This window comes from Actinomyces sp. oral taxon 180 str. F0310, assembly GCF_000185285.1.
Classification (GTDB): Bacteria; Actinomycetota; Actinomycetes; order Actinomycetales; family Actinomycetaceae; genus Pauljensenia.
Genome location: NZ_GL622194.1, coordinates 967,605 through 1,022,984, shown reverse-complemented (window position 1 = coordinate 1,022,984; position 55,380 = coordinate 967,605). Strand labels below are relative to the sequence as shown.

Genomic DNA, 55,380 nt, shown 5'->3' with positions numbered 1-55,380 from the left:
GGAACATGATGCCGGAGGAATCCTCGATCGCTTCCGTCGGGAGGCGGTGTACCGCCTCAAGGCGCGCAAGAAGATTCCGCACGAGATTCCCGAGGGCGTGACCGCCTCCTCGCAGAACGAGTTCCTGATTGTCGAGGTCCTGGAAGAAGATGCCCTGTGCCCCGCCTTGAAAGAGGTGCTGGCCGACTATCGCAGGCCGGTCGTGGTGACTGACGAGGTGCTCGGAGAGCTCACTCTCGACAAGGACTACGACACGTTCGAGGGGGAGATTCTGTGGCGCGGCGAGCAGATCTGTCTGTCGCTTGAGGTTGATGCGGCGGACGAGGACACCTGGACCGCAGCTGTGCAGGCAATGAGACAGATGGTGGCCGATCAGGCCGCGTGGGACCGGGATATGCGGGCGTTCGCCGCGCGAGAGCTGACGCAGCTCGCGTGCGAGTGGCGCGAATCTGCCGACGAGGAGGTCCCCGAGATAACGGAAGGGAGCTTTGCGCGCCGAATCGAGCTGCGCAGCATCGCGATGGACGCCGACGGTTCATTCTCCGGCTACTTCGATGACGACGATATGTTCTTCGGGCACTGCGTCGTGGTGTATGGAACTGTCGCGGATGGGGTGACCTCGGCGGTCATGGCGGGTTAGGCGTCCTGAGCGCTGGCCGGAGCAGCGCTATCGAGTCGACGCAGGAGCACGTACAGCCAGATAGCTGCGACAAGGTCTGCGATAGGAACGGCGTGCATCTTCCTGAGTCTTTTTGCTGTTGCTGATGGGATTGTCTGTTCGGCCAGTAGGCGTTTTGTTGCGGCAAACCCATGGAAGGATGACACGATCATCAAGAAGTAGACTCCCGCGTCCAGAGGAAGAATGAGGAAAATCATCAGCAAGCCGCTTACGTTGCCGTGGGAGCTATCTAGCGGAACGATGATCGTGAGAATGAGCATGATGAGGAAGATGGGGAGGAGAGCAAGTTTGATGACGAGGCCCCAAAATGCGAGTACGCGTGGAGCAACCTTGTCTTGAGAGTGGAGCACAGTCAGGGCGCTGAAATAAGTGGCGATGAGCAGTGCGCCGATCCATGCACCTGGTGAGAGCAGCGGCTGGATGGGGAAGTTTAGATCGAAGCGCCATCCTGCGTAGACCATGGCGATGAAGAAGAGGGGTGCGGCGACGCGTGCAACTCTGTCCATGTGCAGCTTTCCTCATAGGGTTTCATTGACTCGCGATGACTTTAGCATTCCTCTCCTGTGACGAGGCCTGCCCCGCCAAGCAGGGTAGGCCTCGATAGTGCGCGTGGAGCCGCTACCGAAATAGTCGGCGCACTGTCACGTCATACTCACGCGCTGGTGTGAGTGTTACTTCGGACCCTCCATGGTGCATCTCGGAGGGACTCGCGCAGTAATCGCACAGCCAGGCTTTCCAATGTTTGAGTGTTCTATAACTTGTCTGGCCCTCGCAAGCCTAAGTCCACTTGGCGCGCTTTCAGTTTTTGTGTGCGGTGATCGCGAACTGAAGGGGCAGACGTTCGGAATGCTCGCGAAGGTGCCAGGCTCCAGCGGAATCTTGTTCCATGAGTTCGGGCCACGGGCACCACGCTGCGCGCGGGGTCTCTTCGAGTTCATCGATCACCAGCCCTGCGTTGATGAGAGCGGTGACGATCTGTCCAAGGGAGTGATTCCACTGGTGGTTTGTCGTGTGAGTAATCCGTGGTGCATTGGGCGAATCCACGTAGCTTGAATCGTCATCCCATGTCAGCGGCGTATCTTGCTCAAAGTATGGCTGCTCGATCTTGAGTCCGTCGGAAATGTCCTCCCCGATTGTCATGAACATCGGGTGATCGTCGCGGATGAAGAAAGTACCGCCCGGTTTGAGCAGGGAAGCGACGACTTGTGCCCACTGAGCAATATCGGGCAGCCAGCACAGGACCCCGATCGAGGTGTACACCAGATCGAAATCGCCGGAGACTGCTTCGCGCGCGTCGTACACGTTCGCGTGAACAAACTCCACGTCAGCGCCCGCACGGTCGGCAATGCTGCGCGCGTGGGCAAGCGATGCCTCGGACAGATCAAGGCCAATGACGCGCGAGGCACCGCGACGCGCAAACCCGATCGTGTCCGTTCCGACGTGGCACTGCAGGTGGATGACATCCTTGCCGGTGAGATCGCCGAATCGTTCGATATCTTGGGCAAGTTCGGCGCTAATGGCTGTCGGGTCCTCGAGAAGGCGCTGGTAGTCGCAGTAGTTGCCAGCCATGTGCAGCTCGGCGCGGTCGTCCCAGTTGTGCTCGTTATCGGAAAACCACTGCGCTTGTCTGCTTGTGTCAGTCATTTGGTTATTCTACGCCGGTGGGGTGTCGGGGAGTTGCGCCTGCCGAGGCCTCGGCAGTGGCTTTGCGTGCCTTGTCCGCCCTGCACAGCTGCAGGTACAGGGCAAAAGTGGAAAAGAAGTCCGCGACGGTGAAGAAGTGCAGAGCTTGAGGAACGGATCTCAAAAGGCAAGCCTGCGCGGGCTATCCTCTCTGCCTAGTCGAAGCATGTGCAGAGGATGTTCGCGATCCCAATCCAAGGTGCGTGAGCGTGGGGACGTATCTATACTGAACACTGTTCATTATGGATTGTTGCAGCTCGCAAGACAGTAGGGATGAATGCCCAAGCAAGTGATCGACCGGGAAAGCCTGGTCAGCCAGGCCTACGCCATCGCCTCGCGCGACGGCATCTCGTCGCTCTCCGTGCGCAAGCTCGCCTCCGCCTGTGGGATCGCCGTCGGGTCGGTCTACGGCTACTTTCCGACGAAGGCAGACCTGACGGCCGCGGTGCTCACCCGATTCTTCGAGGAGAACCTCTCCGAAGAGCTGTGCGTCGTGCGCCCCGGCGAACGCTTCACCTCCTACGTGAGGCGGTTTCGTGAGGCCCTCAGCTCCGCGCGCGCCGACATGAGCGTCGACTGGTTTACGCAGATGCGGCGCCTGCCGAGCGCTGAGCACGAGGCGCTCGAGGCCGTACGCGCCCCCATGCTCGCCCACATTGAACGCGGACTGATCCGTGTCCTCAATGCGGACGAGGCCGTGGAGCGCGCCCGCCTCGTCGGTTCTCTGAGTGCTGAAAGGTTGTGCCGCTACGTGCTGCGCGCCATCTTCGCGTCCCTCATGGACAGTGACGAGTGCGAGACGCTCGTCGCGCTCCTCGACGCCTCCCTCTACCCGTACCCGACGCCCATCAACGAGAAGGATGCCCGATGAGCCGTTTGCACGTGAAGAAACAGTCCCTGATTGCCGTCGCCGGCATCGTCTGGCTACTCGCTGGACTGAATGTCGCCCAACTCGGGGTGCGCGCGGCCATCGGCATGCGCGGCGTCGCAGCGATCATTCTCCTCGCCCTCGTCGGCGGCGCGGCCGCAATCTTTAGCACCTTCCACCCGATGTTCTCCAAGCTCGTCAAGAAGAACGCCCAGCGCATCGCCGACCTGGAGGGGGAACGTCACCTAGTCTTTCGCTTCTTCGACCGCAAGAGCTACATCATGATGGCGCTCATGATGTCCTTCGGTATTGGCATGCGCGCCGCCGGACTCTTCCCCGGCTGGTTCATTGCTTTTTTCTACACGGGCCTGGGCCTTGCTCTCGCGCTCGCGGGCGCCAGCTACATCATGCGCGGCGTGCGGGGACGAGCTTGGGTGTTCCACGGGAGCAAGTGAGAGTCTCCGCATCGCGGCCGCGTGGGCGCGGGCGGCAGCGAGTGAGTGTGGCATCTGCTTGATACGCGCAACCCTGAGAGTGCGAGGAATCGAGCGCTGATACACTGGGCGCGCTTTTCCCGATTGGCACACTGAAGGCACAGCCGTGGACTTCTACACCCTTGACTACGTCGTCTCCCACCAAAGCACCGAATCGACCCAGCGCGTGGCCGCAATCATCATCCTGCTCCTGGTTGCGCTGGTCTTCAGTGTCCTGTACCTGCGTGACAAGGCGCGGACCCGATGGCGAGATGCCGGGGCCGGTCTCCTCGTTCTCTCCCTCGTGCTGCTTGGGATTCAGACCGAGCAGTACCTCCAGGTGAGCAACCAGCTCTCCCAGTCCTAGCGTCTCGTCCGCTTCGTGGAAGGCGTCGCCACGGACCATGGGGTGTCAACCAGCGAGATTCTGGTGAACTCGACCTCCCTGCAAGACGGGATCATCGTGCGTTTCAACGAGGAGGACTACCTGGTCCACCTGGGCGACGACAACAACGCCTACACCCTCGAGCGGACCCACATCATCGACCACAACGTTTACGTGAACGGGAAGCACTGACATGGATTTCTACACGCTGACGGCCATCAAGTTCGCACTGGGAATCCTCATGATGATCTTCCAGATCAACATCCTCGGCAAGCGCGACTTCTCGCTCAACACCCCGCTCAACCAGGTGCAGAACTACGTGCTGGGCGGCATCATCGGCGGCGTCATCTACAACTCGTCGATCACGCTGCTGCAGTTCTTCATTATCGTCCTCATTTGGTCGCTCGTCGTCATCGCCACCAAGATTCTCATTGACTACAGCAAGACCTTCAAGCGGCTCACCGTCTGTCAGCCCGAGCTGATTATCCGCGACGGGCTGGTGGACATTGCGCGTTGCGCGAAGGTCGGGCTCACGGCGCAGAGCCTCAGCAGAAGCCTGCGCGACCAGGGCATCTCCAGCATTGGAGACGTCGAGACTGCCGTCATGGAAACCAACGGAAGCCTCACGATTCGGTTGCACGGTGACAAGAGCAGGCGCTCGCTCCTCCCGCTCGTGAGCGACGGGCAGTTCGTCTTCGACGGACTGGTACTCGCGGGCAAGGAAGCGGCGTGGGTCAAGGCGCAGCTCAAGTAACAGGGGTACTCCTCGGTCAAGAAGGTGTTCCTGGCCGAGCTGGTCGACGGAAGCCTCGAAGTCGTCCCCTTCGCCACCTCGGCCAAAGCCGCCAAGCGTGGGGCGCCGCAGCCAACAGACCCGAAGGCGCTCGATGGGGCGACTGATCGCTGAGACTCAGCGGCATCTCCGCGTCAACGAGTCCTACACTGCAACATGAGCGCGGAGTGCAGGAACGTACAGAGGAGATGGTCCGCATGCCCGCAGGGGATTGCGACAGCCGCGAGGCGCGGGGCGGGAACGAGGCGAAACGGGCCTGGCGGGCACTGGGGGGCTTGTGCCTGGGAACATTCGTGTGTTTCACCAACACGACCGCGTTCAACATCGCCCTCCCCGCCATCTCGGTCTCGCTGGGGGCCGGCCAGGTCGAGCAGCAGTGGATGGTCTCGGCTTACAACCTGGTCTTCGGGGCGTTCATGCTGCTCGCGGGTTCCCTGGGCGACAGGTGGGGCGTCAAGCGGACGCTCCTGGTCGGCGCCAGCGCCTTCGCGGCCGCCTCCGCTGCGGGCGTCCTCGCGACGAGCTCCGTGACCACTATCGTCGCACGGGGAGTCATGGGGTTCGGCGCGGGCTTCTCCATCACTATGACGCTCGCCCTCATTACGCGCCTGTTCGAATCCGACGGGCAAGTCCTCGCCCTCACGGTGAACGCCGTCGCGATGACCCTCGGCGCCCCCTTCGGCCTGGTGCTCGGCGGCGTGCTTGTCAACTTCGCCGACTGGCGCGCCATCTTCGTGTTCGACCTGGTGGCGTTCCTCATCGTCCTCCTCCTCGATGTCCTCCTCCTGCCGGGGGATCGGAGCCAGTCCCGTGGAACCACCCGCGCCCGTACCCGGCTGCCCCTCCTGTCCGCGCTCCTTGCCCTCGCGGGACTCGCCCTGGTCTCGGCGGGACTCATCAACGCGCAGATTTCCGCCGCCTCACCGGACTCGTGGGGCCTGATGGTGGCTGGCGCTGTGGTGATCGCGGTGTTCGTCCGCCGTGACACCCGGTCGTCGAACCCGCTGGCCGAACTCGGCCTGCTGCGCATCCCCTCCTTTGCCGCCGCCTCGTTGTCCCTGCTCGCACTCAACGTCGCGATTTCGGGCATCATGTTCGTGCTGCCCGCCTACGTGGAGACGGCGCTGGGGAACAGCGCGCTGGTGGGGGCGCTCATGCTCATGCCCATGGTCGCCGCCGCGATGGTGGGTGCTGCTGTTACCAGGAGGGTCGCGGAGCAGCTGGGCAAAAGGCGCGCCTGCGTGGCGAGCCTCGTCCTCATTGCTCTTGGTCTGGCGGTTATGGGTGTCTCGACGGCGGTCGTGGGATATCCTCTCATGGTCGTGGGGCAGTGCGCCTGCGGGCTGGGCATGGCGATGGGACTGCCCGTCATGCAGGGATGGGGAATGGAACGCGTTCTCCAGCAGCAACGAGGCGGTGGGTCCGCCCTGATCTCCACCTTCCAACAGCTCGGCTGCCTCATCGGGATCGGGGCGCTCGGATCGCTCGTCGGCTCGTCGTACGCGGCGGCGTGCCGGGGAACCGCCGCCGAGGGCTTCCGCTCCGTAGCGCTCGCCTTCGAGGCTGCCGACGCGCAAGGGGCGCCGCAGGCGGAGGCGGTGCGCGCCGCAGCGAGCAGCGCCTACGCTCATGCGGTCCTGGTGGCGTTCTGCGTGGCTGCCGTGGCACTCCTGCTGAGTGCCGCGCTCACCGCTTATCGATCACGATCCGATGCGGGTGAGCGGTGAGCCGAGAGCCGAGAGCCGGTGGGAGACACGCGCGGCCAGCTGGTTCACTGAGCGGAAGCGAATGCGTCAGCGTGTCCGCGGAATCGCCGCCGCACCTCACGCCCCGGCCTCGCCGTAGCGGCGGCGCAACTCCGCGCGCAGATCCCTGAAGTATCGGGCCTGGTATGAGCGCAGGAACAGCCTGGCAACCCATCGGGGGACGAACCTGCCCCGCACGTCCACGTCCTCCGTGAAGCTCAGGCGGCACCCGGATCCCGCCGGGATGAACACGCCTCGCCAGCATCCCTCCAGGGTATCCCCGTCGATGGAGAACTCCCAGAGTCGTTCCTCCTGCCGACGCACGGTCGTGAAACGAATGGGCTTGCCGCCTTTGGGATACTCCACGAAGTCGCGCTCGCCGGCCCTCTCGCATCGCTCCAGGTCCGAACGCCACCGCCACTGATCGACGTCGGTGACGATCCGCCACACCTGGGATACCGACCAGGGCAGGTCGGCCTCGTGAATCACGCGAACTCGCGTCATCGCTCCCCACCGTCCTTCTTCACACGGGAGTTACGGTGCCGGATGTGTCTGCCGCCTCCCCGTCGCGAGGCGCTGCCCGGTCACCCTCTCAGGATACACAGTTCCCTGAAGCGGTCGTCCAGTTCAGCGATCCTCCCCAGTGTGTCTGCCAAGGCGAGGTTGTCCTCCGTCAGGTTGTGCAGGTGCGCCTGCCCGAACAGGGAGGCGATCCGCTCCTTGATCTGCGCCCGCTCCGCGTCGTGGTCGGCCAGGAATCGGGCAGCGTAGAGGCTCCTGGCCGCAGCCAAGCGGAAACTGAAGTACTGGTGGATCCCCTTTTGCTGCGGGCTCATGCCGTTGTGTCTGATGGCTTCGGCGTAGGAGCGGATGACGCCCGCCTCGCCCGCCTCGTAGCGCTTCCTCATGATCGAGGAGACCTCCCGGTAGACCTCCTCACCCTCGGGCTCCCTCACCCGCGTGAAGCCGCCCCACATGGAGAACGACCCGCGCCTGTAGGAGATTGCCTGCGCCTGCCAGGCCTTCGCGAAGTCGTCGAAGTCTATGCTCATGTAGGGGAAACCCGCCGGATCATGCAGATGTACGCGACCGCCGTCGAGACCGAGAACGCACACGAAGTGGTCGACCCCGCCCAGGCCCTGATAGTTCGGGTTGTAGGTGAGCAGCCCCATGTCCAGGGGGCCCGCAACCACCGGGCCTTTCTCCAGCATGCACGTGAGTCGATCCCGAACCTCGGCGAGGTCGGCCACGGGTTCCTCGACGAAGAACTCCTCCCACGCGAAGCCAAGAATGCCCAGGCAGTTGCTGATGGACACGTCGGGCTCCCCGTTGTCGAAGAAAACGAGCGGATGCCGAGGGTCGTCTTTCATGATGCTCGCACCGTTGCCCATCACCATGAGCGCCTCCAGGTACTCGGGACGCACGTCGAACCCGAAGGAGTCCAGGGCCATTGCCAGGGAGTTGGTGTAGCACAGCGACACGTCTCCGAAGTACATACTCATGTGTTCTCCTCGCTTTCTGGGCGCGCGTATGAATCAACCTGCGCGCGACGACTCCCAGGCCGGGACAGCGCAAGCCGCGCCTTTCGTCCCTCCTATGAGACTGCGTGTGCGGGGCAGGTGGGGGAGGAGCGGTCGGTGCTCACTGCCCTCCCCCGACGATAACGGAGAGAAAAAATCCCGTCAACACAACGAAAATCATTCTTGTCGGGACTGTCTCCGGCGACCGAGAATCCTGCGTTCCGAGAGCCGCCGATGCCCCGATGTGAGGGCGGTCGCGTTGCTCGTCGCCTTCCTCACCCTAGGAGGAACTCGTGCTCGCGCCGGATCAGGCCGTCTTCGACGTCGAACACCTCGAACGACCTCATCCCGGAGTCGTCGACCAGCAGGACGACGATGCGGCGTCCGTCGGCGGCTTCGTGCGCCTCCTCCACGCGGAAGTGTGCATCGGACGCCGCGTAGGCGTCCCGGATTGTCCGCAGGTACTCCTCGACCCCTTGGATCGTCCTGTTTTCCTCGCCGTGCAGGTGCCACACCACGTCCGGGTGCAAGAATGCCCTGTACGTTTCCCAGTCCCGCTCGTTCTCGGCCCGGAAGAAGCGGGCGAGCGTTTCCACCGCCTTCACGGGCGCCCCTTAGGGGTCCGCGTCCGCGGGCTCGCCCCTGAAGCCGCGTTCACGGGCGCCTCCTCAAGGCCAGATCCACCGGCGCCACCCTCTCAGAGGTCGACGTGCTGACGAGCGGAGAACCCGCGTTCCTTGAGCCTGCCGCTGACGTAGTCGTAGCGAGTGGGGGTCACCTTGATGATGTTCATGACGAAGGGCAGCCCGCGCAGCCGTTCCACCGGGATGCCGCGCAACCGGCAAGCACGCTCATACTCCTCGCCGAAGGGCTCGAGCACCTGCGCGGTGCCCGTCACCTGCAATCCGGCGAGCGTGTCGAAGGAGATGTCGTCGTCGTGGATCGCCAGGCACACGTTGCTGTTCTCCCGCAACGCCCGGAATTTCAGGCCCCCCTCGCTGACGATCCAGAAGGCCCCCTCGGCGTGGACGTATTCGACGGTCGTGTTGCGCACGATCCCAGCGCCCGCCGTGGCCAGCGCGCAGATCTTGTGGCGGTCGAGGAACTCCTCGATCTCGGCGATCAGCTCGCCCTCGGGCATGCGCGCCTCGCCGGCCTCCTGGTCGAGCCAGCGCCTCGCCGCCGCCTCCCAGTCGATTGCGCTTCCATCCATGGGTCCTCTCCCTTCGGGGTCGGGGTCCGCGCCGCACGGGCCCTCCCCACCAGCATAGGCCGGGTCAATGGCGCTTCGGGCGCCCGTGGGAGAGGGGTGCTGGGACCTCGGTGCCTTGAAAGGCGGCGGCCGACGGTGTTCCCTGTGAACAGCCCGATCCGAAGACCCGAAAGAGGTGGCCGCCGTGGCCGAGCTGAGCGAGCTGTCGAAGACCCTGTACATTCCACTCGTGGGGCGCATCTACGCGTCCAGGCACTACCCGTCGATGATCCACGATCCCAAGGCCCTCGGCCTGGAGTCCTCCCTTCCTGCGGATGCGGCCACGATGAATCGCGGGCAGAACGAGTACACCATGGTGTCGAGCGTCGCGCGCTCGGTCAACATGGACCGGCGGATCCGGGGGTTCCTTGCGGCGCGCCCCGACGCGGCGGTCGTCAACGCCGGATGCGGACTGGAGACGGCGTACTGGCGCTGCGACAACGGGCGCGCACGCTGGTTCGAGCTCGACCTGCCCGAGGTCATCAGCGTGCGCGGCGAACTCCTGCCGCCCGGCCAGCGGCAGGTCCTGATCCCGGGGGACATGTTCGACTACTCGTGGATCGACCGGGTGAAGGAGTTCGGTGAGCGCCCCACCATCGTCGTCGTCTCGGGGGTCTTCTACTACTTCGACGAGGACCGGGTCGTCGATTTCATCAACCATCTCGCCGCCTTCGACGAGGCGCGGGTGGTCTTCGACTCGACCTCCTCGAAGGGTCTGAAGCTCTCGCAGGCGTACGTCAAGCGCATGAAGAACGACTCGGCCATGCGGTTCTCCATCGACGACCCCCGTGAGTTCGTCGGCAGGCTCACAGGCGGGGCGCGCCTCGTCGAACACGTGCCCTACTACCGCGACATTGAGCGACGAGGAGTGGGGCTTATCCCCCGGGCGTACATGCGCGTCTCCGACATGTTCCACATGGTGTCCATGACCACTATCAGCGTCCGGGAGCCGTGAGCGGCCTGGCCCTCCGGGCCGCCAGGAGTCCTCGGGAGCGCGGTCGGATCAGGCCGGCAGGTGCGCCGCGGGGAGCCCGCTGCGCCGCAAGGAGCCCTGCAACCAGGGAGACAAGGAGTCCGACGATGAGGTACGCCGAAACGGTGGCATTGAAGGGCGGGGCGGAGCTCCTCGTGAGGAACGCTGTCGCCTCGGACGCCCGGGCGCTGCGCGAGACCATGCGCCGCACGCATTCGGAGACCGACTACCTACTGTCCTACCCGGACGAGCAGAACGCCGACGAGGAACAGGGGGCGCGCCTCCTGGAAGGGACGGAACACAGCGGCAACGAGGTCGAGCTCGTCGCCATGATCGACGGGCGGATCGTGGGAACCGCGGGAGTCACAGCGGTGGGCGGCAGGCGCAAGGTGAGGCACCGGGCGCGATTCGGGATCAGCGTGCTGAAGGAGCACTGGGGGATGGGGATCGGCCGGGTGCTGATGGAGGCGTGCATTGACTGCGCCCGGCGGGCGGGTTACGCCCAGCTCGAGCTCGAAGTGGTGGCGGACAATGAACGGGCGGTGTCCCTTTACCGGCGCGCGGGGTTCGAGGAGTACGGGCGCAACCCCCGGGGCTACCGGTCCTCGTCCGCGGGGTTCCAGGAACTGGTGCACATGAGGCTGGAACTGTAGTGCCCCGAAGGCGGTCCCGGTCCCCCGGGCCGCCAGGGGCTCACAGTTCGGCGCGCACCCGCTCCACCAGGTCCGCCAGCGCGTCGCGGTCCTCCACATCGACCAGGCGCATGGGCTTCGCCCCGGGGTAGGGGCTGCACTGGGCCGTCAGGGCGGCGGACGAGGCGGGGGTCTCCTTGAGCAGGAACCGGTCGTCGTAGACTCCCCCGAACAGCGTGCCGCGCGCGTAGAGCAGGTATTCGCCCATCATCGCGCGGTGGGTGACGCCCTCGACCCGCCCGAGCAGGTCGAGGACGTGGGCCAGGTACTCCGGTGTCGAGGCCATGACGGCTCCTGCCCCTCAGACGGCTTTGATCGGATGGCGCACGACGGTCCGCAGCTTCTCGGGCGCGACCTTGCGGGCGTCGCCCAAGTAGATCTCGTGGTGGTGGCGCTCGTCGGTGATGTCGAGCGCGTAGCCCTGGGCCTCCATGTGCGCGTGCATGGCCTCAACGGTCGCGGGCTCGTCGTCGTAGGGGCCCACGTGCATGCACTGCACGCACAGGCCCTCGTCGTAGGGCAGGAATTCGACCTCGCTGAAGTCGCCGCCCTTCTTCGAGGCCGCCTCGGCCTTCGCCCACTCCACTTCCTGCGCCGTCGCGAAGTCGGGCAGGCGGATGAGGGAGATCCAGTCGAAGTCCTCCTTGTGGGCGTAATCCACGCCGCGTGGGTCCTGCTGCCACCAGAAGCCCTCCAGGGGCGGCACCACGAAGTCGAAGTACCCGTCGACGCGGTGGGTGCCCTTCTTCGACATCTTGATGGCGTAGGCGACGCCGTAGAGCAGTTCGATGGCGCGCTTGTACGCGCCGCCCTCGGCGTTGGGGTCGCCGTGCCCGCGCACCGCCAGGTAGTTCATCGGCGGCACCGTGACGATGCCGGGCCGCTTCGGCGGCACGTAGAGCTCCTTGTGCTCCTTCTTGAAGTCGAAGGCCATGACTGCTCTCCTCCTGCGTCGGTCGGTCCGCCGGGCCCCTCCATCTTACCGGCCCCGTTTCCACTCCACGTAGTCCATCGGGGGCAGGTACTTGTGCTCCCACACGCCGTCCGGGGAGGGGCAGTACTCGGTGATCGGACATCCCGTGAAGAGGTCGTCGGCGAGGGCGAGGACCACGTCCGCCAGCTCCAAGCGCTCCGTGTAGCGCCTCGGGATCCCCGCCAGGCCCAGGCGCGCGCCGACGATATTGCCCGCGATGGCCCCCGTCGAGTCGCTGTCCCCCGAATGGTTCACGGCTGAGACGACCGTCCCCTCGAAGTCGTCCTCGTGGTGCAGCGCGCACAGGAGCGCGATGGCGAGCGCTTCCTCGGCCACCCACCCCTCGCCCAGTTGGTGGATCGCCTCCACGTCCGGTGCGGTGCTGTCCGCCAGGCGCAGCACGAGGCGCATCAGCTCCTGCAGTTCCCCCACCCGGCGCGCGCCCGGGTGCGCCTCGGGCAGGATGGCGAGCGCCTGCTCGGCGGCCCCGCGCACGGAGTCCGCCTCCCCGTGGGCGAGGGCGCTCACGATGTGGGCGAAGACCCCGGCGGGCAGCCACCCCAGTTCGTGGCCGTGCGTGAGCGCCGCCAGCTGCGCCCCCAGGCGCTGCACGGCGGCGCCGTCGGCCCCCCGGGGGCCGACGAGCAGACCCGCGGGCGCGACGCGCATGATCCCGCCGCACCCCTTGGAGTCGTTGATCGGCTCCTCCGGGGTGCCGTGCGCTCCCACCGCGCAGGCCGACAGGCAGGTCGCCCCGGGGGCGCGCGGCACGAAGAGTTCGGGCAGGGCCGAGATCCACGCGCTGTGGTCGGCGAGGGGGTAGGGCTCCGTCTGCGTGCGCGACCACTCCACGTAGAAACCGGACACGTAGTCGCGCAGGGGACCCAGAATCCCCCGGAGGCGGCCCCGGGTGACCGCGTGGAGCAGGCCGTTGGCGGTGTACAGGGTCATCTGGGTGTCGTCCGAGAAGGGCGCCAGCCCCCGGTCGTCGAGCTGGTAGTCGCGGATGCCGCCCGCCCCGTAGCGGGCCGCGATCTGGTCCTCGCGCGAGAACTCGACCGCGTACCCGAGCGCGTCCCCAGCCGCCCCGCCGATCAGGCAGCCGCGGTACTTGTCGATGGTGCTCATGTGCCTCTCCTTGGCGGCGGGTCAGCGCCAGCCCCGCAGCAGGGCGTCCAGGCCCCTCTCGAACTGGGCGGTGAAGTCCCATTCCCCGTCCATCACCTGGCCGATGAGGCCCCGGAGTGCGGACAGGTCGTCGGCTGGCAGGCTCGCGATGGCCGCAGTGATGCTCTCTTCGGAGGTCTCATCCGGGCCGCCGCCCACCGGGGGCACGACTTCCGCTGCGGCGAAACCCGTGGTGTACACCGAGACCGCCGTGATGATGGCGAGCATGTCGATGGGGGGCGCGAAGCTGGCGTTGGACAGGCGGACCATGACTTTGGCCAGCAGGGTGAGCTGCTCGGGCGTCGAGATGGGGTGGGTGAGCAGCAGGACCACGGCCTCGGGGTGCTGGAGGAGAGTGTCGTGGAGCGCCGTGGCGTACTGGCGCACGTACCAGCGCCAGTCCTCACCCTGCTCGCCGACGAGGCCCGGGCCGCTTCCCGGGGACGACTGGTTCTCCGTGGCCGGTTCCCCGCCCGCGCCCGGCTGGTCCCGGCCCTCCGGCCGACCGTTCTCCTCCTGTTCCCCCTTCGCCCCAGACTGGTCGTCCGCTTCCGGTTCTTCCTCAACAGCCGATAGGAAGCGGTCGAAGGTGAGCCTCCACACCTCCTCGGACACCCCTTCGAGCAGGGCGGCTTTGTCGGGCACATACCGGTAGAAGGCCGTCTGGGACACGCCCAGGCGCTTACCGAGGGCGCGCAGGGACAGGGCGGCCAGGCCCGCCTCGTCGACGAGCGCGAGCGCCGCGGAGAAGATCCTCTCCCTCGTGAGAGTCCGCGCTCTGGGCGCGCCACCGGGCATGGCTCCTCCTCCCTGGCTCCGCGTGGGGGCTTCAGTCCTTCTTAACCGCGAATCGTAGCACCGCCAGTGCGATGGGGCCGGGCCGCCCTGCGCGCCACGTCGCGACTGCGCTCCACCTCGCCGCTGGTTTCGGCGCCGCCCCGTGCGCGGCGCCCGCCAGGGGCCGGTGGACGCTCAGGCCAGGTGTTCGGCGAAGAACGAGGTGAGCGCGTCCCAGGGGATGGCGCCGCGCCCACCACCGTCGTAGAGGTCGCAGTGGCTCGCCCCAGGGACCAGAAGGAACCGCTTGTTGTCCGGGTTCACCCCGCCCTTCACCTTCGCGAAGGCGTCCCGGCCCATGTAGAGGGAGTGGGCGTCCTCGCCGTGCATGATCAGGACCGCGTTCTCGATCTCATCCGTGTAGTACAGGAACCGCGCGTTGGCGTAGCTGGCGCTGACGACGGCCCAGCCGTCGTTGGAGTAGAGCGAGCGGGGGTGGTAGCAGCGCGGCGTCTTGTAGTAGGCGTGGTAGTCCTTGGCGAACTGCGGAGCGTCGTCGGGCATGGGGTCCGCGACGCCGCCGGTGAGCGCCTGCTCGCCGGAGAGGCGGTCGGCCGTACGTTGGGCGGCGACCAGTTTGCGCGAGGCGATGCGAGTGGCGGCGTCATCCGCCGAGTCGTTGTAGCCGTTGCCGGAGATGCGGCACAAGTCGTACATCGTGGACGCGAGCGTCGCCTTGATCCGGGGGTCGGCGGCCGCCGCGTTGAGCGCGATGCCACCCCATCCGCAGATCCCGATGATGCCGACCCGGTCCCCATCGACGTCCTCGCGGCAGACCAGGTAGTCGACGGCGCTGAGGAAGTCCTCGGTGTTGATGTCCGGGGAACTCATGTAGCGGGGTGCGCCGCCGGACTCGCCGGTGAAGGACGGATCGAAGGCGATGGTGAGGAAGCCCCGTTCGGCCATGGTCTGAGCGTAGAGCCCGCTTGCCTGCTCCTTGACGGCCCCGAAAGGGCCGCTGACGGCGATGGCGGGGAGCGCGCCCTCGGCGTTCCTCGGCTTGTATAAGTCGGCCGCCAGAGTGATGCCGAAGTTCGTGGTGAACGTGACCTTCTCATGGGTGACGTGGTCGCTCTTGGGGAAGGTCTTGTCCCATTCATGTGCGGGGGCTTGCTGGCTCATTGGTCCTCCTGAGTTGTTGTCTCGGTCGTGGCCGTGGTCCGCGCTCACGCGAGCGCGATGGCGAGGTCTTGGCGGCTGTCGGCCCGCGCTGCCACGGCCCGGTCCTCGTCAGCGCCCGTGAAGGCGCCGATCATGTTGGTGCCGGGATAGGCGCTCGCGTTCATATGATAGGGCGCGAGGCGCGGTTGGCACAGCCAGTAGGCGGAGTCGCCGATCATAGGGTCGTTCGCGTACGCCTCGCCGCTCAGGTCGAGTCCCACGGTCGGGCCCTCAGTCCTTCTTCACGGCCAAGCGCGCCATCGCCAGGGCGGCCAGGCCGGTGAAGAACAGCGAGAGGACGCCGACGGCCGGGAGGACGCCGGCGACGCCCGCGCCGTCCAGGCTCACCGAGTGGATCGCGTCGATCGCCCAGTACGCGGGGGAGAAGCGCGCGGCGCGCTGCGCCCAGTCGGGCAGGCTCGACACCGTGCAGAACGCCCCGCCGATCCCGGCGGCCAGCATCCCGATGATATTGGACAAGGAGAGCGCGAGTTCCTGCGAGGGGGCCCACAGTGCGATCGCGACGCCGAGCGCGGCCAGGACCGCGGAGAAGGCGAGCACCGCCAGTAGGAGCGCGATCACCGACCCCTTCGGCCTGTACCCGAAGGCGAGGGCGCCCAGGACCAGGACGGCGAGGACCTGGACGAACTGCAGCAGGTAGGCGACCAGGGCCTTGCCGGTGAGGACGACGCCCCTCGGGGTGGCCGAGACCGCGAGCCTGGGCCACGTCCCCCACATGCGCTCGTTGATGAAGGAGTTGATGATGATCTGCACGGAGAGGAACGAGAAGAGCACCGCCATCGAGGGCACCGCCTGCTCCACCCCGGTCGCGTCCGCGTACCCGTCCGCCACGAGCATGGATTTGAAGGCGGGGCTCATGAAGGGGATGAATATCAGGGGGATGGCCGTCAGGATCAGAGTGGAGGCGGGGTCCGTGAGCTGGAGGCGGATGTTGAGCCGGATGACGGCTGAGAGTTTCTTAAGCATTGTCCTGTTCTTCCTCTCCGACGATTGCGAGGTAGGCGCTCTGCAGGCCCGCTTGGCCTATGCGCACGTCCTCGAGGCGGTTGCCCCTCAGTTCGGGTGAGGCCAGAGCATCGGCGATGAGCGCACCGGGGTTGGGGATGTCCCCCTCCCGGCGCAGCCACCGGTCCTCGTTCCGCCACCCGTCCATGGGCCTCGGGTTGCGGGCGAACCCCAGGGCGATGGAGGCGCGGGAGTGGTCCGCGACGACGCGCTCGAGCGTGCCGGACACAACAATCCGCCCGCCTTCGAGGATGGCGATGTCCGCGCCGAGCTCCTCGAACTCGGCGAGGTAGTGCGAGGTGTAGACGACGGCGGCGCCCGCCTCTGCGAGCGAGCGCACGGCCCGCAGGATCCGGCTGCGCGCCTCGACGTCGGCGCCGACGGTCGGCTCGTCCATGAAGACCACCTCCGGCTCGTGCATGATCGCCATCCCGGCGTGCAGCCTGCGCCTTTGGCCGCCGGACAGGTGCTTCGCCCGCTTGGAGCACTGCTCCTCCAGGCCGAGCAGCTCCATGACCTCCGCGGTCCTCGTGCGCGCGCGCTTGCGGGACAGGCCCTGGAGCTGCCCGTAGAACGAGAGGTTCTGGGCGACGGTGAGGTCGGGGTAGACGCCCAGGTCCTGCGGGGCGTAGCCGATGTGCTGGCCGACCCGCTCCTTGGCGGGGTCCGCGCCGCACACGGACACCGTCCCCGAGTCGGCGCCCCTCAGCCCGCACATGATCTCGATGAGGGTCGACTTCCCGGCGCCGTTGCGCCCGAGGAGGCCGAGCACCTGTCCCCGCGCGACGTCGAGGTCGACTCCGCGCAGCACCTCGTGGTCCCCGTAGCTCTTGCGCACGGCGCGCAACCGCAGCGCCGGTGCGCCCGATTCTGATCCAGGCATGTCCGCTCCTTCATTGGTTAACAGTGTTAACTTCGCTGACAACTGCAAGGTTAACAGTGTTAACTCATGGGTGCAAGCCCGGGCCGCGCGGTGGTGGGAATACTGCCCCCGCCCCGTGGGGGCGCTGCGGTCGGCGCGCGGGACCGGGGCGGTGGAAGGGCCGGCGGACCCCTACGCCTCTTCGTCGTCCGCCGAGGCGTCCGGGGTCGCGGCCCGCGCCTGTTCGCGCAGGCGCTTCAGCCATTCCAGGCGCTCCTTGAAGCGCCTCTCGTTGCCCTCCTCGGTGGGCCGGTAGTACTCGGCGCCCGCGAGCGAGTCGGGCAGGCACCGCATGTCGGCGGCCACCTTGTCGGCCTCGTAGTGCGCCAGCCTGTACCCCTGCCCGTATCCCAGGTCCTTCATGAGGCGGGTCGGGGCGTTGCGGATGGCGAGGGGGACGGGGTCGGCCTGGGTTCGCAGCGCGTCCTTCCTCGCCCGCCCATAGGCGATGTAGGAGCTGTTCGACTTCGGCGCCAGCGACAGGTAGATGACGGCCTCGGCCAGGTGGACCGAGCACTCGGGCATCCCGATGAAGTGGCAGGCGTGGAAGGCGTTGACCGCGACGTTGAGCGCGTTCGTGTCGGCAAGCCCGATGTCTTCCGAGGCGAAACGCGTGATGCGCCGCGCCACGTACAGGGGGTCCTCGCCTCCCTCGAGCATGCGCGCCAGCCAGTACACGGCGGCGTCGGGGTCCGAGTTGCGCATCGACTTGTGCAGGGCCGAAATGATGTTGTAGTGCTCCTCGCCGTCCTTGTCGTAGAGGAGGCTCTTGCGCGAGGTGCACTGCTCGACCGTCTCTGCGGTGACCGTGGTCGCCCCGCCGTCCTCGTCGCCGTTGAGGACCGCCATCTCCAAAGTGGACAGGGCCACGCGCGCGTCGCCGTCGGCGAAGGTGGCGATCGCGCGCAGCAGGTCGTCCTCGATGCGCACGTCCTGGTTGCCGAAGCCCCTGGGGTCGGTGAGGGCTCGGCGCATCAAGCCAACCAGGTCCTCCTCGGTCAGGCCGTTCAGGACGAAGACCTTGCAGCGCGACAGGAGAGCGTTGTTCACCTCGAAGGACGGGTTCTCGGTGGTCGCGCCGATGAGGATGATCGCCCCCTTCTCGACGAAGGGGAGGAACGCGTCCTGCTGGGCCTTGTTGAAGCGGTGAATCTCGTCGACGAAGACGATCGTGCGGCTGCCCATGGACGCCTGCGCGTCCGCCTGCTTCATGACCTCGCGGATCTCTTTGATGCCGCTGGTGACCGCGGAAAAGTCGATGAACGAGGCGTGGGTGTGGCGGGCGATCACGCGCGCCAGGGTGGTCTTGCCGACCCCGGGAGGCCCCCAGAAGATCATCGAGGGCGTGCGGTCGGCCTCGATCATGGAGCGCAGGGCCTTGCCCGGCCCGATCTGGTGGGACTGGCCCACCACCTCGTCGAGGGAGGTGGGGCGCATCCGGTCGGCCAGGGGCCGCGTGTCCTCGCCGGAGTCCTCGAACAGTGAGTGTTGCTGGCCTGGCTTCATGGGTGAGCCCTCCTGGTGGTGTCACGAATCCCGTTCCTGAACCTCAGCGTAAGACGAGGCGCCCTCATCTGCGTCCCGCCGATCGCCACCCACACGCCCCCACTCGATTACCGCCTCTGGCGGTATAGTTGTGGCGGTAATAGGGGGGGTGGTCATGGCCTGCGAGCCGTCGTTCGAACGCACTGACGTTATCGATGCGCTCTGCATGGAGATCGCGGAGCTGGTCGGTATGCTCTCGCCGCAGGCTCCGCTGTCGACCAGCCCCACGCTGCGCAGGGAGCTTCGGATCCGCATGATCTACTCCTCGCTGGTGCATCTTCCACTTCGAGTTCGAGTTCGAGTTCTGCCACCCCTTTTCAGATGGGAATGGCCGGATGGGAAGGCTCTGGCACACGCTGCTGTTGTCGCGGTGGCGCCCGGTGCTGGCCTGGGTGCCCATCGAGTCCGCGATCAGGAGGCGGCAGGCTGGATACTACGAGGCCTTGGCTCGCTCCGGCGCGGCCGACTCGTGCGAGGATTTCGTGGAGTTCATGCTCGAAGCAATCAGGGAAGCCATACTTCCGTACGCGCGGCCAGTGAGTGCAGCGGACGCGGAGCGCGCCCGCGCGCTTGATTTCCTGAGCGATAACTCGCGCGGCACCTCGGCTGCTCGAAGAGAAGCGCTGAGCGCATCGTCGCGCGGTTCAAGGAAGGAAGAAGGCGTGCTCGAGCGTCAGGGGAGTCCTCGTTCGGGTTCGTGGACTGTCCACGTCGACCATCATTCGGCCAATTCCTAGGAAAATGAGGAGTCCGACGATGAGGTACGCCAAGACGGTGGTGTTGAAGGGCGGGGTGGAACTCCTGGTGAGGAACGCCGTCGCCTCGGACGCCCGCGTGCTGTGTGAGACGATGCAACGCACGCATGCGCAGACCGACTACCTGCTGTCCTACTCGGACGAGCAGAGCGTCGACGATGAACAAGAGGCCCGCTCCCTGGAAGAAACGGAACGCAGCGGCAATGAGGTTGAGCTCGTCGCCGTGATCGACGGGCGCATCGTTGGAAGTGCAGGAGTCTCAGCCGTGCGCAGTCGGCGCAAGGTTGCGCACCGGGCGCGTTGTGGGATCAGCATCCTCAAGGAGTACTGGGGGATGGGGATCGGCCGGGCGCTGATCGAAGCGAGCATTGACTGTGCTCGGCAGGCGGGCTACACCCAGCTTGAGCTCGAAGCGGTGGCGGACAACGAACGGGCGGTGTCCCTTTACCGTCGCGCAGGGTTCGAGGAATACGGGCGCAATCCCCGGGGGTACCGGTCCCCGTCTGCGGGCTACCAAGAACTCGTGTACATGAGGCTGGAACTGTAGCGCTCTGACGGGTGGCAGCCGGTTATGTGTCTAGCTTGAGGAGCCTAGCATTGTGCGTGGGTACGCTGTGTTGTGAGTGTCGTACCCTTGACACGTGAAGGTTCTCGTCGTCCCCATGGTTGCGCGCTCGCGGATGGGTGGGCCGTGGTCGCGCGCGAAGCGTGTCGCCCAGGCATTCCGGGATGGCGGCCATGAGGTCACGCTCGCGTGGGGAGATGACGGCAACTGTGTCGATCCGGGCGGCCCAACGCTCGAGATTCCGGTGCCCTCGCCTCTCGGCCTGCCAGACGCCATCGCGCGCCACACCTTCCCCCTGGCCTCGCGCATCGGCCTCATGGGGCGCAAGCCCGTGCGCAGCTTCGAGGAGGTCCTCTGGCTGACCGGTGCCCTCGACGAACGCTACACGCGCGCCGCCGTCGAGGTCCTCCGCACCCACATGCGAGCCACGCGCCCCGACGTCGTCTACTCGGAGTTCAACCTTGCCGCCATCATCGCCGCCCGCGCCGAGGGCATCCCGTGCGTGGGCAGTGGCTCGCAGTCGACGACTGCCTCCTACGCTTCCAACCCGCGCAAATCCGCGGGAATTCGACGCCTGCTGCGCGAGATGGGAATGCCCGCCCCGGCCTCGTCCCTGTCGATCCTTGAGGGGATGGCACGCCGCTTCGTCCCCAGTGGCCCGACCCTGGAACCGCGGGCGGGGGAGCGGGCCGTCTACTGCGGTTTCCTGAACGAGCCGCCCGCACTGACGCCGACGCCTCGCGATTGCGTCCTCATCTACCTCGGGGCGGGTAGCGTCCCCGCGGGCGTGGCCGTGCGCGCCGGGCGAGAACTCGCCGAGGCGCTGAGCTGCGACGTCTACGTCGCGGGCGTGTCCGAGGCCGTCCACGCTGTGGGGGACCAGGAAGTGACCTGCGCGCCCCGTTTCGACGTCGCTGAGCTCCTGCCGCGCGCCCGCGTCTTCGTGCACCATGGCGGGCAAAACTCGGTGATGGATGCCCTGTCCTATGAAGTCCCACAGGTTATTGTCCCGGGTCGTGTCTTTGAGCGTCAATTCAACGCCGAGGCCGTGGAAAACGCGCGCTGTGGCCTGACCGTACGCGAGCCCAAGCCGACGCTTATCGCGCGCGCCGCCCGCACCCTCGTCGATGAGCCAGCCCTGACCTCAGGGATCCGAGGGGTGCGCGCGGAGCTTTGCGCGCTCGGCGGCGGCGCACGCATCGTGCGCGAGGTCGAGGAACTGGTCGGCTAACCTCAGTTCCAGCCGCGCAGGATCGCCTCCAGGCCTCGTTCGAACTGAGCGGTGAAGTCGTAGCGACCGTCCAGGAGATCCTCGATGAGCGGGCGCAGCGCCTGCGCGTCCTCGGGATCGAGTGCGGCGCTCGCGGCCGACAGGTCGGCGGGCTGCTCGGGCGAGCCGCCCACGGGCGGAACGACCTCGGCGGCGACGAAGGCCGTCGTGTAGATCGAGACCGCATTGACCAGCCCCAGCATGTCTGCATTCGGTGTGAAACCGCGCCGGGCTAGCGTCACGAACACGCGCGCCAGGAGCGACAGCTGCTCGGGCGTCGACATCGGGCGCGTGAGCAGCAGCATGACCGCGCCCGGGTGGGAGCGCAGCGTGGAGGCCAGGCAATGCGCGTAGGTGCGCATGTAGATCAACAGGGGCGAGGCTGGGGTGTCCTCGGTCGGCTCACTCGCCGTGGGCGTGGGTGTCGATTCGGGGTCGAACGCCCCGGTATCTACTCGGCCTAGGAAGGACTCGAAAGTGAGGCGCCAGACCTGCTCGGCAATGCCCTCCAGGAGCGCCGCCTTGTCTGGGAAATGACGATAAAAAGCGGCCTGGGAGACGCCGAGGCGTTTTCCCAAGGACCGCAGAGACAAAGCGCTGAATTCACGAGTTTTTCTGACAATCTGTCGCTGCGTGGGGAAGGGAAGCGGCCCTACACTGTCTGCGCGAGGCCTGAAGGAGGACTGAAAGTGCCAGGTATGGATACCTACGACGCGATCATGCTGCTGTCCTACGGTGGCCCGAACGGCGAGGAAGACGTTCTGCCCTTCATGCGCAACGCCACGCGCGGTCGCGGAATCCCGGACGAGCGCCTGCTCCAGGTCGCCGCGCACTACAAGCGCTTCGGCGGAGTCTCGCCCATCAATGCCTGCAACCAGCGCCTCATCGCCGACTTGTCCGCGGAGCTTGCCAGGCGCGGGCATGACATCCCCGTCGGGTGGGGAAACCGCAACTGGCACCCCTTTGTGGCCGAGGGCCTCGATGAGCTCGCCCAGGCGGGCGCCCGACGCATCCTCGTCCTGCCCACCTCCGCCTACGCCTCGTACTCGGGGTGTCGTCAATACCGCGAAGACCTCGCCGAGGCCGCGCAGACCCTGCGCGAGAAGTGGGGGACGATCATACTGGGCGGCGAGGATAGCGCCGACAACCCGCATGCCGACATCATCCTGGACAAGGTCCGCCCCTACTACTCGACCCCCGGCATGGCGCGCGCGCAGATCACCTCCATCCGGCGTTCGTGGGAGGCTCTGACGGCGCGTGGCCTCGACACCTCGGGTATTCGCCTGATCTTCGTCACCCACTCCATCCCCGTGAGCATGGAGGCAGGATCCTCGCCCTTCCCGTTCCGATCCGCTATCGACGAGGCCACGGCGGCCTCGGGCGATCATGGCGAGCGGCAGGGGAGCGCAGCGTCGTCGGAAGCGGGAACCCCCGCCACCGAAGTCAGCTACGTCGCCCAGCATCACGCCCTCATCCAGGCGATCATGCCTGAGCTGCGGCGCGTCCTGGGGCGTGCGGATCTTGGCTACGACCTCGTCTACTGCTCGCGATCAGGGCCCCCGCAGGCACGTTGGCTCGAGCCGGACATCAACGACTTCCTCGAGGAGATCGCCGATGGTGGATCGGATGAGGCGGCGGGGAACTCCTCGGACACGAGACCGCTCAGCGGCGTCGTGGTCGTCCCCATCGGGTTCATCTGCGACCACATGGAGGTCGTCTACGACCTCGACACCGAGGCGCGAGAGACCGCCGCGCGGCTTGGCATCCCCTACGAGCGCGCCGACACCGTCTCCACCGACCCGGACTTCGTGTCCTCCCTGGTCGACGTGCTCGAAGAGCGCGCGGCTCAGGCGCGAGGCGAGAACCCCGAGCGCGTCACCGTGACGGGCACCGGCCCCTTCCACACCGTCTGCCCGAGCGACTGCTGCCTCTCGCTCGCGCGCCCCGGCCACCCGTCACCCGTCGTCGGGGGTGCTCATCCCGGCGCGGTAACCACCCCTCATTCTTCCGGCGCGCCCACCCGAGCCGCCGGCCAACCCGACACAACTCAGGAGGACTCTATGTCTACCCCGCATCCCCACGCCGTCGTGCCGCCCGAGCAGAACCCGGAAAACCCGGGACATCCCGCAGGAGTGCCGGACCGAGTCGGTGAGCACGCCGCGCGCCACCAGGCCCGCCACGCGGGCACCGAGGCGACGCCCCACTCGCACGCCGCGCACGCCCGCGTCACCGACCCGCGCGACGCGACGGACGTTGACTTCGATGAGGTCAACAACAAGCAGCACTACGCGCTCTACTCCGTGTTCGCGCTCGGTGAGTCCCTGCCCGCCGACGATGGCGAGCGCGGTCGCGTCATCGCCGAGTCCCTGGACTACGTGAAGGGCGCGGGCGCGGAAATCCGCGGCTTCTACGACGTGTCGGGCTTCCGCGCCGAGGCGGACCTGATGGTGTGGTGGCTCGACGACGATCCCGAGGTCCTGCAGGACGCCTACCACCGGCTGCGCGCCTGCGCGCTCGGCAAGTTCCTGGATCCCGTGTGGTCCTGCATGGGCCTGCACACCCCCGCCGAGTTCAACAAGCGCCACATTCCCGCCTGCTTCGGCGGCGTAGCGCCTCGCGATTGGGCCATGGTCTACCCCTTCGTGCGTTCCTACGACTGGTACCTGAAGGCCCCCGACGAGCGCGCCCGCATCATGGCCGAACACGGCCGCAACGGCTTCTCCCAGTACCCGGACGTCAAGGGCTCGACCCTGTCGGCCTTCGGCTTCTCCGACTACGAGTGGGTGCTGGCATTCGAGGCGGACTCGCTGGATCGCCTGGAGGGGGTCATGCACGCGCAGCGCTACACCGAGGCGCGCCTGTACGTGCGCGAGGACACCCCTTTCTTCACCGGTCCCCGTGTGAGCCTCGGCGAGTGGGCCGAGCGCCAGCCCCGGGGGTAAGGCCCCTTATCTGAGAGCTGGCTCCGGCCTCGCCGATGCCCAGCGTGACGGACCCCGGCGGTCATGTGACGATGCGGTGGCACGTGACAAAACGCGCCTTGTTCGTTCTAGGCCTGGGGGAGGAGGTTCGTTCTAGGCCTGGGGGAGGAGGTTCGTTCTAGGCCTGGGGGAGGAGCCGGGGCAGGTCGTGGGCGACCTGGTTTTGGATGGACGCCATGGAGTGGTCCTCGCCCTCGTCAATCCACAGCTGCAGGCTGCCCGGTGTCATCAGGTCCGGGTAGTCAAGCTGGAGCTGCTCGAGCTGGGGACTCATGTCCCACAGGGCGGGGTCGTCGGACCCGACCGACGCGAGGATCCGGAAGTCCTGGGCGCCATAGTCCGCGCGCTCGGCGCCCGCGGCGATCAGGTGCGCGATCTGGTCGATGTCGGCGTCCGTCTCGCGCCCGATCCACGACTCGCCGGCCATTGGCATGTAGCCGTAGAAGTACTGCGGCCTCATGGAAAAGACATCCCACGTTGTCGTGGCGCCCATCGAGAAACCGCCGAAGGCGCGGTGGGTGCGGGAATCCTGCAGGGACTGGTCCGAGGTGTCGCCTCCCGCGTAGGTCGCGTACCTCGACTCGACGGCGTCGATGATCGTGTCGATCTCGGTGGTCGCGAAGAAGCGGTTGAGTTCGTAGTCGTCCTCGTAATCGTCGCCGGCGAAGGAGCGATCCGGGTAGTAGGTCGCAAAGACGACGAGGGTGGGGCTCAGCTGGCCCGATGCCGTCAATTCGTCGACGACGGGGACGACCCCTTCGGCGAGCCCAGCCGCGCTACCCTGCCAGCCGTGCGTGAGGTAGACGACGTTGGCGGGGGTGTCGGGAGAGTAGGTCGGGGGAACGTAGACGTAGGCTTCCTTATCGTAGGTCACGCCCCGATAGGCCTGCTGGTAGGCAACCGTATTGACGGAGCCGTTCAGCTGAGACGTCATGTCGGTGAAGGCGGCCACGATCGACAGGGAGCTGTCGTCCTCATAGACAATGGGCGACGGGTCCGGCTGACCGGCCGCCTCGCCCCCGCCCGTGTAGGCCGCGAGGCCTGCCAGGCTCAGGAGGGATACGGCCAGCGTCGCCCCGACCAGGGGCGCCGCGCGCAGCGATGACCTCAGAAACCTGATGCTCATCGTTCGTTTCCCATGCGCGCCGCGCTCGTTACCTTCATGGCATCCACTGTAGTTCTCGTTCGCCGGCAGGTGCTAATGGGTGTGGGATGTCCCGCCTTTATCGGGTGCCATCCCGCTCGTGGGGTGCCCAGCCGAGAGCAACACCTCCGCGCACTATGTCGCCGGGTGCCTTCCCGCTAGTGGGGTGCCCCGGAGGCTTGCGATGCCTGGCTCTCTCCTCGGGCCGAGAGTGACCGCCGCCTTCGAAGAATGGCCGACTTTCAGAATCCGCGTGGGAAGTCGCGGATTGAAGCGTGACAAACGTCGTTCATTCGGCCTCCTGATGGTAGATACGTACCACTTGGGGCCCCGAATGGACGTGTTTGTTACAAGGGATGAGTGTGGGACTCTGCTCGGGTGACGTTTATAATCGGTCTGTGTGCCTTGGCGGGCTTACCCTGCTCGTTGCTCGCCCCGTAACAATCTTTCTGGGGACTATTGGTGGGTCCTACGCTTCATTGTGAGGGTGGGATCGACTCGACGGTGTGATGAGACTAAGTTGCTCCGCTGGGGCGTATCTCCCGATTGTGTATGCAGTTCGTACAGCGTTCGGTTGGGATCGGGATCGCTGTGGAGTGCAGCCAATTCTCCCCAACGTGCAGGGGCCACGTACGCATGGTTGTCGTGTTACTCTCTTAGTATCTATTGTGAGTTGCACAGGAGCAAACATGAACCACGACCTGATCCTTCACCGCAGCGACAGAGAACGGATCTTGTTTTCCGAGATTCCCCTTCCCCAATTGACGGAGGTCCGCGTTGAGGGGACATACGAGGTCAGCGTGGACGAAGGGACACAGGTGAAAGACACGTTCGCAATCGAATGCGATCCGAACGCATCACCTGCCCAGGCTCGAGACTACCTGCTTGCTGCCGCGAGTGGTGCCCTCATGGGAGCGCTTAGTGTCCTGTGGCAAAAGGACCTCAACCTGAAGGATGCCCACAAGTTCGGTGCGGAGAGAATTGAGAAGATTGTCATTGGCGCAGCCCAGCGCGTAGGTCTCAAGAGGGAGAATCCAACGATCGAGAATGCGATTCGATTCCTCGAAAAGAACTTCCCGTTCGCGGGGGACAGGTTGACCGCCGCTTTCGGTGGTGGCCTACAGCATCACCTACGCGACTTCTCCCACCACCCCTCTCCCGTGGGACTTGTATGCTCCATCCTCATGCAATTCACGGGTAAAGGGGTCGGAACTGCAACCGATGGGAGCTTTGCGATCTTTGACCTTTCCGCTGATGCCATGAAAGACGGACTTCTCATCGGGCGGAACATGGCGGAAAAGATCCTCTACGGCACTGTCAACTGGGCGTTCCATCTCATCAGCGACATGGCGGGCTCGAGCGCGACGCCCGGTGCGGGCACCGGCATCCCCGGACCAATCCTCTCCTTTCTGAAGGAGGCATCGGCTCTACCCTTCTTCCGGGACTTGTCCATCGGGTACAAGGACAAGGTCATCACGTTGTCGCAGTGGATCTCGAAGGCATTTAATGGGACGCTCCTTAAAGATGAGGCAGGAAATCCTCTGCGCTTCGACCTGCGTACCGAGGTCGGTTTGATTGATCTGTTTCTCACTCAGATTCCTGCTGTCGTTGCGAACGAGTGTATTGTTCGCGGCATCTACATGGTGACGCGCTTCATTGATGAACTCAGGCGATGCAATGTGTCCAGTGTGAAGGATCTTACGCGTATCAATCCGGCACGATTCCTGCCTCTCAATAGCCGTGTGCTGACGCGCATGCTGACGGTCGCCTCGGGTTCCTTTGTCGTTGTGAACACTTCCATCGCTGCCGTGCGCGCAGCGTGTGAGGGAGGGGTGACAGGCGGTATCGGGGCAGTCCCACTATTTTTCCTGCGGCTCAACTATGTTGGCATTGGTAGATTCGCATTCGCCCTATGGGCCGACAGCTCCTACATTTACGAGGATGTTCTGGACTGCTGGGAGCACTCTCGCGGGAGAGAATGCGGTACGGATGTGGCCTCATATGCTCCCATGGGTAAGGGCGTGCAGCGGGTGGTTTACTCGCTGCAGATGGCGTGGCTTGAGGACGACTGTCGTCGCGAGAAGAAGCCCAAGAGTCGTGAACGCAAGGAAGTGACCGTTGGTGCGTTGAGACGTCGGCAGCGCATCGCATGTGATGCGAAAGAGGACAATTACTTTCTTGGCTCTGATGACGCGTATCGGGAGCTGCGCGCCATTCGCGCGGGGGAGGATGGAGCATTGCGCTGCCTCGCTGTCGCTCAGGGACTGCTTGCCTTCCGGCCCTACACAGCTGAGAAGGGGCTGACACTCTCTCAGGACTGGCTTACCAAGGTCTTCGTTACCGAGCAGGATGTCATTGATGGCGTGATGCTCGCGTCCTTGAAGAACGCGCAGCAGTCCTATGAGCGTTCCCTCTCCGGTACCTACAAGAAGTGGGTGATCGGTAGCTTGGCAGCGGTTGGTGTAGCTGTCGCCACAGGTGGAGCAGCTGCAGCTGCGGCCCCTGTCATTGCCACCGCTTTCGCTGGTGAGGCTGTGGCTGGTCTGAGTGGCGCTGCGTTGACGAGCGCCAGCCTGGCATGGGTTGGTGGTGGCTCCCTGGCGGCGGGAGGTCTCGGAATGGCGGGCGGTGCGGCGATCATCACCGGCGGTGGGGCAGCCCTTGGACTGACGACTGTATCTGGAGGTGCAGCGCTCGTAGGTGTTCTCGGCAAGGACTATGCCGAACAGGTGAAACAGGGGTGTGCTCAAGTGCTTGCCCAGTGCTCGGTACTCGTGGAGATGGAACCGCTCCTGGCTTTGAAAGCTATTGGGGGGTCGAAGTCGCACTTGGATCGTAGGTTGGACGCCGACACACGTTTGATTGAGAAGCTGAAAGGCGCGACAGAACGTGGTCAGAAGGAGATGAAGCGGCGCCTGAAGGACGGTATCTCCCACATTGGCTACACTGTGGCTGAACTGGATAGGCTCGAGAAGAAGGCGCGTAACGTTGCCCTGAAATCAGGAGATATCCGGACGAATCGGGGTGGCGATCTGACTTGTACGGAAAAAGCGCATGGGTCAAAATGTCGGCGGTAGGCGTCTCGATCGTCGCCTCATTCTGGATCGGTTTCACCGACAATCCTCTGTCGATGTTAGTGACTAGTCAGTTGGTGACTAATCGGCTCCACAGAACCTTGACGCGAACAGTCGTGTTTGCCATGTGACGTCGTTCATGCTTCTGGTAAGTGCATACGATTCTCGGTTTGATAGGGAAGGAGGGGCCTCGTAGCGGAGGAACTGATCATTTTAGGTATCGTCTTGTCGCGAATGAGAGACGGTGAAATGTGGGAAATAGCTGTGGAGTATGAGTCGGCGGCAGTAAGCGTGAAGGGTGAGAGACTGGTTGGTTATGGTGCTTCGCCGTTCGTATGGGGTTTGTGCGACTTAGAGATATCCTGCGGACTCACTTTGATTCTGATCGGACCTCTCTGGCGAGGCATCAACCGGCAAATCTCTGAGGACTTTGCTAACGAGCTTCCGGAGCCTGCGCCCGTGTGTGTTGTCGAGAAGGGGAGCTTTACCGGCAAGAATAGTATCGCGTGCGCGCCTGACTTCGTGTGGTGTGCCCACGGTGTTGATATACCTTCATTGCTTGCGAGAGAACAGGCCGATGGAGCGATAGCCGTGAGCTTCTGTGGTTCGTAGAGAGTTGTCCTTGTGTGACGAGTTAGGAATTGTGGGGCGTGTGTTAGTCCACGCACTGCGCCTACCATGGATGCATGACACCCGAGATCACCGACCCCGCCATCCGCGCGATCGCCGAGGCCATCGCGGCGGACCCGGCCAACGCCTCGTACACGACGCGAGGCGTGGAACCGCTGTTCTACGCGGGTCCCGAGTGCCGCATCATGGTCGTTGGCCAGGCGCCCGGGCGTGTCGCCGAGGAAACCGGCATCGTATGGAACGACCGCAGCGGCGATCGGCTGCGCGACTGGATGGGCATTGACCGTGACACGTTCTACTCCTCGGGCAAACTCGCGATCGTCCCCATGGACTTTTACTTCCCGGGCACCGGCAAGAGCGGAGATCTGCCCCCGCGCAGGGACTTCGCCGACAAATGGCACCCGCGCCTGCTCTCTCTCATGCCCCGCCTCGACATGACCATCCTCGTTGGCGCCTACGCGACCAGGCGATACCTGCACCTGCCCTCGTCGGCCTCCCTCACCGAGACGGTGCGCCGCTACCGCGACTACCTTCCCACCTACTTCCCGCTGGTCCACCCCTCGCCGCGCAACCAGATGTGGATGAAGAAGAATCCCTGGTTCGCCGCCACCGTGCTCCCCGACCTCAAGGAGAGGGTCGCCGCCCTACTCGCCTGACGAGGCCGGGGCGGGACGCGTGGTGCACACTGGAACGCATGGACGATCTGCGCATCCCTCCCGGGCCTGGCTGCCCGCGCGGCCTCGTCGTGCCCGCGGGGGAGCTGATCGAGCGCTTTTCCCATGCCTCGGGCCCGGGTGGGCAGGGCGTCAATACTGCGGACTCGCGCGTGCAGCTTAGTCTGGACCTGGGCTCGACGACCGCCCTGAACGACAAGCAGCGCGAGCGTGCCCTGTCTGTTCTGGGGGAACGCCTGACGGGAACCAACCTCACGATCACCGCAGCCGAGCACCGCTCCCAGCGCCGCAGCCGGGGTGCAGCGCGCGAGCGCCTCGCCCAGGTCCTGCGCGCGGCCCTCACCCCGCCCGCCCCCAGGCGCGCCACGAAGCCGACGCGAGGCTCGAAGCTGCGCCGCCTCGCGCAGAAGAGGAAACGTTCCGAGGTCAAGGCGCGCAGGCGCCGCCCCGACGCGGACTAAGAAGAACGAGGTCGGGGTTGGCTACGTCCACGCGCTCCCGTCGGTGTGCCAGCCGATGAACGTCCAGGTCACGGGGAGCCGGTAGTCGAGCGTCCAGTGCTCCGCCGCTGCGCCGTCACCGTCCGAATGCGGCGCGCGCACGACGTGATCGGAGGCGTAGGCATCGAAGAGCCTGGCCTCGCGCGCCGTCAGCTCTTCGGGCCCGGCCAGGCGCCGCAGGTCGGAGCGGGCCTCGTCGAAGGAGGAGAATCGCATCGGGCGATATGTCCTCGTCGTTGCATAGACGGGGACCCTGCCCATGGCGGCGAGCGCCCGCCCCACGTCCCGGACGACACGCGGGGACCGCGCGGCACGTCCCAGGTAGGTGAGCAGTCGCGGGTCGCGGGAGGGCAAAAGACTTGCCGGGACAACGACCGCGGCCTTCGACCGCGCGGCCGAATCGAGCTTGCGCACGCTGGAAGGCACGTCACCGCTCATCAGGGAACGCGAGGCGAAGGCGACGTCAACGCTGTTGGCGCCCAGCCCGGCCGCCTCCCAGTCGTCCTCCCACGCCAGGAGGTGGGAGGAGACGGGCAGCTTCTCCGTGGCCGCGCGCTCGTCGAGAATGGCCAGCATGGCCTCGGCAAAGTCGCAGCCGTGGACGCGGTGCCCGGCGCGGGCGAGGGGAACGGCGAGCGTGCCCGTCGCGCAGCCCATGTCCAGAACCTCCTCGCCCTCTTCGAGCGCGAGCAGCTCCATGAGCCAGCGCTCGTACTCGCCGGTCGCGCCTCTCGTGAACGTCGCGGCCCGCTTGTTCCAATATGCCTGCGAGTCGCGGTTGATCGCATCCGTCTGTTCGCCGTGCGTGGTCGGCATCGCTCAACGCCCTCACTTCCGTGTCGGAAAGCCCGGCAGCTCCGCCCGGCTTACGTCAGGATAGTCCGTGTGCTTGAGCGGCAACAGATGTTCATGATGTAACGGGAACTATCCGTCCTGCCTCGTGGAATAATGGCCGCGTGAATTCTTCCCTCACGCAGCCCAACTTCTCCAGCGACTACCAGGAGGGCGCGCACGCCCGGGTGCTCGATGCCCTCGTCGCCACCAACATGGAACAATCCAGTGGCTACGGCACCGACGAGCACTGCGAGCGCGCCCGCGACCTGATTCGCGACGCCTGCGCCGCCCCCGACGCCGACGTGTACTTCCTGGTGGGCGGCACCCAGACGAACGCGACCGTCATCGACGCGATCCTCCTTCCCTGGCAGGGCGTCATTGCCCCCAACACCGGCCACATCAACATGCACGAGGCCGGAATCGTTGAGCGTGGCGGCCACAAGATTCTGGACGTTCCCGCCGTTGACGGCAAGATCAACGCAGCCGACGTTGAGCGCATCTGTTCGGCGTGGGAGGGGGATGGCGCGCGCGACCACATGATCGCCCCCGCCCTCGTCTACATCTCCCAGCCCACCGAGTACGGAACCCTGTACACGCGCCGCGAACTAGAGGAGCTCTCGCGCGTGTGCCGCGAGCGTGACCTGAAGCTCTTCGTGGACGGCGCCCGCCTGGCCTACGCGCTGGCTTCCCCGGCCAACGACGTGACGTTGGCCGACCTGGCCAGGCTCACCGACGTGTTCTACATCGGAGGAACCAAGTGCGGCGCTCTCTTCGGCGAGGCGGTCGTCATCCCGACCCGGGGCTCGATCCGCCAATTCGTCACCCAGATGAAGCAGCACGGGGCGCTCCTGGCCAAGGGGCGTCTCCTCGGCGTCCAGTTCGAGGCGCTCTTCGAGGACGACCTGTACCTCAGGATCGGTACCCCTGCCGTGGAAGCGACCGCGAGAATCCGCGGCGCCCTGCGGCAGGCGGGCTACGTCGTAACCATGAATTCGCCGACGAACCTGACCTTCGTGGCCCTCGACCAGGCCGGGCACGAGAGGCTGTCGCGCAAGGTCCGATACGGAATCTGGGAGACGCTGCCCGACGGGCGCCTGCTCGCCCGTCTCGGCACCTCCTGGGCGACCCCCGACACCGACGTTGCGGCTTTCGAGGAGGCCCTGGCCCGGTAAGGGCGTCACTCATATCCTCCGCAGGTGGAGTGCGTTGATAACAGGTTCATCATGCTGTTACCCTGCTATTGTTTAGCTATCAATCTGCTATTGTGGAGGTGTTGCATGGCGACCGCTACGGTGACTGTTCGACTCGACGCTGAGGATAAGGCTGCGATGGAGCGTGCCTGCAAGGAAATGGGGCTCTCGATGAATACCGCGTTCACGATCTTTGCGAAGAAGGTGGCGCGGGAACAGCGGATTCCCTTCGTTGTGGAGGTTGATGGCTTTTTCTCGCGCGCCAACCTCGCTCATCTTGACCGCGGTATCGCGGAGCTGGAAGCCGGGCGTGGTGTGTCGCGAGGGTTGATCGAGGATGCGTGACCTCGTCTGGGCCTCCGAGGCCTGGGAGGACTATCTGTGGTGGCAGACTCAGGACCGAAAGACCCTGAAGCGCATCAACGCACTACTGCGTGATATTGCCAGGAATGGGCAAGGCGCTGGAATTGGTAAGGCTGAACCGTTGAAGGGGCGTTACTCGGGGTGGTGGTCGCGTCGTATTGACGGGGCGAATCGTCTTGTCTATCGCGTGCGCGATGATCGAGTCGAGATTATTTCTTGTCGCACTCACTACGGGGATCACTAGCCTGCTCAGCGGAAGCCGTCCAGTGGGCGGGCCGGGTGGATCGAGGGAGTGGGGGCGGGTTAGCCTGGGAGCATGACGCTCGACGACGAGACCAACGAATTCGCTGCCCTGACCGCTTCGCGCCGCTCCACGCGCGCCTTTACGGACCAGGAGATCCCCGCCGAGGTCCTCGACGCGATCCTCGCCGACGCGACGACCGCGCCCAGCTGGTCCAACACCCGCGCGTTCCGCCTGGCCCTGGCTACCGGCGAGCGCGCAGAGCGCCTGCGCGAACACTACGGGCGCCTCTTCGACGAGGAGATCGCGGCGCATGCGCGCAAGACGGAAGATCCAAACGTGGAGATCCCGATCCCCGACGGCGACTACCCGGTGCGCAAGCGCTACCCGGAGGAGGTGCGCCCCGCCCAGATCGAGGTCGCGAAGCTTCTCTACGGGATCTACGGCGTCGAGCGCGGCGACATCGAGGGACGCAACCGGGTCAACCGCCGCAACGTCGTGGCCTTCGACGCGCCTGTCATGGGCTTCGTCTTCGTCCACGAGGACATGCTCCCGTGGAGCGCGATGGACGCCGGCCTCATGCTCCAGACCCTGTTCCTCTCGGCGAAGTCTCGCGGAGTGGACTCCTGCCCGGTCGGCATCCTGGCCACCTGGCGCGAGCCCGTGGACGCCGAGTTCGAGATTCCCGAGCACTATCGTTTCATCACTGGTTTCACGCTCGGTTACGCGGATCCTGAGGCGCCGATCAACGCGATGAAGGCCCCGCGTCCGCCGATCCAGCTCCTCGAAGGCAAGTAATGCTACGAGCGGTAGATCTCGCGGCGGTGTGCGACGCGCACGACGGTCATGACGAGGATGTCGTCTTCGATTGAGTAGATGATCCGGTAGTCGCCGACGCGGATGCGCCACGCATTCTCCGTGCTCGTGAGTTTCTTGACCCCATCGGGGCGAGGAGAAGTGGTGAGCGATTCGATGGCATCCAGCAAGCGGGCGCGCACCGGCCGATCCAGCTTGCGTACCTTGCGCGCCGCCGCCGATGTGAATTCGACGCGGTACATCGTCACGCGTCGAGTTCAGCGCGCAGGTCGGCCAGGCTGACGCGCTGCCCGTCGTCGTTGCGTACCGCCTCGCGGAAGGCCGCGAGATCGCGTGCATCCTCGAGTTCTTCCAAGGCCAACAGGTCATCGACGCCGATCACGATCGCCGTGAGGCGGCCGTTCTTCGTCACTCCGATACGTTCGCCGCCGTAGGAGGCTCGCCCGAGGATGTCGGAGAGGTTTGCGCGCAGCTCGCGAGTCGACAGCGTCGTAGCAAGTGTGTTCATAGTGGCATTTTAGTACATTGTGTACACGTTTGTATTTGAATGAGCCCTACTGAGCGTGAACAATCCCCCATGGGCGTTCCCATCCCCACACGAAGCATCTACGGTGGACAAGAGGCCTCGGCCTCGTGAAACGTTCGCAACCGGAAGAACCCTATGTCCAAGAAGTACCTCTCTGTCGCCTTCGCCTACGTGGGAGTCATCATCGGCGCGGGCCTGGCATCCGGCCAGGACCTGCTCCAATACTTCCTCTCCTTTGGCGCGAAGGGCCTGATCGGCATCGCGGTCCTGGGTGTCCTCAACGTCGTCTTCGGCGTCGTCGCGCTCCAGCTGGGCTCCTACTACCGATCCGGCCACCATGACGAGGTCTTCGAACGCATCACCCACCCTGCGCTGCGTCGCGTCATCGACGTCGTGCTCGTCTTCTCGGGCTTCGCGATGGGCTTCGTGATGCTCGCGGGCGCGGGCGCGAACCTCGAGCAGCAGTTCGGTCTACCCGCGTGGGCGGGCAGCGCCCTGTGCGCGGTTCTGGTCGTTCTCACAGCCTTCCTGGACTTCGACCGGATCATGAAGGTGATCGGCGTCTTCACGCCCATGATCATCGTAGCCATCACGATCCTCACCGTCTATTCGCTGGCCACCCCGCACCCGGGCGTCGCCGAACTCAACGCCGCCGCCACCAAGGTCACTCCCGCCCTGCCTAACCTGTGGCTCTCCACTATCAACTACTTCGCGCTGTGCGTCGTCAACGGCATTGCCATGGCCTTTGTGCTCGGTGGCTCGGTGCTGCGCATCGGCGAGGCCCGCCGCGCTGGTCGCGTCGGCGGCACCATCATCGCGCTCGTCATCGGCGCGGACGCCCTGTGCCTATACCTGAACATGGATCGCGTCTGGGACGTGAACGTTCCCGCCCTCGAGATCGCGCGCTCGATCCACCCGGCCTTTGCCTTCGTCTACACGCTCATCATTTTCGCGCTCATCTACAACACGGTTTTTTCGCTCTTCTACTCGACGGCGCGCCGCTTCTCGGGCGGCTCGACGGGGCGCATGCGCATCGTCCTCGTCGGCGTCGTCGCCGTGGGCTACGCGGCCTCGCTCATGGGCTTCAAGAAGCTGATCGGCGGCATGTACCCGATCATCGGCTGGCTGGGTGTCGCCCTCCTCGTCGTCCTCGCGGTCGGCTGGCTGCGCGAGCGCTCCTCCGTCCTGCGCGAGGAGAACCTGCGTCGCAAGCTCATTCGCCTGCTCGTGCGCAAGCACGCCGACGACCTGGAGTACACGGACGAGCACCGCGCCCAGGCACGCACCCTCGCCCGCGCCTCCGTCGTCAACGGCGTGGAACTGAGGCGGGACGCTGGATCGATCGCCGAGCAGATCGCCGACACTCAGGATGATGCCGCCGCTTACGCTCGCGCGGCGCTGCCGGTCGACGAGGCCCTGATCGAGGAATCGCTCGAGGCCGATCGGTCGAACGGCTGAGTCAGCTCACCGACGAGGCCGTGGCCGCCTCGTGCGCAAGCAGCCAGGCCTTCGCGTGCTCTCCGGCCGCGTATCCGCCCGGGCCGCTGGCGGCCACGACTCGGTGGCAGGGGAGGATGAGCAGCAGGGGATTACGCCCCACGGCGCCGCCGACCGCCTGGGCTGATGCGGGGATGCCTGCGCCCCGCAGCTGATTGACGATCTGCCCGTATGTGCGCGTCGCGCCGTAGGGGATAGTGGCCATCTCCTCCCACACACGCTTTTGAAAGTCCGTGCCCGCAGGCGCGAGACGGACGGCCGCGGGGGAGGGGGCCTCGCCCGCGAAGTAGTCATCCAACCATGATGCTGCCGCTCGAAGCACGCGCGCGTCGGCCTCGTCCCACCCGGCCTCGGCGTGGACGCTGCCCCGGGAATCGGACGAGGTTAGGTCGAGCGCGCAGCTCGCCACGGCCTCGCCGACCCCGTGCGGGGTGCCGAAGAAACGCTGCCCGACCACCCACAAGCCGACGAGCGAACCGTCCCGCGCGGCTAGTGTGAGGCGACCGATGGGGGAGTCGTAGGTGGCGCGCGTCGGATCAGAACTGCTCGGGGTGATCTCGGTAGGCATACGCCCACACTGTCACGGCGACAGTGACAGCGCGAGTCCAGGCGTCGCGGACGGCGCTCAGTTCTTCGCCTTCGAAGCCCTCCGCAAGGAGACGGTGCCCGACCTCCACAGTGGGCGCGATGAAGGCGAGCACGTAGCGCAGGGGCACGAATGGCGTCGAGTCCGCCCCATCCGCCGCGTTCTTCGCTGCGGACATGTGCCGTGCGCCGATCAGGTACTGGTAGTCCAACCACGCCTGGTCCCGCTCGCGTGTGCACATGTCGATGATCCACTGGGCGAAGCGCGGCTTCGAGGCCTGCGCGTACTCGGGGTTCGGCTGCCCGTCCGGGTGCGCGGAATGTGCCGCCAGATACGTTTGTTGAGCCAGAATCCCGCGCCACGTGTCGACCATTTCCATGGCGTGTGGCGCCAGGATGGGTTCTGCTCGTGCGAGCAGCTCGGCATCACCGGGCTGGACGTGTGCGGCGGCCTCGATCTGGCGTAGATCCTCGAGTGTGAGCGGAGACGTGGGGACGGCATCGGTGCCGTAGGTGTACCCCGACGAGTGGTCGTAAGCGGTCATGAGAACCTCCTTGAACCTATGCGTCAATTGTAGCACGTGCTCTGCTCGTGTGGATCTGTTTGACATCCGGGGCTGGTGGAGAGGCCAGGCAGGTGGGGTGTGGTGTTCCGCGCGAGTTCGCGGCACGCGTAGCCGCTGTAGTGAGATGGCAACGACGCTGGCGGGGTTGCTCGCAATACAATTGACCCGTGGATCCCCTTCTCATCGCCCTGTCCGGAATGCTCATCATCGTGGCGTGCCAATTCGTCGCACCCAAGGTGCGCGTGGCATCCCCCCTGATCCTCCTGGCGGTTGGACTGGCGATCGGTTTCCTGCCCCAGGTGGCGGCCATCGAAGTCGAGCCACACATCATCCTGGAGATGGTTCTCCCCCCGCTTCTCTTCTCCGCCGCCGTGCGCATGCCGACGATGGACTTTCGCCGCGAGATGCAGGCCGTCGCGATGCTCGCGATCCCCCTCGTCTTCCTCTCGGCCTTCGCGGTCGGATTCGTCATTAACTGGCTGGTGCCCGCGATCTCCCTGCCGTGGGGCGTCGCCCTGGGCGCGGTCCTGTCCCCAACCGACGCCGTCGCCGTGTCGATCGCGAAACGCTCCGGTGTCTCCCACCGCATCATTACGGTGCTCGAAGGTGAGGGCCTCTTCAACGACGCGACCTCGCTCGTCCTCTTGTCCGCCGCGATGAATGCCGGCCTGGCCGCAGACGAACACGCCCTCAACCCGGGCCTGCTCATCGGTAAGGTCGCTCTTGCGCTCGGTATCGCAGCTGCGATTGGCTGGGTCGTCGGCGAGGTCGGCGTGCGTGTGCGCGCCCACATCAAGGAGCCCTCGGCCGACACGGTCTTCTCCTTCGTCATGCCCTTCATCGCCTCGATCCCCGCCGAACACGTCGGAGGTTCGGGCCTGGTCGCCGCGGTTATCGCCGGGCTGGTCGTCTCCCCTAGGCGCGCGGGCGCCATCTCCGCGACCAACAGGCGCTTCTCGCAGCACAACTGGCAGACGATGACGCTGGTCCTCGAAGGCGGCATCTTCCTCACGATGGGCCTGCAGGCCTTCGGCATCGTCGAAGAGGCCAGCGCCGTGGGCGGAGGCCTCGGCTTCGCGGCCTTCCTCGCCGTCGCCCTGGGGGCCCTGATCATGGTGATCCGCGCCCTGTTCATCGCCCTCATGCTGGCATGGCTGGACCACCGCCGTCAGCACCGCCAGCGGCGCTTCGACGCCGAGGCCGAGCGCATCGACTACTTCGAGCAACGCATGAACGAGGCGTGCGCGGTCGATGAGGACATGCTCGAGGCTCGCAACCTCAGCCCCGAGCAGTGGGGACTCGCCCTCGAACGCTTCCGCCGTCGGCTATCGCGCCGCGAGCGCCGCAACGCGCTGCGAGCCACAGACCTGGACTACTTCGCCAACGAACCCCTGGGGCCGCGCGAGGGCAGCGTGATCGTGTGGGCGGGCATGCGCGGGGCCATTACCCTGGCGGCCGCCCAGACGATCTCCTCTCACGCGCCGCTGCGCGGGTACCTGCTGACCATCGCCCTGTTCATTGCCGCCGGATCCCTCATCATCCAGGGGTTGACCCTGCCGGGAGTGATCCGCGTGGCCAAGCCGCAGATGGCCTCGGGTGACATCCCCGAGGAGGAGCGCGCGAAGCTCCTGAAGGTCATGGGCTCCGCCCTGGTGGACACCGCCCTCGCTCAGGCGATCCACGAGGTGGACGGCCAGACGCTCCTGTCCGCGGGGGTTTCGCGGACGCTGTCGCGGATCGGGCACGCCGTGTCCCACGAAGGCTCCAGCGACGGCGATCGGATCGCACGCACCGCCGACCGTGTCCTGAGCGACATCCTCCAGGATGCCGGCGCACAGGAAGGCGCAACGCACGAGGGCATGCGCCCGCGGTGCGACGACGAGACGGATGAGACCGCCGGCGAGACCAGAGAAACCGGCGAGCAACACGGCGATCACGCCCGCGGCACCGTCGACATGAGCGGGGAGGACGTCGAGCGTTCCTTCACGCGCGAGCAGATCCGCGAGCTCGCCCTGGAGGCCATTCACGCCCAGCGCGAGGCGCTGCTGGGAGCACGCGACGCGGGTATCTTCTCTTCCGCTGCGCTGGAGGATGCGCTCGCGCGCCTGGACTACGAGGAGATCCTCCTGGTGTCCGGGCACGGCCAGGAACACTGACGCGACGGGGATGCGAGGGCCGACAGCGGCGCCGGGCGCGGTGACGGCCCGGAGGTCGGCGTGCCCGATCAGCCGATGGTCACCCGCGAGAAGTAGGCGGGGTCGTCTGTCGCGGAGTTGAGCGCCTCCTCGAGGCGCTCGGGGGAGACGAGGCCTTGGCGCGCCAGGACGCGGTAGGTCTGGTCTGCCTCGTGGGTGAGCATGTTCGTCACCGTAAAGCCATTGCGCTCATAGAACGCCAGGCGACGCACCCGCTGCTGGTAGTTGGGGGCCTCGCGCGTGACGGGCTCGATCTCCAGCAGCTGGGGGATGCCGGGATAGCGTTGAGCGACATGCGTGAGGATCCGCGTGCCGTAGCCCGCGCCGCGCGTACGTGCGTCGACCGCGAGGAAACCCAGGTAGAACAGGTCGGGGAAGGCGAGGGAGAAGGTGAGGGCGACGACGCGGCCGGCGCCTGCCTCGCCCGCGGGCAGGGACGCATCCGTCCACGCGTCGAAGGACACCCCGGGCTTGCGGGCGGCTCGCAGGAGATCGCACATCGTGATCTGTTCCTCGGGCGGGAAGGAACGCTCGTAGATCTGCCGGATCTTGTCGCGAATCGGTCCCTCGTCGGGCACGGGCAGGGAAGCGAGGTCTGTCATGGGATAACTGTAGCCGCCGGCGTCCTCTGCTCCTGCTCAAGTGGGACGCAGAGCCTCGGTAAGGTTTCGGGCACATCAGGGGATACGGCGGGGCAGTCAGGGAACAATAGGGGTGCGATCAGGGGTCACTGTGAGAGAGCGCTGTGTTGTGCGCACTGCTCCTCGGCTAGGCTGGCAGGGCACAGAGAAACGCGAGTAAGGATGAAGCGTGCTTGAGCTCACAGGGATCGTCAAGGCATATGAGACCGCCAACCTGGTGCAGGTCGCACTCAACAAGGTCTCGGTTGCCTTCCGCGACAACGAGTTCGTGGCCATCCTGGGCCAGTCCGGTTCGGGCAAGACCACGATGCTCAACGTCATCGGCGGCCTGGATCGCTTCCAGAGCGGCGACCTCGTCATCGATGGGATCTCGACGAAGAACTACAAGGCCCGCGACTGGGATGCCTACCGCAACAACCGTATCGGCTTCGTCTTCCAGTCCTACAACCTGATCCCGCACCAGAGCGTCCTGTCGAACGTTGAGCTCGCGCTCACTCTCTCGGGCGTGTCTCGTTCGGAGCGTCGCTCCCGGGCGTTGGAGGCCCTGGAGCGCGTGGGCTTGAAGGACCACGTCCACAAGAAGCCCTCGCAGATGTCGGGCGGCCAGATGCAGCGCGTTGCCATCGCCCGCGCCCTCATCAACGATCCCGAAATCCTGCTCGCCGACGAGCCCACGGGTGCCCTCGACTCCAAGACCAGCGTCCAGGTCATGGACCTCCTGCGCGACGTCGCCCGCGACCGCCTGGTCATCATGGTGACCCACAACCCCGAGCTCGCTCACCAGTACGCGACGCGCATCGTCGAACTGGCCGACGGCTCCATCGTCGCCGATTCCGCACCTTTTGTCCCCACCGAGCAGGACCGGCGCGCCGCGAAACCCGTGCGCCGCACGTCGATGGGATTCCTCACCGCCCTGTCCCTGTCGTTCAACAACCTGATGACCAAGAAGGGGCGCACGCTGATGACCTCGTTCGCGGGGTCCATCGGCATCATCGGCATCGCCGCGATCCTGGCGCTGGCCAACGGGACCAACGCCTATATCGCCAAGACCGAGGAGGAGACCCTGGGGTCCTACCCCTTGACGATCCAGAAGAGCGGCCTCGACATGACCGCCGCGCTGGCCGGGGCGAGCTCCGAGTCCAAGACCTCCAAGGCGGCGCCGGACGGCAAGGTCGGCGTGTCCCAAATGCGGACCTTCGCGGACTCGATCCGCGACGCGAAGACCAACGACCTGGCCTCGCTCAAGACCTACCTCGACAACAACGGCGGCGGGATCGACTCGATGGTCAACGCGGTCGAGTACGACTACGACGTCGTCCCCCAGATCTTCCAATCGGACACCTCCAAGTCGACCGTGCAGGTTAGCCCCGACCAGTCGATGAAACAGATGGAGACCGGCTTCGGCGCCGGTTCCTTCTCCTCCATGATGCAAACGAACGCGTTCTACCAGATGCCCGCCGCATCCTCGCTGTACACCGCCGCCTACGACGTAGTCGCCGGTTCCTGGCCGACCGGCGCCAACCAGGTGGTCCTCGTCCTTGACGAGGACGGCAACCTCTCGAACCTCTTCGAATACACGCTGGGCCTGAAGGACCACAAGGAATTCGATGACCTGATGCGCTCGTACTACCAGGGCGCGCTCGGCGGCAAGACGCAGTCCGGTGCCCAGTCGGCAGCCCAGTCGGGTGCAAGCAGCACGGCGTACGACTACTCCACGATCCTGGGCACCACCTTCCGCCGCATCAACGCCTTCGACAAGTACACGTGGGACGAGACCTACAAGGTGTGGACCGACCGCTCCAACGACACCGACTACATGAAGAAGCTCGTGGACGGCGGCCAGCAGCTGACCATCTCGGGCATCGTGAAGCCCAACTCCACGAAGGGAGGCGCGCTGCGTCAGGGCATCGCCTACACGCCGGCGATGACCTACCAGATCATCGAGGAGGCGGCCGCCAGCCCGATCGTCAAGGCCCAGCGTGCCAAGCCCGACGTCGACGTCTTCACGGGCAAGACCTTCAAGGAACTGGCCGACAACCAGAAGAGCCAGTCCGGAGGCTTCGACATGTCCTCCCTGTTCACCGTGGACGAGCAGAAGCTACAGGCCGCATTCCAGATGGATCCGTCGAAGCTCCAGATGGACCTGTCCGGCATGGATTTCTCCGGCATGGACCTGTCCGGACTCGACTTTTCCAACTTGGACATGTCCGGCATGGACCTGTCCAACCTCGATCTGTCCGCCCTCGCTCCGGTCCCGGGCATGCAGTCGGGATTGCAGTCGGGTGCAGGCTTTGACCTGTCCGCCCTCAACCTCGGGGACCTGAGCAAGCAGCTGCCCCAGCTGGCCAACGTTGACTTCCCGACCATCATCCGCTCGGCTCTGGCCGACGGGGCAGTCAAGGAAGGCGCTGCAGACTACCTGAGCGCCCAGGCCACGCGGATAGCCCAGGGCTTCCAGGATTACGCGCGCCGCCAGATTGAGCAGGGAGGAACCACTGACTTCGCGAGCCTTGCGGCGGCTTACTTCTCCCAGCCCGAGGTTATCGAGCAGCTGCGTCAGGCCGTCTCCTCGGACCAGGTGGTTGACTCCGACAAGCTGAGCGCCAACCTTATGAAGGCGCTCGGAAACGACCCGGCTCTGGCCAAGATCGGTACCGAGGTGTCCGCTCAGGTCATGAGCGCGATCTCCTCTCAGATCGCGGCGCAGCTGGGAGGCACCCTCACGCGGGGCGTTGGTGCGGCGATCGGCCAGGTCATGCAGGAGGCCATGACGAGCGCGATGACCTCCATGATGACCCAGCTCTCCGGCGCGATCGGCGAGCAGATGAGCACGGTCATGGAACAGTTCGCCACCAACATGTCCAGTGCCTTCGCGATCGACCCCAACGCCTTCGCCGAGGCATTCCAGTCCAACGTCGACGAGAAGTCCCTCGCCGCCCTCATGGCGACCATGTTCTCCTCGAACGTGCCGACACTGGACACGAACCTGAAGACCCTCGGATGGGCGGACATCTCCTCGCCCTCGAACGTGTCGATCTACCCCAAGTCCTTCGCGGATAAGGACAAGGTCAAGGCCGTGCTGGACTCCTACAACGCCGACAAGAAGGCCGCCGGTGAGACGGGGAAGGTCATCACCTACTCCGACGTCATGGGCTCACTCATGAGCTCGGTGACCAACATCGTCAACATCATCTCCTGGCTGTTGATCGCCTTCGTGTCCATCTCGCTCATCGTGTCCTCGATCATGATCGCGATCATCACCTACATCTCGGTCCTCGAGCGTCGCAAGGAGATCGGTATCCTGCGTTCGATCGGCGCCTCGAAGGGGGACGTGTCCCGGGTCTTCAACGCCGAAACCGTGATCGAGGGGTTGCTCGCCGGCCTGATCGGCGTGGGCGTGACCTATGGGCTGTGCGCCATCGCCAACGCGGTGGTCAAGGCGTCCTTCGAGGTGGAGAACATCGCTCAGCTCTCTGCGCTCACCGCGGCGATCCTCATCGCGGTGTCCGTCCTCCTCACGGTCATTGCGGGCATCATTCCCGCGGCCAGGGCATCCCGCCAGGATCCCGTCGAGGCGCTGCGCTCGGAGTGAGCCTGTAGCCGTGGGTGTGGGGCGGGGGATCCCGTTCCGCACCCTCGCCCCGCGCGGACGCCACGCTGACCCCGCGAAGATTGTTGGCGTGGCGGGAGCCGCACCCGCGCCCCGCCCGGACGCCACCGCCCGGATCGAGGACGCCCTCGGCGCGTCCGCGCCGCCCCCTGCGCTAGGCTGGATGTAACGCCTGCGCAAGGCCCTAGGAAAAGAGGAACCATGCCCACACCCGACAAGCTCGCCACCGACGCCGCCGTCGCCATCATGCTCGCGGAGGGTTTTGAAGAGGTCGAGGCCCTGGCCGTCGCCGACGTCCTCTACCGCGCCGGGGTACGCGCCGACCTCATCTCGGTGACCGACGCCCGACACGTGACCAGCTCCCACGGCATCCGAGTGGTCGCCGACCGCATGCTCGAGGACACGGACCTGAGCACCTACGCGCTGCTCTTCCTACCCGGCGGGATGCCGGGAACCCTGGGCCTCAAGGCGACACCGGCGATCCAGGAAGAGGTGCTGCGGCGCGCCGACGCCGGGGAGCTCATCGCGGCGATCTGCGCGGCCCCCTCGATCCTCGCCGAACTCGGCGTGTTGGACGGGCGCCACGCCACCGCCAATCCAGCCTTCGTCAAGGCAATCGCCGGCGGCGGCGCCATCGTCCACGAGAACCCCGTCGTCGTCGACGAGGCCGTGATCACCAGCCGCGGAGCCGGGACCTCCCTGGATCTCGGTCTCGAAATCGTGCGGGTGCTCCTCGGGGACGCGGCGGTCGACGAGGTCTCCCGGGCCATCGTGCGCTCCCGTTGAGAGACGCGGGACTCGTCTCCTGACGCACCCATCCGATCGACCCGAAAGGAAGGTCAGCCCGCATGAGTCGGCGCAAGCCTCGTACCTGGCCCGACGCTCCCGCCCCGCTGGCGGCTCCCGTCGTCGACAACCACACCCACCTGCCCACCCACGTCGGGCAGATTCCCCGCGCGGACGGCGTGTGTCTCTCCCTGGAGGAACAGCTGGAACGTGCCCGCGCTGTCGGCGTGAGCGCCGTGATCTCGAGCGCGTGCGAGCTGCCGGACTTCGATCCCATGCTGGCCCTCGCTCGCTCCCACGCGGGCGTGCGCGTCGCCCTGGCGATCCACCCCAACGAGGCCGCCCTGCACGCCGGCTGCACCGAGGCCTCGCCCGACGGGCTGACCCCGCAGGCGCGCGACCACCACGTTCCCCTCGTCGAGGCTCTTGCGGCGGTTGAGTCCCGCCTGGGTGACCCGATGGTCGTCGCGGTGGGAGAGAGCGGCCTCGACTACTTCCGCACCGCCGAACCCGGGCGAGAGGCGCAGAAGGAGTCCTTCCGAGTCCACATCGACATGGCTCGCCGGGCGGGTCTGCCCCTGCAGATTCACGATCGCGACGCCCACGAGGACAGCCTCGAGATCCTGGAGCAGAGCGCCGAGCGAGATCAGCGCATCGTGTTCCATTGCTTCTCGGGTGACGCGCAGATGGCCGCCCGGCTCGCCGAACGCGGCTGGTATGCCTCCTTCGCCGGGCCGATCACCTACCCCGCCAACGACGATGCGCGCCTGGCGCTGGCGGCCATGCCCCGCGAGCTCGTCCTGGTCGAAACCGACGCGCCCTACCTGACACCCGCCCCGTGGCGCGGCAGCCCCAACGCCTCCTACGTGATGGCGCACACCGTGCGGTTCATCGCGGGCCTGTGGGGAATCGGTGAGGAGGAAGCGTGCGAGCAGCTGAGGGCGAACACCGAGGCCGTCTACGGTTCCTGGTGAGGCGTTGGCGCCTCGCGCGGGGGTGAGGAGGGGCGCGCGGGGGTCCGTCAAGGCGGCGGGCGAACGCGTGAGTTGCGTCAAAGTGGTCGCGAAAGGGTAACAAATTGGTTACGGTGGAGGAGTCAGTCTGAGTCGGAGGACCCATCGCCCCCTCGCTTTCGAGGCGCCGGTGCGACGCGGCCAACGACTTGGAACCTACAAGGTCTGGAGACCCGTGAGCCTGAAGCCCTCCCGCACAGTCGTCATCTCCGTCGCCTCCGCGACTGCCCTCCTGGTGGCCGGCACAGCTGCCGCTGCCGTCGGCACCTCCTACCGGCACGTCACCCTGGAAGTGGATGGCGTCAGCCGCGACGTGTCCGGTTTCTTTTCCACCGCGGGCGACGCGCTGAGCACCGCGGGCGTCAGCGTTGGCGACCACGACCTCGTCGCCCCGGCCGCCGACCAGCGCGTCGCCAGCGGCGACACGGTTGTCGTTCGTTCCGCCACCGCCTACGACGTGACCGTTGACGGCGCCCAGACGACCGCGTGGTCCACCGCCTCCTCGATTTCGGGCGTCCTGACCGCCCTGCCCGCATCCTCTTCGTCGATGGCCGCCGACCGCTCCTACACGCGATCCGAGATGCCGATCGGTGAGGGCGGGGAGAACATTCACGTCGTCGCCGACGGTCACACGACCGACGTTGTCGCCTCCGCCTCCGAGGGGGCGAGCGCGATCCTGGCCAAGGCGGGCGTGAGCGCCGGCCCCATCGACCGGGTGACCCTGGAGAACGTCGGCGGCGACACCACGCTGCGGGTTGCTCGCGTCGTTCGCGGCACCGTTACGACCACGACCGAGATTCCCTACGAGACCGAGGAGCGTGAGGACGCCGAGGCCGAGGAGGGGACCGAGAAGACCGTGCAGGAAGGCGCGGCGGGCAGCGAGGTCACCCAGGCCTATCAGGAGACTATCGACGGCAACGTGACCGTGTCCGCGGTGCTCTCCACCTCCCGCACCGAGCCCACGAACCGCGTCGTGTCCAAGGGGACCAAGGCGAAGAAGGCGGAAGAGCCCTCCGGCTCATCCTCCGACTCCACCTCGTCGTCTTCCTCCTCCTCTTCTTCTTCCGGCTCTGCGGCCATCTCCGGTGACGACGCCTCCATCTGGGCGGCCATCGCCCAGTGCGAGTCCGGCGGTAATCCGTCGATCAACACCGGCAACGGCTACTACGGCATGTACCAATTCTCCCTTCCCACGTGGCGCAGCGTCGGCGGCACCGGCCTGCCCTCCGAGGCCTCGGCCGAGGAACAGACCATGCGTGCGCGCATGCTTCAGCAGCGCGCGGGGTGGGGCCAGTGGGGCTGCGCCTACAAGCTCGGCCTCGTTTGACGTGACATTACCCGCGGGAGCGCCATTGTTCTGGCGTGCCCGCGGGCTGTCGCGCTAAGCTGACCAGCAAGACCAATAGCCAGTAACTGGAGTATCGTGAGCCACCACCTGAGCACCTCGCTGAGTGCCTCCGCCGCCAGCGCCCTGCACGTTCTCGGAGCCCACCTGCGTTCCTTCGCGCCCTCTCCCCGCATCGTTCTCAGCGTCGCGGCCCTGGCCTCGGCCGGGGTGGTCGGCGTCGCAGGCGTCGGCGTTGCCGCCTCCTACACCTCCGTCATGCTTGAGGTGGACGGCGTTTCCCGCCCGGTGACCTCGTGGGGAAACACCGTGGGAGATGCGCTGGAGGTTGCGGGCGTGAGTATCGGCAGCAACGACCTGGTGCAGCCCGGTGAGGGAGAGGCCGTACGCGACGGCGACACGATCATTGTGCGAACCTCGAAGGCGTACGCGGTGACCGTCGACGGTACGTCGCGCACCCTGTGGACGACGGCCTCCTCGGCCGATGCGATCCTTGCTGACGCGGCGCCCCTGGGGTCGGCCGTGACGCTCGCAGCGGACCGCTCCTCCTCGCGCGATGAATTGACCCCCCTCGTTTCTCGCGCTCGCAACGTCGTTGTGGCGGTGGATGGCACCAGCCGCGAGGTGGCTGCGCGGCCCGGCCAGGATGCGCGAGCGATCCTCGAGGCAGCGGGGGTGTCGGTGCATCCTCTCGATCGCGTGAACGTGTCGAACGGTCCCGTCGGGGAGCTGACGATCACCGTCAGCCGTGTCACCCGCGGGCAGGCGACCGAGACCGTCGAGATTCCGTTCAACGAGACCACCGTGACCAGCGGCGACATGTTCGTCGGCGAGTCTCAGGTGACGACGCCGGGCGTCAACGGCGTCACGACCTGGACGGTGTGGCAGGAAAAGGACGGCGACGAGGTGCGCACCTCCGTGCCGATCACCGAGCACTCCACCTCCCAGCCCGTGACGCAGGTGCGCACCGAGGGAACGAAGGAAGCCACCCCGGCGGCCCTCGTTGCGGCGGGCATCGACCCGAAGGCCACCCTCGAGGAGGCCACCGAAGCCAATGGAACGACCTCGGTGCGCTACCGCGCGAAGCTGGGGACGATCTCCTCCAAGGCCGAAATTGCTGCGATCGCGGCAGAATCGAACGGAGCCGAGGCCTCGGCTGCGGCCGCCGCTGCCGCGGCCGCCGGAGCGGTTCCGATGACCTACTCGGGCGAGGATCCGCGTGCGCTGGCCAAGCCTCTCGTTGAGGCGCAGGGGTGGGGGACCAGCGAGTATCAGTGCCTGATTCAGCTGTGGAACCGGGAGTCCCAGTGGAATCCCCACGCCGAGAATGCGTCCTCGGGAGCCTACGGCATTCCCCAGGCCCTGCCCGGCTCGAAGATGGCCTCGGCGGGCGCCGACTGGCGCACCAATCCCGTCACCCAGATCAACTGGGGTATCGGCTACATTAAGGGACGCTACGGCACGCCCTGCTCCGCCTGGGCGCACTCGAATGCGGTCGGCTGGTACTGAGCTTGAGAGCTGAGGAGGGCCGGGCCTGACAGCGGAGGTTGTCGGGCCCGGTCTTTCTGTTGCCTGATTCAAGTACGCGGATAGGTTGTGAGCACGCGGGTCAGTGATGGGTACGCGGATAGGTTGTGAACATGCGGATAGGTTATGAGCACGCGGATAGGACAGTAAGCTATCCGCAAGCCGATAACCTATCCGCGTAGCGATAACCTATCCGTATCCGCGTCGCATAGCGGTGGTTGCCGTGTCGCAACGTGTGGGTCAGGGTTCTCTATGCTGTCGGCAGTCTCGAATCGGCAGCCTCGAACGAGTCGACCAACTGACTGCGATCAGGGAGCTGATACGCCGCCGCGCCGTGAGGCCGGTCGCCCCCCGAGGGGCCGAGCCTCACAGGGGGCCTCGCCCCGGGCTCGCCGGTGCCGTGCACTAGACTGGCCAGCGTGACCCAATCCCCTTCCTCCCAGCGCGCCCGCGCCGCACGCCGCCGCATCGATCCGACCCTGCCCGAGGGGGCCGTTCCCTCCGAGACGGGACTGCTCGGGCCCCTCGAAGTGCGGGCCATCTCCGAGGCCCTGGGCATCCGCCCGACCAAGGTCCTGGGGCAGAACTTCGTCCACGACGCCGGGACGGTCCGCAGGATCGTCGCAGCAGGAGACGTGCGCGCCGGGGACGAGGTCGTTGAGGTCGGGCCGGGCCTGGGCTCCCTGACTCTGGCGCTCCTGGAGGTTGGGGCGCGCGTGCGTGCCGTCGAGATCGACCCGCCCCTGGCCTCGGCGCTACCCGAGACCATCCGATCGCGCATGGGCGAGGCGAGCGGACGCTTCCACGTCGTCACCATGGATGCCACCGAGATCACCGGCAACGAGGACTTCGGTGTCGATTGGCCGCCGCCCACCAAGCTGGTCGCAAACCTGCCCTACAACGTGGCCGTGCCCGTGCTCCTCAACATGCTCGACGCTTTCCCCACCATCGAAGCCGTCGTCGTCATGGTTCAGGCCGAGGTCGCCGACCGCCTGGCCGCGGAACCGGGATCGCGCACCTACGGCGTCCCCTCCGTGAAGGCATCCTGGTACGGCGAGGTTCAGCGGGCGGGCACGATTGGACGCACGGTCTTTTGGCCCGTTCCCGGGGTGGATAGCGCCCTCGTGCGCCTGACGCGACTTCCCTCACCTCGCGGGGACGAGGCGCTGCGACGCGCGACGTTCGAGGTTACCGACGTCGCCTTCGGGCAACGCCGCAAGACCCTGCGCGCCGCCCTGAAGAACTGGGCGGGCGGACCCGAAGCCTCCGAGGCGCTGCTGTGCGATGCCGGAATCGACCCGACCCGCAGGGGAGAGACGCTCTCCATCGATGAGTTTGTCGCCCTGGGCCGCGCCGTCCTTGAGGCGCGAGAAGGCGGAGCCCTCCCGCCCTCGCAGGCGGCCCGCTGACGGGCGAACCGCTGCGGCGAAACGAAAGGATAGCCATGCGTGAAGTGCGTGCCAGCGCTCCAGGAAAAGTCAACCTAACGCTGAGGGTCGGCCCCCCCAACCCCGACGGCTACCACCCGCTCGTCACCGTGTTCGAAGCGCTGTCCCTGCGCGAGACCGTCACCGTGCGCACGACGAAGACCCCCGGCGTGCGCGTGGAGACGACCGCCTACCTGCCCGACGGGCGCGTCGACGAGGCGACGACCGCCGCGATGGCCGACCTGGACCCGGGATCCCACCTGGCCGTGCGCGCCGCCCGCATCCTTCAGCGGCTCGCCGCCGCCGGACCGTGGGCGTCCACCGCCGCGGGAGTGAGCATCCGCGTCGACAAGCGGGTCCCCGTCGCCGGAGGAATGGCTGGCGGCTCGGCAGACGCCGCCGCCGCCCTGGTCGCCTGCAACCAGCTGTGGGACCTGGGCCTGGGCGCCGACCAGCTCCAGGCTATCGGCCGCTCTCTGGGGGCAGACGTGCCCGCCTGCCTCGTCGGCGGAATCGCCCTGGGGACGGGACGCGGAGACCGCATGAGGGTCCTCGCCGACGGCGAGGCTGGGGACACGAGCGCGCATCACTGGGTGATGCTCCTGGCCCACGAGGGCCTGTCCACCCCCGAGGTATTCCGCGAGTTCGACCGGGTAGACGCCGCCTGCGCCCCCGGCCTCGTCGAACCCACGCCCGGCGAGACGCGCGCTCTGCGATCCGGACCCGAGGAGCTTAGCCCACGCCTCGTCAACGACCTGCAGGCCCCCGCCTTGCGGCTGCGTCCCGAGCTGGCGCGCACGATGGAGGCCGCGCGTCGGGCAGGAGCGCTGGCGGTCACCCTCTCCGGTTCCGGCCCCACCGTCGCGGCCCTCGCGCGCGACGCCGAGCATGCCCACGACCTCGCCCGCGCGCTCGAGGCCGAGGACACCGTTGCCCGCGCGATGTGCGCCTCCGGCCCCGCACACGGCGCCGTGGTCGAAGAGACGGAGGTCAGCTGATGGCACACCTGCTGGGAACGCAAAGCGTCGGAGCCCTCGCCGGGTCGCGTCAGCTCCTCGACGGCGTGACCGTCGGCCTGGACGACGGCTCCCGGGTGGGAATCCTCGGTCCCAACGGCGCAGGAAAGTCCACGCTGCTGCGTATCGTTGCGGGCACGCAGGAACCCGACGGGGGAGTGGTGACCCGGCGTGACGGCGTGCGCGTCGCCCTCCTCACTCAGGCCGACGCCCTGGACCCCGCGGAAACCGTGGTTCGCTCCGTCCACCCGGGCCTGGAAGAGTACGAGTGGGCCTCGGACGCGCGCGTGCGCGACATTCACGCCGGGCTGCTCGCCGACATTGACCCCGAGGCGCTCGTCGGAACGCTGTCGGGCGGGTCGCGGCGGCGCGTCGCCCTGGCTAGGGTCCTGGCCACCGCTGCGGACATCGTGTGCCTGGATGAGCCCACGAACCACCTGGATGTCGAGGGGGTTGCCTGGCTGGCCGCGCACCTGAACGGGCGCTTTGCCCGGCCGGGTGCGAGCGGTGCGCTGCTGTGCGTCACCCACGACCGCTGGTTCCTGGATGCCGTGTGCGAACACATCTGGGAGGTCGTGCCCGGCGTGGACCCGGGCGGTGACCGCCCGCAGATCCCCGGCCGCGTCGAAATATACGACGGCTCCTACGCCGCCTACACCCTTGCCCGCGCTGAGCGCCTGCGCCAGGCGGACGTGGCGGCCGCCAAGCGCGCCAACCTGCTGACGAAGGAACTGGCGTGGCTGCGGCGCGGTGCCCCCGCCCGCACCTCGAAGCCGAAGTTCCACATCGCCACCGCTGAGGCACTCATCGCTGACGTGCCGCCGCCACGTGACACCGTTGAGCTGGTGCGGATGGCGACCGCGCGCCTGGGCAAGGACGTCATCGATCTGGAGGACGTGTCCGTTTCCTTTCCGCGACCCGACGGGACGCGCCTGAGCGTCCTTTCGGGCGTGACGTGGAGACTGGCGCCCGCCGAGCGCGTCGGCATCGTCGGCGTCAACGGTGCCGGTAAGACGACGATTCTCAACCTGTTGCGCGGTGACCTTACCCCCACCTCGGGACGCGTCAAACGCGGCAAGACCGTCCAGGTCGCCACGCTCTCCCAGGACACCCACGAGCTCGACGCCCTGGCCGACATGCGCGTCGTCGAGGCGGTGGCCGACGTCGCCCAGACCGTCGTCGTGGACGGGAAGGAGGTCAGCGCCTCCCAGATGACCGAGCGCATGGGCTTCACGCGGACCCGCGCGTACACGCGCATCAGCGAGATCTCCGGCGGCGAGCGGCGGCGCCTCCAGCTCATGCGACTGCTCATGAGTCAGCCCAACGTCCTGCTCCTGGACGAGCCCACGAACGACCTCGACACGGACACGTTGGCCTCCATGGAGGATCTGCTCGATACCTTCCCGGGCACCCTCGTCGTCGTCTCCCACGACCGCTACCTCCTCGAGCGCGTCACCGACCACCAGGTGGCCCTCCTCGGCGACGGTCAGGTCCGTGCCCTGCCCGGCGGCGTCGAACAGTACCTGCAGATGCGGGCCTCCGGAGACTTTGGGGCGTTTGGTACGTCCACTCGCGCCGACGAGGCCGACCCTGCTTCCCGCTCGGCCGCGTCCTCCTCGGGTGCCTCCTCGGGCGAGGAGAGCGCGGGGCGGGGGAGCGCACGCGGCGCCGTGAGTGACGCTGCGGCGCGGCGCGCGGCCAAGAAGGAGGTGGCCCGCATCGAACGCAAGCTGGATCGCCTGCGCGCCGAGGCCTCGGACCTTGAGGCGAAGCTGGAGAAGTTGTCGATCGAGGTGGCTACGGATCCCTCGGCGGTGTCCGAGCTGACGAAGGCCTCGGCCGCCCACCAGGGCGTCCTCGGCGAGATCAACGAGCTCGAGGAAGCCTGGCTGGAGGCGGCCGATCTGCTTGAGTGAGTGTTGATGTGCTTGACTGGTATGTTCGGCTGAACAAATGGTTGAACGAGTGGTGTTGGCCGTTCTCTATCCGATGAAGGTGGGGCGTGTTGTGAGCGGACCAGGATTTGGACTTGTCATTGGGGCGCAAACGAAGGCGGCGGGCTACGTCGCGGACTGTGACAGCGCCATCGTCGACATTGCTCGGAACCTCGAATCGGATGTCGTTGGGGAATCCTCGCGGGTCAACGGCCCCTATCTCTCGATCCTGAGCGAGACGCTGGAAGCGTGGGGCGAGGGTGCGCGTGCACACAGGCTGGACTTGGGACGCTACGCGCAGGCCCTGATCGCGGTGGATGAGGCCCTCCTGGCGGCTGAAGAGGATGCCGCCGGCGCCATGAGCGGCATCGCCTCGGCCTTTGGGAGTGGGCAATGAGCGGGCAGGACCTGGTCTTTCACGAAACAGCAGTGAACTACATGATGGATGACATAGCCCGCGCTGCCTCGAAGCTACGCGAGAGCGGTGCGCAGATGTCGGAGTTCGTGGAACACGAGCTCGGGGAGTGGACGGATACCTCCGAGGCCAGGCAGGCGCAGAAGGCCTGTGCACAGCGCTTGGATACCCGGGTGGAGGAGCTATCGGGTGCGTTGGACGCATTGAAGCAGGCGTTCGAGGATATCCGCCAGGCGGGCATCAAGGCGGAAACCCTGGCTTTTGCGGCGGTGGACTAGGGGGCGACCATGGGAAACCACGATTTTGAGGTCGATATCGAGGCCTTGGTAACCGCCGCGTCGCAGCTGGCTGACCTGCAGGAGCGGAACAGGACGTACGACGTTGCGGATTACACGCCGAATGGCGCGATGGTCCGTGATCCCACGGTTGTCGGGGCGTTAGATCGATTTAACACCGCCTGGGACCAGGGACTCAATGGGATGCTTCGAGATGTCGCCGAGGCCGCGGGGCACCTGGGGAAGGTGGCGGGGATCTACGGGGATTACATGAGTGCGTGCGAGGACGCAATGCGGCGCGCGCGTGATGCGGCGAGGTCCGTGTCAACAGAGCAGACGGTGACGGGGGCTTAACGTGGGCGTGTTGCATACGGGAGCACCCGACTTTGAGATCATGGGGGACGCGGCGGCCATTCGGGGGCGCATCGCCGTCATGCGTGATCGTGCCTCGGACTGCGAGAGGATCGCGTGGTCTCTTCAGGAGATTTCGGCCCCGGGGTGGGTGGGGCGTGCGGCGGATCGCTTCCACGAGCACTTCAAGACGCAGCCCGACAGGTGGTGGTGTGCGTCGGCGACGTTTGGACGTGCCGCCGATGCGTGGGAGGCATATGCGACCGCGCTGGAAGAAGCGCAAGCGCGCGCCGTAGCTGCCAAGGCCTCGTACGAGGCGGGGGTTGCCTCAGTGGAGGCGGCACTCGCGGAGCAACGGTGGGCATCGGAGCACCCTCAACACGACGCGCTAGGGTTCCCCGTGTGGGACTTCTCGTATCATCCGGAGCGTGATACCCGGCCGGGTGAAGCGGCAAAAGAGCAGGCTATCGCGGATTTCAACGCGGCGGTGGGCGACACCGATGCTGCGGGAGAGGCCCTGGCGCAGACCCTCTACGAGCTATCCGAGCGTTCACCGGACCCCTCCTGGGCTCCCGTTCATTTCGCGCGGCGAGCGGTTGCGGGCATCTTCGATGGCGTGTGGGGCCTGCTGACGATGACCTACGGGGTGGCGGCTGAAGCGCTGTGGGACTATGGGCGCTACATGCTCGGATGGATGTCGTGGGAAGAACTCATGGCTAAGAGGACGGTGCTTCCCAGTCGTGACATGTTGGCGCTGCGCGACGCGATTCTTGCGGACCCGAAGGGGTTTGCGCGGAAGATGGTGGAAGGGCTGCTCAACCTGGACGGGTGGGCCGATGATCCCGGGGCTGCCCTGGGGGAGCTGGTACCGGGCGCGGTGCTCGCCGCGCTGAGCGTGGCTCCGGGTGCGGGTGCTCGTGCCGCCCGGCTGACGGCCGTGATCGAGTCTCTGCCAGTCATTGGTGAGGGAACGATGCTGAAGGACATCGGTGTGCGTGCGTTGCGAGGAGCGTCCAGGCTCGACATACGAGCGGATGGTGCCATGGGGCGCCTGTCCGAGCGTTTGGACGACTATCTGCGTTCGCACGGGATGGAAGACCTTGCCGATGAATGGAAAGAAAAACGACTGCGCGTCCCTCCACGAAGTGCGGAGGATCTCGCGTCAAGGGTACCGTTGAAATCGTATCAGTCGGATGGCGAGCCCCCGCCGACTGAAGGGCTGGTGGATGACGTGATGGGGGCGGACATGGTGCGCCGACGCGAGCTGGTCTTGGGGGTGAAACCCGACGGGACATCGTACACCTATGAGGAATGGAGGGCGGAACACACGCATATTGAAAGGAGGCCTGATGGAAGTGAGAAGAGGATCATTGACTGGCCGCCGAACGACGGTTATGACGGTAAGCCAACCGTGTATTCCTCGGTTGCTGATTATGTGGAGGATTTCGGTAAAGATGTTGACCGCATTGGGCATCCTGACGGCAATTTCTTGGGTGTGATCGAGGACGGCCGCCCCGCCTCCTTCGAGGAGCGCTCCCTGCGCCCGGACTCGGTGAACGACCACTACTACCAGTACGAGTTTACGGAGGATCCGCTGCCCGAGGGCTGGACGATCAAGTCGGGCAAGGCTGCCCCCTGGGGTCAGCAGCCGGGAGGAGCAACGCAGCTGCAAATCGTTGATCAAAACGGTGAGGCTGTTCCGGTATCTCGACTCATAAAGGAACATATCTTGAAGGGAAAGGAGAGTCCCGTTGGATTTTCTTGATGAATACAAGTCTGTCATGGAGAAGTACACTGGCTTGAAAGTGTTTGGGAGCGTGTCTGAGGAGGGGAATGCTTACTATATTGATTATGGTAACTGTTCTTACATGCGCCTTTGGTACGATAATAGTGTCTATTGTTTTGATATAGAGGAGCGTGGGAAGGTTCGGAGGGGAGGA

At 66.1% G+C, this 55,380-nt stretch carries 54 protein-coding genes and 4 pseudogenes (1 of these 58 cut by a window edge); 35 read left to right on the top strand and 23 right to left on the bottom strand.

The annotated features are described in order from the left end of the window. On the top strand, window positions 1-640 hold the 3' portion of the coding sequence (locus HMPREF9006_RS04455; protein WP_009212363.1) for a DUF2262 domain-containing protein. The gene continues 230 nt to the left of window position 1, outside the view; the window shows 640 of its 870 coding nt (coding positions 231-870); the start codon falls outside the window, past its left edge; the stop codon is at window positions 638-640. Here HMPREF9006_RS04455 and HMPREF9006_RS04450 read toward each other — a convergent pair. Further along, the gene (locus tag HMPREF9006_RS04450) at window positions 637-1,185 is read right to left on the bottom strand and encodes a hypothetical protein (protein ID WP_009212362.1); all 549 of its coding nucleotides are present in this window, start codon (window positions 1,183-1,185) and stop codon (window positions 637-639) included. The two genes, HMPREF9006_RS04455 and HMPREF9006_RS04450, sit on opposite strands and share 4 nt — an antisense overlap. Window positions 1,186-1,477: 292 nt before the next feature. After that, a complete protein-coding gene (locus HMPREF9006_RS04445; protein WP_009212361.1) occupies window positions 1,478-2,323 on the bottom strand; it encodes a class I SAM-dependent methyltransferase in 846 nt (281 codons plus the stop codon). A gap of 316 nt (window positions 2,324-2,639) precedes the next feature. Here HMPREF9006_RS04445 and HMPREF9006_RS04440 point away from each other — a divergent pair, with 316 nt between their 5' ends. The 5 genes and pseudogenes from HMPREF9006_RS04440 (at window position 2,640) to HMPREF9006_RS04420 (ending at window position 6,608) form a co-directional block, all read left to right on the top strand. Beyond that, complete coding sequence (locus HMPREF9006_RS04440; protein ID WP_009212360.1) at window positions 2,640-3,233, top strand: TetR/AcrR family transcriptional regulator; 594 nt, start codon at window positions 2,640-2,642, stop codon at window positions 3,231-3,233. Further along, window positions 3,230-3,685 carry a hypothetical protein gene (locus HMPREF9006_RS04435; protein WP_009212359.1) on the top strand — a complete coding sequence of 152 codons (456 nt, stop codon included), beginning with the start codon at window positions 3,230-3,232 and terminating at the stop codon, window positions 3,683-3,685. Before HMPREF9006_RS04440 ends, HMPREF9006_RS04435 begins: the two co-directional genes overlap by 4 nt. A 145-nt stretch (window positions 3,686-3,830) precedes the next feature. Further along, window positions 3,831-4,280 (top strand): annotated as a pseudogene (locus HMPREF9006_RS04430) (DUF3290 domain-containing protein). Between the two features lies 1 nt (window position 4,281). Then, complete coding sequence (locus tag HMPREF9006_RS04425; protein WP_009212356.1) at window positions 4,282-4,842, top strand: DUF421 domain-containing protein; 561 nt, start codon at window positions 4,282-4,284, stop codon at window positions 4,840-4,842. A gap of 236 nt (window positions 4,843-5,078) precedes the next feature. Next, the gene (locus HMPREF9006_RS04420; protein ID WP_232209828.1) at window positions 5,079-6,608 is read left to right on the top strand and encodes an MFS transporter; all 1,530 of its coding nucleotides are present in this window, start codon (window positions 5,079-5,081) and stop codon (window positions 6,606-6,608) included. Between the two features lie 96 nt (window positions 6,609-6,704). Here HMPREF9006_RS04420 and HMPREF9006_RS04415 read toward each other — a convergent pair whose 3' ends face one another. From HMPREF9006_RS04415 to HMPREF9006_RS04400, 4 genes are all read right to left on the bottom strand, one after another. Next, window positions 6,705-7,130 (bottom strand): SRPBCC family protein, encoded by a 426-nt coding sequence (locus HMPREF9006_RS04415; protein WP_009212353.1) that lies wholly within the window; start codon window positions 7,128-7,130, stop codon window positions 6,705-6,707. Window positions 7,131-7,210: 80 nt separating this feature from the next. Continuing rightward, window positions 7,211-8,128, bottom strand: coding sequence for a hypothetical protein (locus tag HMPREF9006_RS04410; RefSeq protein ID WP_009212352.1), 918 nt, complete (start codon window positions 8,126-8,128; stop codon window positions 7,211-7,213). 293 nt (window positions 8,129-8,421) lie between these two features. Continuing rightward, window positions 8,422-8,751, bottom strand: a complete 330-nt coding sequence (locus HMPREF9006_RS04405) for a nuclear transport factor 2 family protein (RefSeq protein ID WP_009212351.1) — start codon at window positions 8,749-8,751, stop codon at window positions 8,422-8,424. 92 nt (window positions 8,752-8,843) lie between these two features. Beyond that, window positions 8,844-9,359, bottom strand: coding sequence for a pyridoxamine 5'-phosphate oxidase family protein (locus HMPREF9006_RS04400; RefSeq protein WP_009212350.1), 516 nt, complete (start codon window positions 9,357-9,359; stop codon window positions 8,844-8,846). 184 nt (window positions 9,360-9,543) lie between these two features. Between HMPREF9006_RS04400 and HMPREF9006_RS04395 the strand changes: the two genes are divergently transcribed. Together HMPREF9006_RS04395 and HMPREF9006_RS04390 are read left to right on the top strand one after the other, a co-directional pair. Beyond that, complete coding sequence (locus tag HMPREF9006_RS04395; RefSeq protein ID WP_034232098.1) at window positions 9,544-10,353, top strand: class I SAM-dependent methyltransferase; 810 nt, start codon at window positions 9,544-9,546, stop codon at window positions 10,351-10,353. A 125-nt stretch (window positions 10,354-10,478) separates the two neighbouring features. After that, window positions 10,479-11,024, top strand: a complete 546-nt coding sequence (locus HMPREF9006_RS04390) for a GNAT family N-acetyltransferase (protein WP_009212348.1) — start codon at window positions 10,479-10,481, stop codon at window positions 11,022-11,024. Window positions 11,025-11,064: 40 nt separating this feature from the next. Here the strand turns inward: HMPREF9006_RS04390 and HMPREF9006_RS04385 are convergent, their stop codons facing one another. The 9 genes from HMPREF9006_RS04385 to HMPREF9006_RS04345 form a co-directional block, all read right to left on the bottom strand. Continuing rightward, window positions 11,065-11,349, bottom strand: a complete 285-nt coding sequence (locus HMPREF9006_RS04385; protein WP_009212347.1) for a TfoX/Sxy family protein — start codon at window positions 11,347-11,349, stop codon at window positions 11,065-11,067. Between the two features lie 15 nt (window positions 11,350-11,364). Beyond that, window positions 11,365-11,997: a GyrI-like domain-containing protein gene (locus HMPREF9006_RS04380; protein ID WP_009212346.1), complete on the bottom strand. Its 633-nt coding sequence runs from the start codon at window positions 11,995-11,997 to the stop codon at window positions 11,365-11,367. A 45-nt stretch (window positions 11,998-12,042) separates the two neighbouring features. Next, complete coding sequence (locus HMPREF9006_RS04375; RefSeq protein WP_009212345.1) at window positions 12,043-13,164, bottom strand: ADP-ribosylglycohydrolase family protein; 1,122 nt, start codon at window positions 13,162-13,164, stop codon at window positions 12,043-12,045. 21 nt (window positions 13,165-13,185) lie between these two features. Next, complete coding sequence (locus tag HMPREF9006_RS04370; RefSeq protein ID WP_009212344.1) at window positions 13,186-14,001, bottom strand: TetR/AcrR family transcriptional regulator; 816 nt, start codon at window positions 13,999-14,001, stop codon at window positions 13,186-13,188. A 174-nt stretch (window positions 14,002-14,175) separates the two neighbouring features. Further along, window positions 14,176-15,162, bottom strand: a complete 987-nt coding sequence (locus tag HMPREF9006_RS04365) for an alpha/beta hydrolase (protein WP_009212343.1) — start codon at window positions 15,160-15,162, stop codon at window positions 14,176-14,178. Between the two features lie 44 nt (window positions 15,163-15,206). Beyond that, window positions 15,207-15,422: a hypothetical protein gene (locus HMPREF9006_RS04360; protein ID WP_009212342.1), complete on the bottom strand. Its 216-nt coding sequence runs from the start codon at window positions 15,420-15,422 to the stop codon at window positions 15,207-15,209. Window positions 15,423-15,432: 10 nt separating this feature from the next. After that, the gene (locus HMPREF9006_RS04355) at window positions 15,433-16,188 is read right to left on the bottom strand and encodes an ABC transporter permease (RefSeq protein WP_009212341.1); all 756 of its coding nucleotides are present in this window, start codon (window positions 16,186-16,188) and stop codon (window positions 15,433-15,435) included. After that, window positions 16,181-17,110: an ABC transporter ATP-binding protein gene (locus HMPREF9006_RS04350; protein ID WP_009212340.1), complete on the bottom strand. Its 930-nt coding sequence runs from the start codon at window positions 17,108-17,110 to the stop codon at window positions 16,181-16,183. The genes HMPREF9006_RS04355 and HMPREF9006_RS04350 overlap by 8 nt, the downstream gene beginning before the upstream one ends. Before the next feature lie 171 nt (window positions 17,111-17,281). Then, the gene (locus HMPREF9006_RS04345; RefSeq protein WP_009212339.1) at window positions 17,282-18,655 is read right to left on the bottom strand and encodes a replication-associated recombination protein A; all 1,374 of its coding nucleotides are present in this window, start codon (window positions 18,653-18,655) and stop codon (window positions 17,282-17,284) included. A gap of 314 nt (window positions 18,656-18,969) precedes the next feature. Between HMPREF9006_RS04345 and HMPREF9006_RS10820 the strand changes: the two are divergent. From HMPREF9006_RS10820 to HMPREF9006_RS04330, 4 genes and pseudogenes are all read left to right on the top strand, one after another. Beyond that, window positions 18,970-19,020, top strand: a pseudogene (locus HMPREF9006_RS10820) (hypothetical protein); the annotation flags it as partial. A 9-nt stretch (window positions 19,021-19,029) separates the two neighbouring features. Continuing rightward, window positions 19,030-19,431 (top strand): hypothetical protein, encoded by a 402-nt coding sequence (locus HMPREF9006_RS10815; protein ID WP_009212337.1) that lies wholly within the window; start codon window positions 19,030-19,032, stop codon window positions 19,429-19,431. Window positions 19,432-19,450: 19 nt separating this feature from the next. Continuing rightward, window positions 19,451-19,996, top strand: a complete 546-nt coding sequence (locus HMPREF9006_RS04335; RefSeq protein WP_034231096.1) for a GNAT family N-acetyltransferase — start codon at window positions 19,451-19,453, stop codon at window positions 19,994-19,996. Window positions 19,997-20,111: 115 nt separating this feature from the next. Then, window positions 20,112-21,245 carry a glycosyltransferase gene (locus HMPREF9006_RS04330; RefSeq protein WP_009212335.1) on the top strand — a complete coding sequence of 378 codons (1,134 nt, stop codon included), beginning with the start codon at window positions 20,112-20,114 and terminating at the stop codon, window positions 21,243-21,245. A 2-nt stretch (window positions 21,246-21,247) separates the two neighbouring features. On the opposite strand, the pseudogene HMPREF9006_RS04325 reads toward HMPREF9006_RS04330, so the two are convergent. Then, window positions 21,248-21,883, bottom strand: a pseudogene (locus tag HMPREF9006_RS04325) (TetR/AcrR family transcriptional regulator); the annotation flags it as partial. Between the two features lie 99 nt (window positions 21,884-21,982). Between HMPREF9006_RS04325 and hemQ the strand changes: the two are divergent. Beyond that, the gene (hemQ, locus tag HMPREF9006_RS04320) at window positions 21,983-24,226 is read left to right on the top strand and encodes a hydrogen peroxide-dependent heme synthase (RefSeq protein WP_050786692.1); all 2,244 of its coding nucleotides are present in this window, start codon (window positions 21,983-21,985) and stop codon (window positions 24,224-24,226) included. Window positions 24,227-24,383: 157 nt separating this feature from the next. Here hemQ and HMPREF9006_RS04315 read toward each other — a convergent pair whose 3' ends face one another. Beyond that, on the bottom strand, window positions 24,384-25,391 hold the full coding sequence (locus HMPREF9006_RS04315) for an alpha/beta hydrolase (RefSeq protein ID WP_009212332.1): 1,008 nt from the start codon (window positions 25,389-25,391) through the stop codon (window positions 24,384-24,386). A gap of 707 nt (window positions 25,392-26,098) precedes the next feature. Here HMPREF9006_RS04315 and HMPREF9006_RS04310 point away from each other — a divergent pair. The 3 genes from HMPREF9006_RS04310 to arfB all read left to right on the top strand — a co-directional run bounded on the left by HMPREF9006_RS04310 (window position 26,099) and on the right by arfB (window position 30,248). Next, on the top strand, window positions 26,099-28,486 hold the full coding sequence (locus HMPREF9006_RS04310) for a hypothetical protein (RefSeq protein ID WP_009212331.1): 2,388 nt from the start codon (window positions 26,099-26,101) through the stop codon (window positions 28,484-28,486). A gap of 683 nt (window positions 28,487-29,169) precedes the next feature. After that, window positions 29,170-29,769 carry a uracil-DNA glycosylase family protein gene (locus tag HMPREF9006_RS04305; RefSeq protein WP_009212330.1) on the top strand — a complete coding sequence of 200 codons (600 nt, stop codon included), beginning with the start codon at window positions 29,170-29,172 and terminating at the stop codon, window positions 29,767-29,769. Between the two features lie 38 nt (window positions 29,770-29,807). Beyond that, complete coding sequence (arfB, locus tag HMPREF9006_RS04300) at window positions 29,808-30,248, top strand: alternative ribosome rescue aminoacyl-tRNA hydrolase ArfB (protein WP_009212329.1); 441 nt, start codon at window positions 29,808-29,810, stop codon at window positions 30,246-30,248. A 21-nt stretch (window positions 30,249-30,269) separates the two neighbouring features. Here arfB and HMPREF9006_RS04295 read toward each other — a convergent pair whose 3' ends face one another. After that, window positions 30,270-31,103, bottom strand: coding sequence for a class I SAM-dependent methyltransferase (locus tag HMPREF9006_RS04295; protein WP_009212328.1), 834 nt, complete (start codon window positions 31,101-31,103; stop codon window positions 30,270-30,272). A 140-nt stretch (window positions 31,104-31,243) separates the two neighbouring features. Here HMPREF9006_RS04295 and HMPREF9006_RS04290 point away from each other — a divergent pair, with 140 nt between their 5' ends. The 4 genes from HMPREF9006_RS04290 (at window position 31,244) to HMPREF9006_RS04280 (ending at window position 33,713) form a co-directional block, all read left to right on the top strand. Continuing rightward, window positions 31,244-32,293, top strand: a complete 1,050-nt coding sequence (locus tag HMPREF9006_RS04290) for a threonine aldolase family protein (protein WP_009212327.1) — start codon at window positions 31,244-31,246, stop codon at window positions 32,291-32,293. 105 nt (window positions 32,294-32,398) lie between these two features. Further along, entirely contained in the window at window positions 32,399-32,656 is a 258-nt protein-coding gene (locus HMPREF9006_RS04285; protein WP_009212326.1) for a type II toxin-antitoxin system RelB/DinJ family antitoxin, read from the top strand. Further along, window positions 32,649-32,918, top strand: a complete 270-nt coding sequence (locus HMPREF9006_RS10295) for a Txe/YoeB family addiction module toxin (RefSeq protein WP_009212325.1) — start codon at window positions 32,649-32,651, stop codon at window positions 32,916-32,918. Before HMPREF9006_RS04285 ends, HMPREF9006_RS10295 begins: the two co-directional genes overlap by 8 nt. Before the next feature lie 72 nt (window positions 32,919-32,990). Next, window positions 32,991-33,713: a nitroreductase family protein gene (locus HMPREF9006_RS04280; RefSeq protein ID WP_009212324.1), complete on the top strand. Its 723-nt coding sequence runs from the start codon at window positions 32,991-32,993 to the stop codon at window positions 33,711-33,713. A 2-nt stretch (window positions 33,714-33,715) separates the two neighbouring features. On the opposite strand, the gene HMPREF9006_RS04275 is transcribed toward HMPREF9006_RS04280, so the two are convergent. Both HMPREF9006_RS04275 and HMPREF9006_RS04270 read right to left on the bottom strand, forming a co-directional pair. Then, window positions 33,716-33,973, bottom strand: coding sequence for a type II toxin-antitoxin system RelE family toxin (locus HMPREF9006_RS04275; RefSeq protein ID WP_034231091.1), 258 nt, complete (start codon window positions 33,971-33,973; stop codon window positions 33,716-33,718). A 2-nt stretch (window positions 33,974-33,975) separates the two neighbouring features. Beyond that, window positions 33,976-34,239, bottom strand: a complete 264-nt coding sequence (locus HMPREF9006_RS04270) for a type II toxin-antitoxin system Phd/YefM family antitoxin (protein WP_003794039.1) — start codon at window positions 34,237-34,239, stop codon at window positions 33,976-33,978. 153 nt (window positions 34,240-34,392) lie between these two features. On the opposite strand from HMPREF9006_RS04270, the gene HMPREF9006_RS04265 reads away from it, so the two are divergent. Continuing rightward, window positions 34,393-35,715, top strand: a complete 1,323-nt coding sequence (locus tag HMPREF9006_RS04265; RefSeq protein WP_009212322.1) for a YkvI family membrane protein — start codon at window positions 34,393-34,395, stop codon at window positions 35,713-35,715. Window position 35,716: 1 nt separating this feature from the next. Here HMPREF9006_RS04265 and HMPREF9006_RS04260 read toward each other — a convergent pair whose 3' ends face one another. After that, window positions 35,717-36,322, bottom strand: a complete 606-nt coding sequence (locus HMPREF9006_RS04260) for a methylated-DNA--[protein]-cysteine S-methyltransferase (protein WP_009212321.1) — start codon at window positions 36,320-36,322, stop codon at window positions 35,717-35,719. Continuing rightward, complete coding sequence (locus HMPREF9006_RS04255; protein ID WP_034231086.1) at window positions 36,291-36,884, bottom strand: protoglobin domain-containing protein; 594 nt, start codon at window positions 36,882-36,884, stop codon at window positions 36,291-36,293. The genes HMPREF9006_RS04260 and HMPREF9006_RS04255 overlap by 32 nt, the downstream gene beginning before the upstream one ends. Before the next feature lie 218 nt (window positions 36,885-37,102). Between HMPREF9006_RS04255 and HMPREF9006_RS04250 the strand changes: the two genes are divergently transcribed. Further along, window positions 37,103-39,061, top strand: a complete 1,959-nt coding sequence (locus HMPREF9006_RS04250; protein ID WP_083806971.1) for a cation:proton antiporter — start codon at window positions 37,103-37,105, stop codon at window positions 39,059-39,061. 68 nt (window positions 39,062-39,129) lie between these two features. On the opposite strand, the gene HMPREF9006_RS04245 is transcribed toward HMPREF9006_RS04250, so the two are convergent. Then, window positions 39,130-39,702 (bottom strand): GNAT family N-acetyltransferase, encoded by a 573-nt coding sequence (locus tag HMPREF9006_RS04245; RefSeq protein WP_009212318.1) that lies wholly within the window; start codon window positions 39,700-39,702, stop codon window positions 39,130-39,132. Window positions 39,703-39,910: 208 nt separating this feature from the next. Here HMPREF9006_RS04245 and HMPREF9006_RS04240 point away from each other — a divergent pair, with 208 nt between their 5' ends. From HMPREF9006_RS04240 to HMPREF9006_RS10810, 13 genes and pseudogenes are all read left to right on the top strand, one after another. Further along, entirely contained in the window at window positions 39,911-43,333 is a 3,423-nt protein-coding gene (locus HMPREF9006_RS04240; RefSeq protein WP_009212317.1) for an ABC transporter ATP-binding protein/permease, read from the top strand. Between the two features lie 219 nt (window positions 43,334-43,552). Continuing rightward, window positions 43,553-44,137, top strand: coding sequence for a DJ-1 family glyoxalase III (locus HMPREF9006_RS04235; protein WP_009212316.1), 585 nt, complete (start codon window positions 43,553-43,555; stop codon window positions 44,135-44,137). A 62-nt stretch (window positions 44,138-44,199) separates the two neighbouring features. Continuing rightward, window positions 44,200-45,111: a TatD family hydrolase gene (locus tag HMPREF9006_RS04230; RefSeq protein ID WP_009212315.1), complete on the top strand. Its 912-nt coding sequence runs from the start codon at window positions 44,200-44,202 to the stop codon at window positions 45,109-45,111. Window positions 45,112-45,325: 214 nt separating this feature from the next. Then, window positions 45,326-46,477: a resuscitation-promoting factor gene (locus HMPREF9006_RS04225; RefSeq protein WP_009212314.1), complete on the top strand. Its 1,152-nt coding sequence runs from the start codon at window positions 45,326-45,328 to the stop codon at window positions 46,475-46,477. 96 nt (window positions 46,478-46,573) lie between these two features. After that, window positions 46,574-48,004: a ubiquitin-like domain-containing protein gene (locus tag HMPREF9006_RS04220; RefSeq protein ID WP_009212313.1), complete on the top strand. Its 1,431-nt coding sequence runs from the start codon at window positions 46,574-46,576 to the stop codon at window positions 48,002-48,004. Between the two features lie 437 nt (window positions 48,005-48,441). Then, window positions 48,442-49,431 (top strand): 16S rRNA (adenine(1518)-N(6)/adenine(1519)-N(6))-dimethyltransferase RsmA, encoded by a 990-nt coding sequence (gene rsmA / locus HMPREF9006_RS04215; protein ID WP_009212312.1) that lies wholly within the window; start codon window positions 48,442-48,444, stop codon window positions 49,429-49,431. Between the two features lie 35 nt (window positions 49,432-49,466). Continuing rightward, the gene (locus HMPREF9006_RS04210; protein ID WP_009212311.1) at window positions 49,467-50,447 is read left to right on the top strand and encodes a 4-(cytidine 5'-diphospho)-2-C-methyl-D-erythritol kinase; all 981 of its coding nucleotides are present in this window, start codon (window positions 49,467-49,469) and stop codon (window positions 50,445-50,447) included. Then, window positions 50,447-52,381 carry an ABC-F family ATP-binding cassette domain-containing protein gene (locus tag HMPREF9006_RS04205; RefSeq protein WP_009212310.1) on the top strand — a complete coding sequence of 645 codons (1,935 nt, stop codon included), beginning with the start codon at window positions 50,447-50,449 and terminating at the stop codon, window positions 52,379-52,381. Before HMPREF9006_RS04210 ends, HMPREF9006_RS04205 begins: the two co-directional genes overlap by 1 nt. 37 nt (window positions 52,382-52,418) lie before the next feature. Continuing rightward, on the top strand, window positions 52,419-52,796 hold the full coding sequence (locus tag HMPREF9006_RS04200) for a hypothetical protein (RefSeq protein ID WP_009212309.1): 378 nt from the start codon (window positions 52,419-52,421) through the stop codon (window positions 52,794-52,796). Continuing rightward, window positions 52,793-53,092, top strand: coding sequence for a hypothetical protein (locus HMPREF9006_RS04195; protein ID WP_009212308.1), 300 nt, complete (start codon window positions 52,793-52,795; stop codon window positions 53,090-53,092). Before HMPREF9006_RS04200 ends, HMPREF9006_RS04195 begins: the two co-directional genes overlap by 4 nt. 9 nt (window positions 53,093-53,101) lie before the next feature. Then, window positions 53,102-53,443: a hypothetical protein gene (locus HMPREF9006_RS04190; RefSeq protein WP_009212307.1), complete on the top strand. Its 342-nt coding sequence runs from the start codon at window positions 53,102-53,104 to the stop codon at window positions 53,441-53,443. Window position 53,444: 1 nt separating this feature from the next. Next, on the top strand, window positions 53,445-55,205 hold the full coding sequence (locus HMPREF9006_RS04185; protein WP_050786691.1) for a TNT domain-containing protein: 1,761 nt from the start codon (window positions 53,445-53,447) through the stop codon (window positions 55,203-55,205). Then, a pseudogene (locus HMPREF9006_RS10810) lies at window positions 55,192-55,380 on the top strand (glycogen debranching protein); the annotation flags it as partial. The gene HMPREF9006_RS04185 and the pseudogene HMPREF9006_RS10810, both read left to right, overlap by 14 nt.

Coding starts and splice junctions, on each gene's coding strand:
- HMPREF9006_RS04450 (WP_009212362.1), bottom strand. CDS start 1,185: ATGGACAGAGTTGCACGCGTCGCCGCACCCCTCTTCTTCATCGCCATG.
- HMPREF9006_RS04445 (WP_009212361.1), bottom strand. CDS start 2,323: ATGACTGACACAAGCAGACAAGCGCAGTGGTTTTCCGATAACGAGCAC.
- HMPREF9006_RS04440 (WP_009212360.1), top strand. CDS start 2,640: ATGCCCAAGCAAGTGATCGACCGGGAAAGCCTGGTCAGCCAGGCCTAC.
- HMPREF9006_RS04435 (WP_009212359.1), top strand. CDS start 3,230: ATGAGCCGTTTGCACGTGAAGAAACAGTCCCTGATTGCCGTCGCCGGC.
- HMPREF9006_RS04425 (WP_009212356.1), top strand. CDS start 4,282: ATGGATTTCTACACGCTGACGGCCATCAAGTTCGCACTGGGAATCCTC.
- HMPREF9006_RS04420 (WP_232209828.1), top strand. CDS start 5,079: ATGCCCGCAGGGGATTGCGACAGCCGCGAGGCGCGGGGCGGGAACGAG.
- HMPREF9006_RS04415 (WP_009212353.1), bottom strand. CDS start 7,130: ATGACGCGAGTTCGCGTGATTCACGAGGCCGACCTGCCCTGGTCGGTA.
- HMPREF9006_RS04410 (WP_009212352.1), bottom strand. CDS start 8,128: ATGAGTATGTACTTCGGAGACGTGTCGCTGTGCTACACCAACTCCCTG.
- HMPREF9006_RS04400 (WP_009212350.1), bottom strand. CDS start 9,359: ATGGATGGAAGCGCAATCGACTGGGAGGCGGCGGCGAGGCGCTGGCTC.
- HMPREF9006_RS04390 (WP_009212348.1), top strand. CDS start 10,479: ATGAGGTACGCCGAAACGGTGGCATTGAAGGGCGGGGCGGAGCTCCTC.
- HMPREF9006_RS04385 (WP_009212347.1), bottom strand. CDS start 11,349: ATGGCCTCGACACCGGAGTACCTGGCCCACGTCCTCGACCTGCTCGGG.
- HMPREF9006_RS04380 (WP_009212346.1), bottom strand. CDS start 11,997: ATGGCCTTCGACTTCAAGAAGGAGCACAAGGAGCTCTACGTGCCGCCG.
- HMPREF9006_RS04375 (WP_009212345.1), bottom strand. CDS start 13,164: ATGAGCACCATCGACAAGTACCGCGGCTGCCTGATCGGCGGGGCGGCT.
- HMPREF9006_RS04370 (WP_009212344.1), bottom strand. CDS start 14,001: ATGCCCGGTGGCGCGCCCAGAGCGCGGACTCTCACGAGGGAGAGGATC.
- HMPREF9006_RS04365 (WP_009212343.1), bottom strand. CDS start 15,162: ATGAGCCAGCAAGCCCCCGCACATGAATGGGACAAGACCTTCCCCAAG.
- HMPREF9006_RS04355 (WP_009212341.1), bottom strand. CDS start 16,188: ATGCTTAAGAAACTCTCAGCCGTCATCCGGCTCAACATCCGCCTCCAG.
- HMPREF9006_RS04350 (WP_009212340.1), bottom strand. CDS start 17,110: ATGCCTGGATCAGAATCGGGCGCACCGGCGCTGCGGTTGCGCGCCGTG.
- HMPREF9006_RS04345 (WP_009212339.1), bottom strand. CDS start 18,655: ATGAAGCCAGGCCAGCAACACTCACTGTTCGAGGACTCCGGCGAGGAC.
- HMPREF9006_RS10815 (WP_009212337.1), top strand. CDS start 19,030: ATGGGAAGGCTCTGGCACACGCTGCTGTTGTCGCGGTGGCGCCCGGTG.
- HMPREF9006_RS04335 (WP_034231096.1), top strand. CDS start 19,451: ATGAGGTACGCCAAGACGGTGGTGTTGAAGGGCGGGGTGGAACTCCTG.
- HMPREF9006_RS04330 (WP_009212335.1), top strand. CDS start 20,112: ATGGTTGCGCGCTCGCGGATGGGTGGGCCGTGGTCGCGCGCGAAGCGT.
- hemQ (WP_050786692.1), top strand. CDS start 21,983: ATGGATACCTACGACGCGATCATGCTGCTGTCCTACGGTGGCCCGAAC.
- HMPREF9006_RS04315 (WP_009212332.1), bottom strand. CDS start 25,391: ATGAGCATCAGGTTTCTGAGGTCATCGCTGCGCGCGGCGCCCCTGGTC.
- HMPREF9006_RS04310 (WP_009212331.1), top strand. CDS start 26,099: ATGAACCACGACCTGATCCTTCACCGCAGCGACAGAGAACGGATCTTG.
- HMPREF9006_RS04305 (WP_009212330.1), top strand. CDS start 29,170: ATGACACCCGAGATCACCGACCCCGCCATCCGCGCGATCGCCGAGGCC.
- arfB (WP_009212329.1), top strand. CDS start 29,808: ATGGACGATCTGCGCATCCCTCCCGGGCCTGGCTGCCCGCGCGGCCTC.
- HMPREF9006_RS04295 (WP_009212328.1), bottom strand. CDS start 31,103: ATGCCGACCACGCACGGCGAACAGACGGATGCGATCAACCGCGACTCG.
- HMPREF9006_RS04285 (WP_009212326.1), top strand. CDS start 32,399: ATGGCGACCGCTACGGTGACTGTTCGACTCGACGCTGAGGATAAGGCT.
- HMPREF9006_RS10295 (WP_009212325.1), top strand. CDS start 32,649: ATGCGTGACCTCGTCTGGGCCTCCGAGGCCTGGGAGGACTATCTGTGG.
- HMPREF9006_RS04280 (WP_009212324.1), top strand. CDS start 32,991: ATGACGCTCGACGACGAGACCAACGAATTCGCTGCCCTGACCGCTTCG.
- HMPREF9006_RS04275 (WP_034231091.1), bottom strand. CDS start 33,973: ATGTACCGCGTCGAATTCACATCGGCGGCGGCGCGCAAGGTACGCAAG.
- HMPREF9006_RS04270 (WP_003794039.1), bottom strand. CDS start 34,239: ATGAACACACTTGCTACGACGCTGTCGACTCGCGAGCTGCGCGCAAAC.
- HMPREF9006_RS04265 (WP_009212322.1), top strand. CDS start 34,393: ATGTCCAAGAAGTACCTCTCTGTCGCCTTCGCCTACGTGGGAGTCATC.
- HMPREF9006_RS04260 (WP_009212321.1), bottom strand. CDS start 36,322: ATGCCTACCGAGATCACCCCGAGCAGTTCTGATCCGACGCGCGCCACC.
- HMPREF9006_RS04255 (WP_034231086.1), bottom strand. CDS start 36,884: ATGACCGCTTACGACCACTCGTCGGGGTACACCTACGGCACCGATGCC.
- HMPREF9006_RS04250 (WP_083806971.1), top strand. CDS start 37,103: ATGCTCATCATCGTGGCGTGCCAATTCGTCGCACCCAAGGTGCGCGTG.
- HMPREF9006_RS04245 (WP_009212318.1), bottom strand. CDS start 39,702: ATGACAGACCTCGCTTCCCTGCCCGTGCCCGACGAGGGACCGATTCGC.
- HMPREF9006_RS04235 (WP_009212316.1), top strand. CDS start 43,553: ATGCCCACACCCGACAAGCTCGCCACCGACGCCGCCGTCGCCATCATG.
- HMPREF9006_RS04230 (WP_009212315.1), top strand. CDS start 44,200: ATGAGTCGGCGCAAGCCTCGTACCTGGCCCGACGCTCCCGCCCCGCTG.
- HMPREF9006_RS04210 (WP_009212311.1), top strand. CDS start 49,467: ATGCGTGAAGTGCGTGCCAGCGCTCCAGGAAAAGTCAACCTAACGCTG.
- HMPREF9006_RS04205 (WP_009212310.1), top strand. CDS start 50,447: ATGGCACACCTGCTGGGAACGCAAAGCGTCGGAGCCCTCGCCGGGTCG.
- HMPREF9006_RS04200 (WP_009212309.1), top strand. CDS start 52,419: ATGGTTGAACGAGTGGTGTTGGCCGTTCTCTATCCGATGAAGGTGGGG.
- HMPREF9006_RS04195 (WP_009212308.1), top strand. CDS start 52,793: ATGAGCGGGCAGGACCTGGTCTTTCACGAAACAGCAGTGAACTACATG.
- HMPREF9006_RS04190 (WP_009212307.1), top strand. CDS start 53,102: ATGGGAAACCACGATTTTGAGGTCGATATCGAGGCCTTGGTAACCGCC.